Origin of the sequence: Amycolatopsis sp. NPDC051061, assembly GCF_040682935.1 — a bacterium.
Lineage (GTDB): Bacteria > Actinomycetota > Actinomycetes > Mycobacteriales > Pseudonocardiaceae > Amycolatopsis.
The window spans coordinates 1-55,789 of sequence record NZ_JBFBBZ010000017.1; the positions used below are offsets into that span (position 1 = coordinate 1).

At 71.8% G+C, this 55,789-nt stretch carries 56 protein-coding genes and 1 pseudogene (1 of these 57 cut by a window edge); 26 read left to right on the forward strand and 31 right to left on the reverse strand.

All coding sequences use genetic code 11. From position 1 onward, the window contains the following. Positions 1-67: 67 nt before the first annotated feature. The 3 genes from AB0N03_RS23350 to AB0N03_RS23360 are packed head-to-tail and all read right to left on the reverse strand — an operon-like array spanning position 68 to position 4,682. Positions 68-1,153 (reverse strand): glycosyltransferase family 1 protein, encoded by a 1,086-nt coding sequence (locus AB0N03_RS23350; protein WP_364375360.1) that lies wholly within the window; start codon positions 1,151-1,153, stop codon positions 68-70. Beyond that, positions 1,146-3,716 carry a glycosyltransferase gene (locus AB0N03_RS23355; RefSeq protein ID WP_364375363.1) on the reverse strand — a complete coding sequence of 857 codons (2,571 nt, stop codon included), beginning with the start codon at positions 3,714-3,716 and terminating at the stop codon, positions 1,146-1,148. Before AB0N03_RS23355 ends, AB0N03_RS23350 begins: the two co-directional genes overlap by 8 nt. A gap of 30 nt (positions 3,717-3,746) precedes the next feature. After that, entirely contained in the window at positions 3,747-4,682 is a 936-nt protein-coding gene (locus AB0N03_RS23360; RefSeq protein WP_364375366.1) for a glycosyltransferase family 2 protein, read from the reverse strand. Positions 4,683-4,691: 9 nt separating this feature from the next. On the opposite strand from AB0N03_RS23360, the gene AB0N03_RS23365 reads away from it, so the two are divergent. The 3 genes from AB0N03_RS23365 (at position 4,692) to AB0N03_RS23375 (ending at position 8,027) form a co-directional block, all read left to right on the forward strand. Then, positions 4,692-5,768, forward strand: coding sequence for a glycosyltransferase family 1 protein (locus tag AB0N03_RS23365; protein ID WP_364375369.1), 1,077 nt, complete (start codon positions 4,692-4,694; stop codon positions 5,766-5,768). 53 nt (positions 5,769-5,821) lie between these two features. Beyond that, positions 5,822-6,970, forward strand: coding sequence for a glycosyltransferase family 1 protein (locus AB0N03_RS23370; RefSeq protein ID WP_364375372.1), 1,149 nt, complete (start codon positions 5,822-5,824; stop codon positions 6,968-6,970). A 196-nt stretch (positions 6,971-7,166) separates the two neighbouring features. Beyond that, entirely contained in the window at positions 7,167-8,027 is an 861-nt protein-coding gene (locus AB0N03_RS23375; protein WP_364375375.1) for a glycosyltransferase family 2 protein, read from the forward strand. Here the strand turns inward: AB0N03_RS23375 and AB0N03_RS23380 are convergent. After that, positions 8,024-8,509 carry a hypothetical protein gene (locus AB0N03_RS23380; RefSeq protein WP_364375378.1) on the reverse strand — a complete coding sequence of 162 codons (486 nt, stop codon included), beginning with the start codon at positions 8,507-8,509 and terminating at the stop codon, positions 8,024-8,026. The genes AB0N03_RS23375 and AB0N03_RS23380 overlap by 4 nt on opposite strands. Positions 8,510-8,650: 141 nt before the next feature. Between AB0N03_RS23380 and AB0N03_RS23385 the strand changes: the two genes are divergently transcribed. Next, positions 8,651-9,730: an NDP-sugar synthase gene (locus AB0N03_RS23385; RefSeq protein WP_364375381.1), complete on the forward strand. Its 1,080-nt coding sequence runs from the start codon at positions 8,651-8,653 to the stop codon at positions 9,728-9,730. Positions 9,731-9,732: 2 nt separating this feature from the next. Further along, a complete protein-coding gene (locus AB0N03_RS23390) occupies positions 9,733-10,629 on the forward strand; it encodes a DNA-3-methyladenine glycosylase 2 family protein (protein ID WP_364375383.1) in 897 nt (298 codons plus the stop codon). A 70-nt stretch (positions 10,630-10,699) separates the two neighbouring features. On the opposite strand, the gene AB0N03_RS23395 is transcribed toward AB0N03_RS23390, so the two are convergent. Genes AB0N03_RS23395 through AB0N03_RS23425 form a run of 7 tightly spaced genes read right to left on the reverse strand, consistent with a single transcriptional unit; the run spans position 10,700 to position 15,431 of the window. Then, entirely contained in the window at positions 10,700-10,993 is a 294-nt protein-coding gene (locus AB0N03_RS23395) for a hypothetical protein (protein ID WP_364375386.1), read from the reverse strand. Between the two features lie 7 nt (positions 10,994-11,000). Continuing rightward, positions 11,001-11,366 (reverse strand): GntR family transcriptional regulator, encoded by a 366-nt coding sequence (locus AB0N03_RS23400; protein ID WP_364375389.1) that lies wholly within the window; start codon positions 11,364-11,366, stop codon positions 11,001-11,003. After that, entirely contained in the window at positions 11,363-11,785 is a 423-nt protein-coding gene (locus AB0N03_RS23405; RefSeq protein ID WP_364375391.1) for a hypothetical protein, read from the reverse strand. Before AB0N03_RS23405 ends, AB0N03_RS23400 begins: the two co-directional genes overlap by 4 nt. Positions 11,786-11,811: 26 nt before the next feature. Continuing rightward, positions 11,812-12,357 carry an NUDIX domain-containing protein gene (locus AB0N03_RS23410; protein ID WP_364375394.1) on the reverse strand — a complete coding sequence of 182 codons (546 nt, stop codon included), beginning with the start codon at positions 12,355-12,357 and terminating at the stop codon, positions 11,812-11,814. Beyond that, positions 12,354-13,757 (reverse strand): coenzyme F420-0:L-glutamate ligase, encoded by a 1,404-nt coding sequence (locus tag AB0N03_RS23415; RefSeq protein ID WP_364375397.1) that lies wholly within the window; start codon positions 13,755-13,757, stop codon positions 12,354-12,356. The genes AB0N03_RS23410 and AB0N03_RS23415 overlap by 4 nt, the downstream gene beginning before the upstream one ends. Further along, positions 13,693-14,682, reverse strand: a complete 990-nt coding sequence (cofD, locus tag AB0N03_RS23420) for a 2-phospho-L-lactate transferase (RefSeq protein ID WP_364375400.1) — start codon at positions 14,680-14,682, stop codon at positions 13,693-13,695. Before cofD ends, AB0N03_RS23415 begins: the two co-directional genes overlap by 65 nt. Next, positions 14,679-15,431 (reverse strand): GNAT family N-acetyltransferase, encoded by a 753-nt coding sequence (locus tag AB0N03_RS23425; protein ID WP_364375403.1) that lies wholly within the window; start codon positions 15,429-15,431, stop codon positions 14,679-14,681. Before AB0N03_RS23425 ends, cofD begins: the two co-directional genes overlap by 4 nt. Before the next feature lie 57 nt (positions 15,432-15,488). Here AB0N03_RS23425 and AB0N03_RS23430 point away from each other — a divergent pair, with 57 nt between their 5' ends. From AB0N03_RS23430 to dapC, 3 genes are all read left to right on the forward strand, one after another. Next, positions 15,489-15,671, forward strand: coding sequence for a hypothetical protein (locus AB0N03_RS23430; RefSeq protein WP_364375816.1), 183 nt, complete (start codon positions 15,489-15,491; stop codon positions 15,669-15,671). Between the two features lie 113 nt (positions 15,672-15,784). Beyond that, the gene (gene fdxA / locus AB0N03_RS23435) at positions 15,785-16,105 is read left to right on the forward strand and encodes a ferredoxin (RefSeq protein ID WP_364375406.1); all 321 of its coding nucleotides are present in this window, start codon (positions 15,785-15,787) and stop codon (positions 16,103-16,105) included. After that, positions 16,102-17,193 carry a succinyldiaminopimelate transaminase gene (dapC, locus tag AB0N03_RS23440; protein WP_364375409.1) on the forward strand — a complete coding sequence of 364 codons (1,092 nt, stop codon included), beginning with the start codon at positions 16,102-16,104 and terminating at the stop codon, positions 17,191-17,193. The genes fdxA and dapC overlap by 4 nt, the downstream gene beginning before the upstream one ends. 4 nt (positions 17,194-17,197) lie before the next feature. Here the strand turns inward: dapC and AB0N03_RS23445 are convergent, their stop codons facing one another. Both AB0N03_RS23445 and AB0N03_RS23450 read right to left on the reverse strand, forming a co-directional pair. Next, positions 17,198-18,364: an LLM class flavin-dependent oxidoreductase gene (locus AB0N03_RS23445; protein WP_364375412.1), complete on the reverse strand. Its 1,167-nt coding sequence runs from the start codon at positions 18,362-18,364 to the stop codon at positions 17,198-17,200. Positions 18,365-18,456: 92 nt separating this feature from the next. Further along, positions 18,457-19,068: a TetR/AcrR family transcriptional regulator gene (locus AB0N03_RS23450; RefSeq protein ID WP_364375415.1), complete on the reverse strand. Its 612-nt coding sequence runs from the start codon at positions 19,066-19,068 to the stop codon at positions 18,457-18,459. 81 nt (positions 19,069-19,149) lie between these two features. Between AB0N03_RS23450 and AB0N03_RS23455 the strand changes: the two genes are divergently transcribed. Then, a complete protein-coding gene (locus AB0N03_RS23455) occupies positions 19,150-20,556 on the forward strand; it encodes an FAD-dependent monooxygenase (protein ID WP_364375418.1) in 1,407 nt (468 codons plus the stop codon). Between the two features lie 226 nt (positions 20,557-20,782). On the opposite strand, the gene AB0N03_RS23460 is transcribed toward AB0N03_RS23455, so the two are convergent. The 4 genes from AB0N03_RS23460 to AB0N03_RS23475 all read right to left on the reverse strand — a co-directional run bounded on the left by AB0N03_RS23460 (position 20,783) and on the right by AB0N03_RS23475 (position 24,717). Next, positions 20,783-22,141: an IS1380 family transposase gene (locus AB0N03_RS23460; RefSeq protein WP_364375421.1), complete on the reverse strand. Its 1,359-nt coding sequence runs from the start codon at positions 22,139-22,141 to the stop codon at positions 20,783-20,785. A 189-nt stretch (positions 22,142-22,330) separates the two neighbouring features. Beyond that, positions 22,331-23,260, reverse strand: coding sequence for a CHAD domain-containing protein (locus AB0N03_RS23465; RefSeq protein ID WP_364375423.1), 930 nt, complete (start codon positions 23,258-23,260; stop codon positions 22,331-22,333). Between the two features lie 28 nt (positions 23,261-23,288). Continuing rightward, positions 23,289-24,281, reverse strand: coding sequence for a 2,3,4,5-tetrahydropyridine-2,6-dicarboxylate N-succinyltransferase (dapD, locus tag AB0N03_RS23470; protein ID WP_364375426.1), 993 nt, complete (start codon positions 24,279-24,281; stop codon positions 23,289-23,291). A gap of 28 nt (positions 24,282-24,309) precedes the next feature. Further along, on the reverse strand, positions 24,310-24,717 hold the full coding sequence (locus AB0N03_RS23475; protein ID WP_364375819.1) for a hypothetical protein: 408 nt from the start codon (positions 24,715-24,717) through the stop codon (positions 24,310-24,312). 44 nt (positions 24,718-24,761) lie between these two features. Here AB0N03_RS23475 and dapE point away from each other — a divergent pair, with 44 nt between their 5' ends. After that, complete coding sequence (gene dapE / locus AB0N03_RS23480) at positions 24,762-25,832, forward strand: succinyl-diaminopimelate desuccinylase (protein ID WP_364375429.1); 1,071 nt, start codon at positions 24,762-24,764, stop codon at positions 25,830-25,832. A 227-nt stretch (positions 25,833-26,059) separates the two neighbouring features. Next, positions 26,060-26,860, forward strand: coding sequence for a DUF3152 domain-containing protein (locus AB0N03_RS23485; protein WP_364375432.1), 801 nt, complete (start codon positions 26,060-26,062; stop codon positions 26,858-26,860). Here AB0N03_RS23485 and AB0N03_RS23490 read toward each other — a convergent pair. The 6 genes from AB0N03_RS23490 to AB0N03_RS23515 all read right to left on the reverse strand — a co-directional run bounded on the left by AB0N03_RS23490 (position 26,857) and on the right by AB0N03_RS23515 (position 37,284). Beyond that, a complete protein-coding gene (locus AB0N03_RS23490) occupies positions 26,857-27,909 on the reverse strand; it encodes a chitinase (RefSeq protein WP_364375435.1) in 1,053 nt (350 codons plus the stop codon). The genes AB0N03_RS23485 and AB0N03_RS23490 overlap by 4 nt on opposite strands. Before the next feature lie 173 nt (positions 27,910-28,082). Continuing rightward, a complete protein-coding gene (locus tag AB0N03_RS23495) occupies positions 28,083-29,687 on the reverse strand; it encodes a M28 family peptidase (protein ID WP_364375438.1) in 1,605 nt (534 codons plus the stop codon). Positions 29,688-29,790: 103 nt separating this feature from the next. Further along, positions 29,791-32,055, reverse strand: a complete 2,265-nt coding sequence (locus AB0N03_RS23500; protein ID WP_364375440.1) for a M4 family metallopeptidase — start codon at positions 32,053-32,055, stop codon at positions 29,791-29,793. Between the two features lie 313 nt (positions 32,056-32,368). After that, positions 32,369-33,634, reverse strand: a complete 1,266-nt coding sequence (locus AB0N03_RS23505) for a helix-turn-helix transcriptional regulator (protein WP_364375443.1) — start codon at positions 33,632-33,634, stop codon at positions 32,369-32,371. Between the two features lie 76 nt (positions 33,635-33,710). Further along, positions 33,711-35,732, reverse strand: coding sequence for a M4 family metallopeptidase (locus tag AB0N03_RS23510; RefSeq protein WP_364375446.1), 2,022 nt, complete (start codon positions 35,730-35,732; stop codon positions 33,711-33,713). A gap of 277 nt (positions 35,733-36,009) precedes the next feature. Further along, the gene (locus AB0N03_RS23515; protein WP_364375448.1) at positions 36,010-37,284 is read right to left on the reverse strand and encodes a tetratricopeptide repeat protein; all 1,275 of its coding nucleotides are present in this window, start codon (positions 37,282-37,284) and stop codon (positions 36,010-36,012) included. A 120-nt stretch (positions 37,285-37,404) separates the two neighbouring features. Between AB0N03_RS23515 and AB0N03_RS23520 the strand changes: the two genes are divergently transcribed. From AB0N03_RS23520 to AB0N03_RS23540, 5 genes and pseudogenes are all read left to right on the forward strand, one after another. Beyond that, entirely contained in the window at positions 37,405-37,842 is a 438-nt protein-coding gene (locus AB0N03_RS23520) for a cellulase N-terminal Ig-like domain-containing protein (protein WP_364375451.1), read from the forward strand. After that, positions 37,731-37,964 (forward strand): annotated as a pseudogene (locus tag AB0N03_RS23525) (glycoside hydrolase family 9 protein); the annotation flags it as partial. The gene AB0N03_RS23520 and the pseudogene AB0N03_RS23525, both read left to right, overlap by 112 nt. A 208-nt stretch (positions 37,965-38,172) precedes the next feature. Beyond that, the gene (locus AB0N03_RS23530) at positions 38,173-38,643 is read left to right on the forward strand and encodes a glycoside hydrolase family 9 protein (protein ID WP_364375453.1); all 471 of its coding nucleotides are present in this window, start codon (positions 38,173-38,175) and stop codon (positions 38,641-38,643) included. An 88-nt stretch (positions 38,644-38,731) separates the two neighbouring features. Further along, on the forward strand, positions 38,732-39,517 hold the full coding sequence (locus tag AB0N03_RS23535) for a TIGR00730 family Rossman fold protein (protein WP_364375456.1): 786 nt from the start codon (positions 38,732-38,734) through the stop codon (positions 39,515-39,517). Continuing rightward, positions 39,517-40,101: a TIGR00730 family Rossman fold protein gene (locus AB0N03_RS23540; protein WP_364375822.1), complete on the forward strand. Its 585-nt coding sequence runs from the start codon at positions 39,517-39,519 to the stop codon at positions 40,099-40,101. Before AB0N03_RS23535 ends, AB0N03_RS23540 begins: the two co-directional genes overlap by 1 nt. 72 nt (positions 40,102-40,173) lie before the next feature. Here AB0N03_RS23540 and AB0N03_RS23545 read toward each other — a convergent pair whose 3' ends face one another. Beyond that, positions 40,174-40,848, reverse strand: coding sequence for a lysophospholipid acyltransferase family protein (locus AB0N03_RS23545; protein WP_364375459.1), 675 nt, complete (start codon positions 40,846-40,848; stop codon positions 40,174-40,176). Between the two features lie 51 nt (positions 40,849-40,899). Between AB0N03_RS23545 and AB0N03_RS23550 the strand changes: the two genes are divergently transcribed. Further along, on the forward strand, positions 40,900-41,802 hold the full coding sequence (locus AB0N03_RS23550) for a glucosyl-3-phosphoglycerate synthase (protein WP_364375462.1): 903 nt from the start codon (positions 40,900-40,902) through the stop codon (positions 41,800-41,802). Here AB0N03_RS23550 and cydC read toward each other — a convergent pair. Genes cydC through AB0N03_RS23570 form a run of 4 tightly spaced genes read right to left on the reverse strand, consistent with a single transcriptional unit; the run spans position 41,738 to position 47,036 of the window. Continuing rightward, positions 41,738-43,330 (reverse strand): thiol reductant ABC exporter subunit CydC, encoded by a 1,593-nt coding sequence (gene cydC / locus AB0N03_RS23555; protein ID WP_364375465.1) that lies wholly within the window; start codon positions 43,328-43,330, stop codon positions 41,738-41,740. The two genes, AB0N03_RS23550 and cydC, sit on opposite strands and share 65 nt — an antisense overlap. Next, complete coding sequence (cydD, locus tag AB0N03_RS23560; protein ID WP_364375468.1) at positions 43,327-44,886, reverse strand: thiol reductant ABC exporter subunit CydD; 1,560 nt, start codon at positions 44,884-44,886, stop codon at positions 43,327-43,329. Before cydD ends, cydC begins: the two co-directional genes overlap by 4 nt. An 8-nt stretch (positions 44,887-44,894) precedes the next feature. Then, positions 44,895-45,863: a cytochrome d ubiquinol oxidase subunit II gene (locus AB0N03_RS23565; RefSeq protein ID WP_364375471.1), complete on the reverse strand. Its 969-nt coding sequence runs from the start codon at positions 45,861-45,863 to the stop codon at positions 44,895-44,897. A gap of 3 nt (positions 45,864-45,866) precedes the next feature. Continuing rightward, positions 45,867-47,036 (reverse strand): cytochrome ubiquinol oxidase subunit I, encoded by a 1,170-nt coding sequence (locus AB0N03_RS23570; protein ID WP_364375474.1) that lies wholly within the window; start codon positions 47,034-47,036, stop codon positions 45,867-45,869. 60 nt (positions 47,037-47,096) lie between these two features. Here AB0N03_RS23570 and AB0N03_RS23575 point away from each other — a divergent pair, with 60 nt between their 5' ends. Genes AB0N03_RS23575 through AB0N03_RS23595 form a run of 5 tightly spaced genes read left to right on the forward strand, consistent with a single transcriptional unit; the run spans position 47,097 to position 49,410 of the window. Then, the gene (locus AB0N03_RS23575; protein WP_285988430.1) at positions 47,097-47,414 is read left to right on the forward strand and encodes a helix-turn-helix transcriptional regulator; all 318 of its coding nucleotides are present in this window, start codon (positions 47,097-47,099) and stop codon (positions 47,412-47,414) included. Next, positions 47,411-48,079 (forward strand): permease prefix domain 1-containing protein, encoded by a 669-nt coding sequence (locus tag AB0N03_RS23580; RefSeq protein ID WP_364375477.1) that lies wholly within the window; start codon positions 47,411-47,413, stop codon positions 48,077-48,079. The genes AB0N03_RS23575 and AB0N03_RS23580 overlap by 4 nt, the downstream gene beginning before the upstream one ends. Further along, positions 48,076-48,399 carry a DivIVA domain-containing protein gene (locus AB0N03_RS23585; protein WP_364375480.1) on the forward strand — a complete coding sequence of 108 codons (324 nt, stop codon included), beginning with the start codon at positions 48,076-48,078 and terminating at the stop codon, positions 48,397-48,399. Before AB0N03_RS23580 ends, AB0N03_RS23585 begins: the two co-directional genes overlap by 4 nt. After that, positions 48,396-48,854, forward strand: a complete 459-nt coding sequence (locus tag AB0N03_RS23590; RefSeq protein ID WP_364375483.1) for an SRPBCC family protein — start codon at positions 48,396-48,398, stop codon at positions 48,852-48,854. The genes AB0N03_RS23585 and AB0N03_RS23590 overlap by 4 nt, the downstream gene beginning before the upstream one ends. After that, positions 48,847-49,410 (forward strand): DNA-3-methyladenine glycosylase I, encoded by a 564-nt coding sequence (locus tag AB0N03_RS23595; protein ID WP_364375486.1) that lies wholly within the window; start codon positions 48,847-48,849, stop codon positions 49,408-49,410. Before AB0N03_RS23590 ends, AB0N03_RS23595 begins: the two co-directional genes overlap by 8 nt. Positions 49,411-49,429: 19 nt before the next feature. On the opposite strand, the gene AB0N03_RS23600 is transcribed toward AB0N03_RS23595, so the two are convergent. After that, positions 49,430-50,224, reverse strand: a complete 795-nt coding sequence (locus AB0N03_RS23600) for an enoyl-CoA hydratase-related protein (RefSeq protein WP_364375489.1) — start codon at positions 50,222-50,224, stop codon at positions 49,430-49,432. 198 nt (positions 50,225-50,422) lie between these two features. On the opposite strand from AB0N03_RS23600, the gene AB0N03_RS23605 reads away from it, so the two are divergent. Both AB0N03_RS23605 and AB0N03_RS23610 read left to right on the forward strand, forming a co-directional pair. Then, positions 50,423-50,590, forward strand: a complete 168-nt coding sequence (locus tag AB0N03_RS23605; RefSeq protein ID WP_013222969.1) for a DUF3117 domain-containing protein — start codon at positions 50,423-50,425, stop codon at positions 50,588-50,590. Between the two features lie 89 nt (positions 50,591-50,679). Further along, positions 50,680-52,203, forward strand: coding sequence for a peptidase M17 (locus AB0N03_RS23610; protein WP_364375491.1), 1,524 nt, complete (start codon positions 50,680-50,682; stop codon positions 52,201-52,203). A 3-nt stretch (positions 52,204-52,206) separates the two neighbouring features. On the opposite strand, the gene AB0N03_RS23615 is transcribed toward AB0N03_RS23610, so the two are convergent. Next, the gene (locus tag AB0N03_RS23615; RefSeq protein WP_364375494.1) at positions 52,207-53,109 is read right to left on the reverse strand and encodes a LysR family transcriptional regulator; all 903 of its coding nucleotides are present in this window, start codon (positions 53,107-53,109) and stop codon (positions 52,207-52,209) included. A 62-nt stretch (positions 53,110-53,171) separates the two neighbouring features. On the opposite strand from AB0N03_RS23615, the gene AB0N03_RS23620 reads away from it, so the two are divergent. Further along, on the forward strand, positions 53,172-54,428 hold the full coding sequence (locus AB0N03_RS23620) for an MFS transporter (protein ID WP_364375497.1): 1,257 nt from the start codon (positions 53,172-53,174) through the stop codon (positions 54,426-54,428). Here AB0N03_RS23620 and AB0N03_RS23625 read toward each other — a convergent pair whose 3' ends face one another. Further along, positions 54,429-55,073, reverse strand: a complete 645-nt coding sequence (locus AB0N03_RS23625) for an O-methyltransferase (protein WP_364375502.1) — start codon at positions 55,071-55,073, stop codon at positions 54,429-54,431. 212 nt (positions 55,074-55,285) lie between these two features. Here AB0N03_RS23625 and sigE point away from each other — a divergent pair, with 212 nt between their 5' ends. Beyond that, positions 55,286-55,789 carry the 5' portion of an RNA polymerase sigma factor SigE gene (gene sigE / locus AB0N03_RS23630; RefSeq protein WP_364375825.1) on the forward strand. It continues 96 nt past the right edge of the window, so the window shows 504 of its 600 coding nt (coding positions 1-504); it begins with the start codon at positions 55,286-55,288; its stop codon lies off the right edge, out of view.

Sequence of the window (55,789 nt, forward strand, 5' to 3'; positions counted from 1 at the left end):
CGTTCAACGCACCGAAGGGCCCCTTGGGTGCGTTGAACGCAACCAAGGCCACATTGGGGCGCTCTGGTCAGTGCCGGCCTGAAGCCAGCCGGTACGCGCCGACCGTCAGCTCGGCGCACGTCCGCCACGTGAAGTTCGCCGCGTGCGCTCGCCGGGACGCCGACGTTGCCACCGCGTGCGGGTCCGTCACCGCAATCCGCAACGCCTCCGCCAGACCGTCCACGTCGCCGTACGGGACCAGGCTCGCGCAGTCTCCCGCCACCTCGCGCAGCGCCGGGATGTCCGTGCACACCACCGGGACGTCCGAGGCCATCGCCTCCAGCACCGGCAGGCCGAACCCCTCGTCCCGCGACGGCAGCACCAACGCCGACGCGCCCGCCACCACCGTGCGCAGGTCCACATCGGACAGATAGCCTGTCTGCGAGGTCCGGGGCCCGCGGGGGAACGGGCCCGGGCCGGCGAACACCAGGTCCGGCAGATCCGGTGCCGCGTCGTGGGTCCGGGTCAGCCAATCCAGGCCCTTGCGCGGGCCCGCCGCCCCGGCGAACAGCAGGTACCGGGCGGGCAGGCCGAGACGCGCGCGCCGCTCGTCGTCGGGCGGCCGCGCGGTGAACCACGCCGGGTTGACGCCCAGCGGCGTCACCACGATCTTGTCGCGGGAGACGTCCAGGCGCTCCGCCACCGCGTCGGCCACCGCCGAGGTCGGCGTGCAGATCACGTTCGCCCGCCGCGCGCCGCGGCGGACCAGCTCCGGCAGGCCGCGATCGCTCGGGGCCAGCTCCGCCGGGTTGTCGAAGAAGGCCAGGTCGTGGATCGTCACCACGCCCGCCGCGCGGAACCGGCCCGGCAGCACGAAGTTCGTGCCGTGCACGACGTCCGTCGGCCCGGCGAACAGCTCCACCGGCGGGAAGTCCGACCGCGTCCACGCCGCTCGCAGCAGCCGCGCCGCCACCGGTATCCCGCGGGCCCGCGCGCCGTACGGGAGCACGTGCCGCAGCCGCCGCCAGCCGCGCAGCGTGAACGCCACCGCGCGCGTGTCCACCTCGGGGATCGACACCAGCTCTTCGATCAGCGCGGACGTGTACCGGCCGATCCCGGTGCGCGCGCCGAGCAGCGGGGTGCCGTCGAGGAGGACGCTGAGGGACCTAGCCACGCGGTGACCTCCGGGACCGAGCCCCGGACCCCAGCCGGGGGACAAGCCCTCCTGGACCCCCCGACAAGCGCTGGCGCGCGACCTTCACCACGCGGCCGCCGACGCGCCGCGCCAGCTCGCCGGCTCCACCGGCAGCGAGGTACTCCCGGACCAGGTCGACGTCGCGGCGCACCAGCGCGCGGCCGCGCACCGCCGGCGTCGTCACCAGGTCCGCCGACCCGGGCAGCCGGTCGGCCGCCGGGCGCGGGTCGCGGCAGAACTCCACCAGCGGCTTCAGCGCCTCCGGCCAGGTGTAGCGCTGCGCGACGACGGCGATCCGCTCGACGCAGCCCGCGGCGAACTCCTCGTCGTACAAGCACTTTTCGAGCGCCGCGGCCAGCGCGTCGGCGTCCTCGGCCGGGACGACGACGCCCAGCCGTTCCGCCCGCACCAGGTCGGCGAACGAGTCGCCGTCGGTGGTGACGATCGGCAGGCCGGCCCACAGGTAGTCGAGCACCCGGGTGCGGAACGCGAACGTCGTCTCGACGTGCTCGTAGTGCGTCGTGACGCCGCAGTTCGCGTCGAGCAGCCAGTTCTGGCGCTCGTGGTAGGGCACCCACTGCTCGTTGAAGTGGACGTGCTTGCCCGTCAGCCCCAGCGAGTCCGCCAGCCGGATCGTCCGCGTGCCGATGTCCATCTCGGCGACCTCGGGGTTCGGGTGCTTCATGCCGAGGAACACCAGCCGGACGTCGCCGCGGCGACGCCGGAGCGTGTCGATCGCGCGGACCAGCGTCAGCGGGTCGAACCAGCTGTAGACCCCGCCCGCCCAGAGCACGACGTGGTCGGTGCCGCCGAGGCCGAGCGTCGAGCGCAGCCCCGGCCCGGTGCGGACCGGCGCCTGCGGCGACAGTCCGAAGGGGACGACCGCGAGCAGCGACTGCGTCGTCGGGTCGGCGTCGTAGAGCCGGGGGGAGAGCCGGCCGAGCGCGGCCAGGTGGCCGAGCCAGAGGTGCCGCTGCCGCTCGGACGCGCAGAGGAAGAAGTCGCCACGCTCGATCTGGGCGTCCAGGACCCGCGTGACGCCGGCGAGGTCGGCCGCGCGCTTGTCGTCGGCGACGCCCTTGCCCTGCTCCAGCAGCTCCAGGTGCATCGGGTCGTAGAGGTCGGCGACGACGATCTTGCCGCTGTGCTCCTTCTTCAGCGACGGCGCGAGTTCGAGCACGTGCCCCTGCAGGATGACGACGTCGGCCCAGGCGATCGGCGCTTCGAGCTCGCGGTGCTTGCCGGCGCTGACGCGGAACGGCGCGGCCGGCGGTGTCGCGAGGGGGTTGGTGGTGATCAGGTGGACGTCGTGCTCGGCCGCCAGGGCCAGCGCGATGTTCCACGCGCGGATCGCCGGGCCCGCCATCCGCTCGGTGAGGGCGTCGCCGGTGAGCACCAGGATCTTGCGACGCTGCCCGAAAGCCTTTTCGATGCCGAAGGCCTCGACGAGGATGTCGTGCGCGGCGAGGTAGCGCGGCAGCGGGTAGGCGGGCTCCAAAGCCTTGCGCAGCAAGGGAAGCAGGTCGGCGTCGGTGCGGACGCGGGCGGCCTGCTCGACCGCGCGCGACTCGGCCAGCGACGGCAGCTGCTCGACGAACTGGTCGATCGCCAGGATCCCGGCGAGCGTGGTGCGGGGGATCGCGACGTCGCCGGACTCGATCGGGCCGACGCCCTGCTCCAGGTCGAGCTGCGTGGCGTCCAGCTCGCCGCGGGCGGTGGCGCGGCGCACGGCGAGCGCCAGTGCCGCCGGCAGCGCCCGGACCAGGGTCTCGTCGGAGAGGTTCTTGTAGAGCGCGGCGAGGGCGTTGCGCTCCAGGAGGAAGGTCTCGCGGCCGGTCTCCGGCGCGTCGACCGAAGCCATCGTGCCGTGGTGGCGGTGGAACGTCAGCGATTCGGGCACGTACCGGACGCGCCAGCCGCGCAGGTTGAGGCGCCAGCCGAGGTCGACGTCTTCGTAGAACATGAAGAACCGCTCGTCGAAGCCGCCGAGCTCGGCGAACACGGCCGTGCGGACGAACATCGCGGAGCCGGTGCCGAACAGGACGTCCTTCGCGACCTCGTGCTCGGCGGCCGGGACGTCTTTCAGGGGCGAGCCCGCGTGGCGCTTGTAGCCCATGCCGAACCAGGTCAGGCCGCCGTCGACGAAGTCGGTGCCGGTGCCGTCCCAGTCGAGGACCTTGCTGGCGACGGCGGCGACGCGGGGTTGCGCGCGCAGCTCGGCGACGGCGGCGGAGACCCAGCCGGGCGCCGGACGGGCGTCGTTGTTGAGGAAGCCGAGGACAGTGCCCTTCGCGTGCTTCGCGCCGAGGTTGCAGCCGCCGGCGAACCCGGTGTTGCGGCCGGCCTCGACGACGCGGGCCTGGGGGACGGCTTCGCGGATGCGCGCGGCCTCGTCCCGGGAGACGGAGTTGTCGACGCAGATCAGCTCGAGCTCGGGGTAGTCGTGCTCGGCGAGCGCGCGCAGGCAGGTGATCGTGTCGTCGGCGCCGTGGTAGTTGACCACGATCACCGAGACGAGCGGTTGCGGTTCCCCCTGCGCCAAAGCCAGCTCCTTCGTCGGGATGGGGGCAGCTTAAAGGCCAGCCCAAGCTTCCCAGACCGCGCCTCGGCCGAGCGCCGCGCGACGGCCGATCCCGCGGCGGGCCGCGAGCGTCGCGGGCAGCCGCGCGGCCACCTCGGCGAGGACGCGGCAGCGCAGCCCGAACCGGAAGTTCGGCGCGGCCGGACGGCCCGGCCGCAGCGGCAGCACCGCTGTCAACACGGCGAACCTGGCCAGCTGGTTCACCGCGACCCCACGGGGCGCGCAGCGCAGCAGCATGAGCAGCCGGTTGCGCTCGTTCCAGCGGTGGAACAGGGCCGAACCCAGCTCGGTGCTGACGCCGTGGGCGTGCCGGACGCGGGCGTCCGGCGCCGCGACGACGTCCCAGCCGGCCAGCCGCAGCCGCCACGCCGTGTCGGTGTCTTCGTAGTAGCAGAAGAACCCGGCCGGGACGCCGTGCACGCTGTTCAGCGCTTCGGTGCGCAGCAGCGCGGCGCCGCCGCAGAAGGCGAACACCTCGCCCGCGGGCTCGGCGAGGTCGGCGCCGTGGCCGTCGGCGGTCAGCCGGACACCGGCGGACTGCGTGGTGCCGTCGGGCCGCACGAGCCGCGACGTCGCCGCGCCCGCCAGCGGCGCCTTTTCGAGGGTGTCCTCCAGCGTCGCGAGCCAGTCCGGCTCGGGTTCGGCGTCGTCGTTCAGCCACGCCATCAACGGCGTCTCGACGCGCTTCGCCGCGACGGCGAGCGCGCCCGCGTAGCCCGCGTTGCGGGGCAGGCGAATTACTTGCGGATGCGAAGGATGGGCCGCGAGCAGGGCGGCGGTGCCGTCGTCGGAGGCGTTGTCCACCACGAGCGTCCGACGTGGACGCGTCTGCGCGGCGAGCGCGTCGAGGCACGCGGTCACGTGCCCGGCACCCCGCCAGGTCACGACGACCACCGTGGTGGCGGGATTCGCGGTCACGTCCCGCACAATAGCCGCGTGCCCGAACTGGTCGTGCTCGCCGAGCAGCTCCTCGCGCCCGTGCCCGGTGGCACCGGGCGCTACACGGCCGAGCTGCTGCCCGCGCTCGCGAAGACCGCGCCGCCGGGGTGGACGGTGTCCAGCGTGGTCGCGCGGCACGCCGACGTGGGCGCGGCCCGGCTCGAGGGGGTCGAGGGCCCGCGGGTGCTGCGGATCCCGCCGCGGGCGCTGGTCGGCGTCTGGCAGCTGGGGATCCCCTGGTGGCCGGGCGGGGACGCGGTGCACGCGCCGACACCGTTCGCGCCGCCGCGGGCGCCGGCCGGGAAGACGCTGAGCGTCACCGTGCACGACACCGTGCCCTGGACCCACCCCGAGACGCTCACCGCGCGCGGGGTCAGCTGGCACCGGTCGATGATCGCGCGGGCGGCGAGGCGCGCGTCCGGGCTGGTCGTGCCGACGCGGGCGGTCGCCGACGAGCTGGCGGTGCTGATCGACGTCGACGTCCCGGTGCGCGTGATCCCGCACGGCGTGCGGGTGCCTTCGGGTTCGGCGGAGCTGGACCTGCCGCCGGAGTACGTGCTGGCCGTCGGGACGATCGAGCCGCGCAAGGGCATCGACGTGCTGATCGACGCGGTCGCGGCCCTGGACGGCACGGTGCTGGTGCTCGCCGGGCAGACGGGCTGGGGCGGCATCGACCCGGTCGCGCTGGCCCGGGACCGGGGCCTTCCCGCGGACCGGTTGCGGGTGCTGGGGAAGGTGTCGGACGCCGAGCTGGCGACCGCGTTGCGGCGGGCGAGCGTGCTGGCCGTGCCGAGCCTCGCCGAGGGGTTCGGGCTGGGCCTGCTCGAGGCGATGGCGGCGGGGATCCCGGTGGTCCACACCGACGCTCCGGCCCTGGCCGAGGTGGCGGCCGGCGCCGGGATCACGGTGCCGCGCGGCGACTCGGCGGCGTTGGCTTCGGCGTTGCGAGAGGTGCTGAGTTCACCCTCCGTGGCGGCCGAGCTCACCCGTTCGGGGAGAGAGCGGGCACGCACGTTCACCTGGCGCCGGGCCGCGGAAGCCGTCTGGGCCATCCATGTCCGGGCGCGGGCCTGACCGGTTTGCCAGTTCCCCACCATGACGCAGGGTTGCCGCCGTACCCTGCAGGGGTGAGCGATGATCCCCGGGTCCTGATCGACGCGACCGCGGTTCCCGCGGACCGCGGTGGGGTCGGCCGGTACGTGGACTCGCTCGTCGCCGCCCTCGACGCGGACGGGGCACGCATCACCGTCGTGTGCCAGCCCCGGGACCTGCAGCTTTACGATCGGCTGGCGCCGCGCTCGCGCGTCGTGCCCGCTTCGCCGTCGACGACCACCCGCACCGCGCGGCTGACCTGGGAACAAGCGACCTTGCCGCGGCTGGTCCGCCGCCTCGGCGCGGACGTCGTCCACTCGCCGCACTACACGATGCCGCTGGCCACGTCGGCGGCATCGGTCGTCACGCTGCACGACGCGACGTTCTTCACCGACGCCGTGCTGCATTCGTCGGTGAAGGCCCGGTTCTTCCGCGCGTGGACGGCGACGGCGCTGCGGCGCGCGACGCTGTGCGTGGTGCCCTCGGCGGCGACGGCCGCGGAGCTGGCCCGCGTCGGCCCCGTGCGGCACGCTTCGTTGGAAGTCATTCACCACGGCGTCGACACCGAGCGCTTTCACCCACCGTCACCGTCGGAGGTGGCGGCCGCCCGTTCGGCGGTCGGGCTCGGGCGGACGCCGTACGTGGCGTTCCTCGGGGCTCTGGAGCCGCGCAAGAACGTGCCGGCGCTGATCCGCGGGTTCGCCCGGGCGGTGGCCGGGCAGCGCGACGCGCCGGCGTTGGTGCTGGCCGGGCAGCCGGGGTGGGACACGCAGGTCGAGCGGGCCCTGGACGCGGTCCCCCATCGGCTCCGGGTGATCCGGGCCGGATATCTGCCCTTCGGGACACTGGCCGGGTTCCTCGGTGGGGCTTCGCTGGTGGCTTACCCGTCGCTGGGTGAGGGGTTCGGGCTGCCGGTGCTGGAGGCGATGGCGTGCGGCGCCTGCGTGCTGACCACGCGACGGCTGTCGCTGCCGGAGGTCGGCGGCGACGCGGTGGCGTACTGCGGCGTCGGCGCGGGAGACGTGGCCGCGGGTCTGGCGGAGCTGCTGGCCGACCCGGGCCGCCGGTCCGAGCTGGCGACGGCGGCCCAGCAGCGCGCAAAGGAATTTTCCTGGGCGACGACCGCGGAGCGGCATCGAGAGGCGTACGCGAAGGCTTGGTCCCGCCACCTCCGCACCCGCTGACGTGATCGAAGGGTCGACTCGCGTGATTGAAGGGTCGACTCGCGTGATTGAAGGGTCGACACGGCGGGACCCGGCCTCGCGAGGTGTGTCGACTCCCCACTCACGCGTGTCGGCTTCCTGATCACGCGTGTCGGCGTTTCCGTCACCGGTCTCGGGGCGGCGGGGTCGCGTTGGGTGACCGGTGGACAATGGCCGGGTGACTGAGCACTCCCGCTATGGCGACGAAGTCGGCGTCGTTACCGTGACCTACTTCTCCGAGGACACCATCGAGCGTTTCCTCGACACCCTCGAGAAGGCCACCGAGCGCGAGGTCAAGGTGGTCGTCGCGGACAACGCGTCCGTCGATGGTGCCCTCGAGGCGGTCGCGCGGCGGCGGAAGAACGTGCAGCTGCTCAGCATCGGGGAGAACGTCGGCTACGGGACCGCCGCCAACCGCGGTGTCGCCGAGCTGGACGACCGGTACGGCTGGGTCGTCGTCGTCAACCCGGACCTCGAATGGGAGCCGGGGTCGCTCGACGCCCTCCTCGACGCCGCGAGCCGGTGGCCGCGCGGGGGCGCCTTCGGGCCGCTGATCAAGGACCTCGACGGCACCGTCTACCCCTCGGCGCGGCTGCTGCCGTCGTTCGGGCGCGGCATCGGGCACGCCGCCTTCGCGAAGGTCTGGCCGGGCAACCCCTGGACGAAGCAGTACCGCCAGGAGAGCGGCACGCCGGTCGAACGCGCGTCGGGCTGGTTGTCCGGCTCGTGCCAGCTGATCCGGCGGGAGGCGTTCGACTCCGTCGGCGGCTTCGACACGCGCTACTTCATGTACTTCGAGGACGTCGACCTCGGCGACCGGCTGGCGAAGGCCGGCTGGCTGAACGTCTACGCGCCGTCCGCGAGCGTCACCCACGAAGGCGGGCACTCGACGTCACAGGCGTCGAAGAAAATGCTGAAGGCCCACCACGACAGCGCCTACCGGTACCTCGCCGACCGCCACCCGGGGCTGCTCTGGAAGCCCGTGCTGGCCGCGACCAAGCTCGGCCTCGCCGTGCGGCTGAAGCTCGAGACCCGCTAGATCCCGTCGAGCCGGCGCGAAAGGTCGGACCTGCCGTTGTTCTGCGTCACCGTCGGCACCAGGCCGGTGTCCTCCGGGTCGGGCTCCTTCAGCGGGCTCGTGATCGGCTCGGCCTGGGGCCGGCGGGCCAGCGGCGTCGTGACCGGCGTCGTCAACGGGGTCTTCATCGGTGTCGTCGGCGTCGGCGTGCTCAGCGGGGTGGTCGCCTGCGGACGACGTACCCCCGAACCACCGGAAGCCTCCAGGCGCCGGGTCGGCGACGCACCCGCGAGCGGGTGGTCGTTCTCCTCGATCAGCGACGCCGGCAGCTGCGTGGTCGTGTCGGGGTCCTGGCTTCTGTCGAGGCCGTCGATGGCGGCACGCGGTATCTGTTGCGTGTTCGAGGCGTCCATCGGCGAAATGGCACTGTCCGGCGTCACCACGAACACACCGCGCGCCTGGGCTCGTGCGAGCAGGGCGTCCGCCCGATCGCGGGGGTCCATCCCCTCGGCCTCCCGACTGACCCGGGGCCCTCTGGGGAAAGGCCCGCCTGTTTCCTGTCTAGGGTAGGCCCTCCGGGCGACCTCCGTCAGGGTTTCCCGCGGCTTGTCGCTCAGCGGTGCGTGATACAAGAGGAGATTTCCGTGACGTCCGAGGTCGAGATCGACGCCGTCGTGCTGGTCGGGGGCAAGGGCACGCGCCTGCGCCCACTGACCCTTTCGGCGCCGAAGCCGATGCTCCCGACAGCCGGGACGCCCTACCTGAGCCACCTGTTCTCCCGCATCCGCGAGGCCGGGATCCGGCACGTCGTGCTGGGCACGAGCTACCGGGCGGAGGTGTTCGAGGAGTACTTCGGCGACGGCAAGTCGATCGGTCTGGACCTCGAGTACGTCGTCGAGAAGGAGCCGCTCGACACGGCGGGCGCCATCCGCAACGTCTACGACAAGCTGCGCGCCGACCACGTGATCGTCTTCAACGGCGACATCATCTCCGGCTCGGACCTCGGTGAGCTGCTGCGCGTGCACCGCGAGTCCGAGGCCGACGTCACGCTGCACCTGCAGCGCGTGCCCGACCCGAGCCGGTTCGGCTCGGTGCCGACCGACGAGACCGGCCGCGTCCTGGCGTTCCTCGAGAAGACGCCGAACCCGCCGACCGACCAGATCAACGCCGGCTGCTACGTCTTCCGCCGCCCGGTGATCGAGGCCATCCCGACCGGGCGCCGGGTGTCGGTCGAGCGCGAGACGTTCCCGCAGCTGCTGGAGCAGGGCGCGCACATCCAGGGCTTCGTCGACGCGTCGTACTGGCTGGACGTCGGCACGCCGGAGGCGTTCGTCCGCGGGTCGGCCGATCTGGTGCGGGGCGTGGCGCCGACGTCGGCGCTGCCCGGCCGGCCCGGCGACTTCCTGGTGCTCGACGGCGCTTCCGTGGCCGAGGACGCCCAGCTGTCCGGTGGTTCGACCATCGGCGTCGCCGCCGTGGTCGGCTCGGGCGCGAAGATCGACGGCTCGGTGCTCTTCGACGGCGCCGCGGTGTCGGAGGGCGCGATCGTGGAGCGTTCGGTGCTCGGGCACGGCGCGCGCGTCGGCGCCGGCGCGGTGCTGCGCGGGGTCGTGCTGGGCGACGGCGTGTCCGTCGGTGCCGGCTGCGAGCTGCTCGACGGCGCCCGGATCTGGCCCGACGTCGTGCTGCCCGACGGTTCCGTCCGCTTCTCGAGCGACGCGTAGCGATGTTCTGGCGTCCCGCGTTCGAGGTCGACCTGGGCGGTGTCCTGGGTCCGCTCAAGCGCGGGCGCGGGTCGCTCAACATCCTCACCGACGAGCGCGGGATCACGTGGCTCGCGTCGAACACGCCGGACGGCCCGGGCACCCTCGCGCTGCGCAAGCTGACCGACGGCCGCATCGAGGCGGCGGCCTGGGGTGACGGCGCGGACCGGCTGCTCACCGGCGTCCCCGCACTGCTGGGTGCGAACGACGACGACTCCGAGTTCGTCGCGCACCACGACGTCGTCGCGCGCGCCCGGCGGGAGAACCCGGGGCTGCGGCTGGGCGCGACCGGGGTGGTGTGGGACTGGCTGGTGCTCGCGGTGCTGGAGCAGAAGGTGACCGGCAAGGAGGCGATCCGGTCGTGGGCCGAGCTGTGCCGCCGGTTCGGCACGCCGGCGCCCGGGCCGGGGCCGGAGCGGCTGCGCGTGCCGCCGACGCCGGTGGCGCTGCGGTCGCTGCCGGACTGGCACTGGCACCGCGCGGGCGTCGACATCAAGCGCCGCACGGCGTTGCTCAACGCGGCGCGCGTCGCCGGTCACCTGGAGCGGGCGGTGGAGCTGCGGGGCATCGAGGGCCGGCACCTGCTGCGGCACGTGCCGGGCATCGGGGTGTGGACGGCGGCGGAGATCGCGCAGCGCGCGTGGGGCGACCCGGACGCGGTCAGCTTCGGTGACTACAACATCCCGTCGATGGTCGGGAACGCCGTGCTGGGCCTGAAACTCGACGACGCGGGGATGGCGGAGGTCCTGGCGCCGTACGCCCCGCAGCGGCAGCGGGCGGTGCGGTACCTGGAGGCCGCGGGGCACCGGCGGCCGCGCTTCGGCCCGCGCATCGAGCTGCGCGACTACCGCGCGATGTGAGGACTCCCAAGTTCGTGAAGGCCACCTTGAGGAACTTAAAGTTCGTGAAGGTGGCCTTCACGGCATTCGGCTACTGCTGGGGCGGGTAGGGCGGCTGCTGGCCCGGGTAGCCCTGCTGGGGCGGGTAGCCGGGTTGCGCCGGCGGGTAGCCCTGCTGGGGCGGGTAACCGGGTTGCGCCGGCGGATAACCCTGCTGGAGCGGGTAGCCCGGCTGCTGCGGGGGATAGCCCGGCTGCGGGTAGCCGGGGTACTGCTGCGGCGGGTAGGGCGGCGGCTTCGGCTTGTTCACGTTGACCAGGACGACCACCACCGTCACGACCAGCGCGACCGGCACCAGGATGATCAGGAGCATCAGCACGCTCATTCGGCGATCAGCCTTTCCCTTCATCGAGCGCGGCACGGACGATCGCCAGCGCTTCGGCGTCGTCCAGGCCGAGCTTACGGGTGAGGGCCGCGTAACCGGCCGCGGCCTGCTGGGCCCGGCGACGGCTCTGGTCGCCCGAAGCCGCGACGAAGCTGCCCGCCCGGCCGCGCGTCTCGATCAGCCCGGCTTCCTCCAGCTCGCGGTACGCGCGGGCCACCGTGTTCGGGGCGATCCCCAGGTCGGCGGCGAACTGGCGGACCGTGGGCAGCTTCGTGCCGACCGGCAGGCTCCGGTCGTTGATCCGCGTCGCGAGCCCGGACCGGACCTGCTCGAACGGCGGGACCGGCGAACTGCTGTCGAAGGGGATGATCACCAGCTCCGCGGACCCGCTCCCGGGCCCGGCGGCTGCTGTCCGTACGGCCCCTGCGGCGCGTATTGCTGCGGCGGCATCGGTTGCGACGGCGGATACCCCGGCTGCTGCGGCATCGGCTGCGGCGGCGGGAACCCCTGCTGCTGCGGCGCGTAACCCTGCTGTGGCGGATACGGCTGCTGCGGGAACCCCGGCTGCGGCGGCGAGAACCCTTGCTGTGGCGGGAAGTTCGGAGCGGGCGGGAACTGCCCGCTGTTCTTCATCGCCTCTTCGCGGCGCATCTTCGACACCCGCACCGCCACCACGATCACGAACACGATGATCGCCAGGATCAGCAGGCCGACGACGATGTAGCCGAACACACCGTCGCCGCCGCCACCGCCGGAGTGGTAGTGCACCCGCTCGGGGAACTGCGTAGCCATGTGGTCCTCCCTCTCCGCGCCCCAGGCTAGTGCCCGGCACCGACAGGAACGGCCGCTTTCACCAGATCGGCGAGATCTTCCGACCCCACCGGGAGGCCGTCCACGGGCCACCACCGCAGGTCGTCGGACTCGTCGCTGCGCACCGGCTCCGCGCCCGGCGGGGCGTGCACCGCGTACCGGACGTCGAAGTGCCGCGTCGGCACGCCGAGGGAGCACGTGATCGGATGGACCTCCAGGTGCACCGGCTCGGCGGAGATCCGCAGCCCGGACATCCCGGACTCCTCGGTGGCTTCCCGCAGCGCCGCCCCGGCCAGCGAGACGTCGGAAGGTTCGCAGTGCCCGCCCAGCTGCAGCCAGCGGCCGACGCGCGGGTGCAGCGTGAGCAGCACCCGGGTGCCGGTGTGGTCCAGCAGCACCCCGGATGCCGTGAGGTGCCCGGCCGCGCACTCGCGGCGGCAGGCGTCGTCGCGGGCGGCGAGGTACCCGAGGAACGCCTGGCGCAGGGCTTCCTGGCCCCGGTCGGGCGCGGTCCAGGAAGTCAGTGTCGCGACGGCGTCTTCGTGCAGGCTCACAGTTCCAGCAACCCTTCACCCGGCGCGGCCGAGAGGCGCGGCTCCGGCTCGGTGAGCGGGATGCCGATCGCGACCGAGCCCAGCGGCTGCCAGCGTTCATCCAGGCCGAGGACGTCGCGGACGATGCCGGCGGCGAAGATCGTCGAGCCGATCCAGCACGAACCGAGGCCTTCGGCCGCCAGCGCGACCAGCAGGCCCTGCACCGCGGCCCCACCGGCGACGGTGAACATCGTCTTCTCGCAGTCGTTGCGGCGGGCGTCGGGGTAGGTGTGCGCGCCGTCCGGCACCAGGAACGGGATGACGATTTCCGGGGCCCGGTAAAGGATGTCGCCGCGGCTGAGCCGCTTCGCGACCTGCTCCGGGGTGAATTCGTCGCCGGTGAGGTCGGCCTGCCACGATTCGCGCATCGCGTCGAGCAGTTCCTTGCGCTTCGCGCCGTCGCGCAGCCAGACGAACCGCACCGGGTGCGTGTGGTGTGGCGCGGGCGCGGTGAGCGCCGAGCCGACGGCCCGCCGCATCGAGATGGGCGAGACCGGAGCGTCGCTGAACTGCCGCACCGACCGCCGCACCGGCACGGCTTCCCGGCGGCCCTGCGCGATCGCTTCGTTGGTCCCGAGCCGGAAGAGATCCTCTTCGAGGGGCCGGATGAGCGTCCGGGCGTTCGAGCCGTCGTCGAAGATGTCGAGGCCGCGGACGACGGCGGCCGGCGTCCCGCCCAGCTTGCCCTTGACCAGGTCGGCGGCCGAGGCCAGCTCGTCGGCGATCGCGACCTCGGTGACGGCCAGTTCGTTGCCCTGGCCGTCGATCGTCCCCCGGTAGGCGTGCAGGACGCGCAGCCCCGACGCGCCGATCGCGTTGTCGGTCTGCCCGACCCGCCAGGCGCGGCCCATGGTGTCCGTGACGACGACCGCGACCTCGACGCCGAGCCGTTCCCGCAGGCCGTTGCGCAGGGCCAGCGCCGACGCGTCGGGGTCGGCGGGCAGCAGCGCGACCTCGTCACCGGCCACATTGGACGCGTCGATGCCCGACGCCGCCTGCACGATGCCCAGCGGGTTCTGGGTGATCACCGTGCGCGCGATCCGCGCGACGATCCGCACGGCTTCCTGCTTGACGAGTTCGCGGCGCGCGGCGTCCCGGGCCTCGGGGTCGGTCGGCACGCGGACGAGCCTGCCCTCGGCCTTCGAGACGATCTTGCTGGTCACGACCAGGACGTCACCCGAGCGCAGCCAGGGCGCGGCTTGGACGATCGCGCCGGTCAGGTCGTCGCCGGGGCGGAACTCCGGCAGCCCGGTGACGGGCAGGATCTCCAGCTTGGGGGCGGCATGATCATTGGTGCTAGTCAACGGGGGCTCCAGCCAGTTCCAGGGCGGCGCGGGCCATCGCCGCGGTCGCGTCCACATCGGACATCAGCAGCGGGACGTCGCGCACGGTCACGTCCGGCACGTCGGCCGTCTCGCCCTCGGCGATCAGCCAGCCGTCGAGGACGCCGTCAGCCTTGCGTGAGCCGTAGTGCCGGCCCACCGCCTCCGCCGACGTCTCGACGCCGATCGCGGTCAGGCACGCGTCGGCCATGCCGCGCAGCGCCTTGCCGCCGATGATCGGCGACACCCCGACGACGCCCGCGGACGTCTTGCGCAGCGCGTCCCGGACCCCCGGCACGCCCAGCACGGTGCCCACCGAGACCACCGGGTTCGACGGCGCGAACAGCACCGCGTCGGCGCCGGCGATCGCGTCGAGCACACCCGGCGCGGGCTTGGCCTCGTCGGCGCCGACGGCGACGATCGAGTGCGCCTTCGGCTCGGCTCGGTAGCGCACCCACCACTCCTGGAAGTGGACGGCCTTCTGCTGGCCGTCCTGCTCCGGGTCGTCGATGACGACGTGCGTCTCGACGCGGTCGTCCGACATCGGCAGCAGCCGGACGCCGGGCTGCCAGCGGTCGCAGAGGGCTTCGGTCACCGCCGACAGCGGATAGCCCGCGCGCAGCATCCGCGACCGGATCAGGTGGGTGGCGATGTCCTTGTCGCCGAGGCCGAACCAGCTCGGCTCGGCGCCGTAGGCGGCCAGCTCCTCCTTGACGACCCAGGTCTCGCCCGAGTGCCCCCAGCCGCGCTCGGAATCGATCCCGCCGCCCAGCGTGTACATGCAGGTGTCCAGGTCCGGGCAGATCCGCAGGCCGTGCATCCAGACGTCGTCGCCGGTGTTGACCAGCGCCGTCACCTCGTGCGCGGACTCGGAGGCACCTTCCGGTGCCATGCCCAGAGCCGCCTTGACACCCAGCAGGAAGCGGGCCCCGCCCACTCCGCCGACCATTACCACGATCTTCACGACGTCGAATCCTCGCACGAGCCGGGTGCGGGCACCCAGTACCGGTATCTGTGGTGCGGGGCGTAGCCGAGCCCCGCGTAGAGCGCGAGCGCGCCCGAGTTCCCCTCCGCCACCTGCAACACCGCCTGGTCCGCTCCGTGTTCCGCACCCCACGTGTGCAGGGCGCCCATCAGCGCGGACGCGAGCCCGCGGCGGCGGAAGGCCGGGCCGACTTCCAGGCGTCCGACGTGCAGCCAGCCGTCGACCAGGGCCCCGCGGACGACGCCGGCGGTGACGCCGTCGAGCGTCGCGACGCCGTAACCGACCTTCCCACCGGTCAGGACGCTCCGCGCGGCCGGGATGTCCTCGCCGGGCCCGAGCGTGAGCTCCCACCACCCCGGCGTCGGCTCGTCGTGCACCACGACGCCGTCCGCGGCGGATGCACCGGTGAGCGGGGCGGTGAGCACGACGACCTCGTGGCCGCGGTGGTGCCGCGTCGCCTGGAACCAGCCCTCGGCGACGATCGCGCGCTCGTTCGGGCTGTCGCGGATCACCTGCACCATCGGCTGGATCCCCCGATCGTGGGCGAAGTCACACACCGCGCGCAGGGCGTCCGGGACCGGCCGGCCGGCGTCGCCGACGGCGAGTGCGCTGTTCGCGCGGCCGGTGAAGCCGCCCGCCCAGCGCAGCCGCCAATCCTTCAGGGGTTCCTCGACCAGCGGCGGCCATGCTTTGCTGCAGACGATTTCCAGCGCCTCGGGTGCGTTCACGACTAGATTGTGACCGAGGCCGGGAACGGCGCGGAGCGGATTTCCGAGGAGGTGGCCGTGGGCATCCAGCGCAAGGACGAGCGGCACAACGAGAAGCTCGTCGACGAGATCTCCGAGGGGTTCAACCGCGCCGTGGGGGAGAAGAAGCCCGAAAATGAGACAGACGAGGCGCCCAAGCCGCGCTTCGTCATCACCGGCGACGCCCGGGCCACCCCGCCCTCGCGCCGCCGGGAGAGGTGACTATCCGCCATACCCGGAGTATGGCTAAGGCTTGCCTCACCAACCGAACGGGTGGCCGAACCGCGTAGTGTCGGCCACGACTGGCTGTTTGCAGAGAAAAGCAGGAGTGCACAGTGACCTACGTGATCGCCGAGCCCTGCGTCGACTTGCTCGACAAGGCGTGTATCGACGAGTGCCCCGTGGACTGCATCTACGAGGGCGAGCGGATGCTGTACATCCACCCGGACGAGTGCGTCGACTGCGGCGCCTGCGAGCCGGTCTGCCCGGTCGAGGCGATCTACTACGAGGACGACGTCCCGGACAACTGGTCGGACTACACCAAGGCCAACGTCGACTTCTTCGACGAGCTGGGCTCGCCCGGCGGCGCTTCCAAGGTGGGCAAGACCGCGCACGACCCGGCGTTCGTCAAGGCGCTGCCCCCGCAGGGCGAATGAGCCGGGTCGCGCTGCCCGACTTCCCCTGGGATTCGCTCGCCGAGGTCAAGGCCACGGCGAGCGCGCACCCCGGCGGGGTGGTCGACCTCTCCATCGGCACGCCGGTCGACCCGGTCCCGGCCGGCATCCGCGACGCGCTCGCGTCGGTGTCGGAGATCCCCGGCTACCCGACCACGCACGGCATCCCGGCCCTGCGGGCGGCGGCCATCGCCGCCCTCGGCCGCCGGCACGGCGTCACCGGCATCGAGCCGGCCGCGGTGCTCCCGACGATCGGGTCGAAGGAGGCCGTGGCCTGGCTGCCGCGGCTGCTCGGCTTCGGTCCCGGCGACCTCGTGGTCATCCCGGAGCTGGCCTACCCGACCTACGAGGTCGGGGCGCTGCTCGCGGGCGCGTCGATCCTGCGTGCCGACAGCACGGTCGCGCTCGGCCCGCAGAAGCCGGCGATGATCTGGATCAACTCGCCGTCCAACCCGACCGGCAAGGTGCTGCCCGTGGAGCACCTGCGCAAGGTCGTCGAGTGGGCCCGCGAGCGTGACGTCGTGGTGGTCTCCGACGAGTGCTACCTGGCGCTCGGCTGGGAGACGGACCCGCTGTCGGTGCTGCACCCGGACGTCTGCGACGGCCGGATGGACGGCTTGATCGCGGTGCACTCGCTGTCCAAGTCGGCGAACCTGGCCAGCTACCGGGCCGGCTTCCTGACCGGTGACCCGGTTTTGATCGCGCAGCTGCTGGAGATCCGCAAGCACGCGGGCATGATCGTGCCGCGCCCGGTCCAGGAGGCGATGGTCGCCGCCCTGACCGACGACGAGGCCCTCACCGCCCAGCGCGAGCGTTATGCCCGGCGCCGGCTGGCGTTGCGGAAGGCGTTCCAGGACAACGGTTTCCGGATCGACCACTCCGAGGCCGGCCTGTACCTGTGGGCGACCCGGGACGAGCCCGCGGCCGCGACGGTCGAGTGGCTGGCCGACCGCGGGATCCTGGTGGCGCCGGGAACGTTCTACGGCCCCCAGGGCGGTCGGCACGTCCGCGTCGCCTTGACCGCGACGGACGAGCGCGTCGACGCCGCCGTGGAGCGCCTGTCCGCCTGAGCGATCAGCCGGCGAGCCGGATCGGCTTCTTCGTCGCCGCGAAGAGGCCGGGCGCGACGTCCTCGGCCATCGCGGTCGCGGACTCCCAGGCCAGCTCGTGCGGCGTGCCGACGCCGCCGCAGAAGAGCATGAACCGCGAAAGCCCGGCCGCGCGCAGGGCGGTCAGCTTGTCCCGGACCGTCTCGACCGACCCCACCAGGGCGAACGGGTTCTCGAGGTAGGCCTCGGCCGGGGCTTCGAGGACCGCGCGCAGCCCCGTTTCCTCCCGATCGGCCAACGCTTCCAGCGAGCTTTCCCCAGGCGCGGCGCCGGCCAGGCGGGAAAGGTGGCCCGCCGACGTTTCGATGTGCCGGACAAAGCCGTCGCGGACGATTCCCACCGCTTTCCGGTCGGTTTCGGCGATCACCGTGAAGCAGCTCGCCGCGATGTTCGCCATCGTCAGGTCGTGGCCGTTTTCCCGGCCGATTTCCAGGTAGCGGTGCAACCGCGGCAGCATTTTCCCGATGCTCGTGGGCGCCATGCCGCCGGCCGCGGGCGTGATGTTCAGGCCGGTGAACACGCCCCAGCCGCGCCGGGCCGCGGCGGCCAGGGAGCCGTCGCTGGTCGCCGCCACCCACAGCGGCACGCGGGGCTGCGCCGGCCGCGGCCACGCGGTGACCTTCGCGGTCTCGACGCCGGGGACGAACGCGGCGGTGGCCGGGGTGAGGTCGGCCCGGGCGACGGGGTGGTCGTAGCCGTTGAGCACGCCGTCGATGAGGTCGATCGCGTGCTCGTGGGCGGCGCGGTCGCCGTGCCGGCCGAGGCCCACCTCGAGCCGTCCGCCGGAGAGCACGTCGATCATGGCGAACTGCTCGGCGAGCTGGACCGGGTGGTGCAGCAGCGGCAGGTTGACGCCGGAAAGGATCCGCGCGCGGCTGGTCCGGGCGGCGATCGCGGCCATCAGGATGTTCGGGTGCGGGCACGGCGAAGACGGCCCGAAGTGCTCCGGCAGGCTGACGGCGGCGTAGCCCAGCCGTTCCGCTTCTTCGCAGTGCGAGAGGTAGCTTTCGTAGAGCCGGACGCCGAGCGCGGGGTCCCATTCTTCGGGCGCGCGCGATCCCGGCGGGCTGTAGGTCAGGTTGTCCCAGTAGACGAACTTGACGATTTCCGGGTTTTCGCCGAGAGCGTTCATGCCGCGGATTCCCCTCGATTCACGGAAGCGGATTTCCTCCCATTGTCCGGACCGCGCCGGATCGGTCATCCTCCGTCGTGCCCCGAACGCGGTCAGTAGTCCCGGCCCGTGAAGCCCCGGTAGACGAACCGGGTGAGCGCCTCGATCGCCTCTTCGTCGGTCGGCGGCGTCCACCCGGCGGGGGCCGGGTCGAGCAGCCACATCTGGGCGAAGCTGTCCACCAGCTGGTACATCATCGCGATCGACAGCTCCGTGCTCGCCGGCAGCCGCATGCCGGCCGCCGTCACGTGCGCCAGGTGGCCGTACAGGTCCGCCGACTGGGTCGCGCCGAAGCTCGCCAGCGTCCGGCCGAACGCGTCGTTGACCATCGCCGCCTGGCGCAGCGCCTGCATCGTCGACGCGTGTTCCTGGTAGAAGTCCCAGTACTGGGCCACGTGCCAGCGCACCGCCGCCGGGTCGCTGAAGTCCGACAGGTGCCCCTCGGTCAGCGCGCTCTCGTCGCCGGACGCCGCGATGTCGGCCAGGAGCGCTTCGAGCAGCTCCTCCTTGCCCGCGAAGTGGTTGTAGAACGACCCCGCGGCCCGGCCCGCCTCGGCGGTGATGTCGGTGATCTTCGTGTTCAGGTAGCCCTTGCGCGCGAACACGCGCCGGGCCGCCGCCTTCAGCGCTGTCTCGGTCTCGGCGGCCTTCTCCTTGCGGTTCACCGGCACCTCCCTTGACGCAGGACGCTAGCAGTGTCATTCTGAATCCAGATTCACTGAATTTCAATTCACTGGGAGGACGAGATGGACACACGGGTGCTGATCGCGGGGGCGGGGCCGACCGGGCTGACGCTGGCCATCGAGCTGGCGCGGCGCGATGTCGCCGTGCGGATCATCGACCAGGCGGAGACGCACTTCCTCGGCTCGCGCGGCGACGGGCTCCAGCCGCGGACGCTGGAGGTCTTCGAGGACCTCGGCGTGCTCGACGCGGTGCTCGCCGCCGGGGCCGCGCCGGTGCCGATGAAGATCCACGTCGGCGGCGAGGTGGTCGGCGAGCGGATGATGTTCGACCCGGTCGAGCCGACGCCGGACAAGCCGTACCCGACCGGCTGCTTCCTCGGCCAGTCGCAGACCGAGGGCATCCTGCGCGACCGGCTGGCGGAGTTCGGCGTCCACGTCGAGCTGGCGACCGCCTTGACCGGCTTCGAGCAGGACGCCGACGGCGTCACGGCCACGCTGAGCACGGGCGAGACGGTCCGCGCCGAGTACCTGGTCGGCGCCGACGGCGGCAAGAGCGTCGTCCGCAAGACGCTGGGGATCGCGTTCGAGGGCACCACCGACGAGTCGATCCGGATGCTGCTCGGTGACGTCCACGCCGAGGGCCTCGACCGCGGCTTCGGGCACTGGTTCGGCGCGCCGGACGACCCGATGCGCGGCATGATGTTCAGCCCGCTGCCGGGCACGCCGTGGTTCCAGTTCGGCTCGCCGCTCGGCGACGGCGACCTGGAGGCCGAGACGGCGCTGCCCGCCGTCCAGGCCCGGCTCGACGCGCTCACCGGCGGCCGGATCACGCTGTCCGACCTGGCCTGGTCGACGGTGTGGCGGCCGAACGTCCGGCTGGCGGCCCGGTTCCGCGACGGCAGGGTCTTCCTGGCCGGCGACGCCGCGCACGTCCACCCGCCGACCGGCGGCCAGGGCCTGAACACCGGCGTCCAGGACGGCTACAACCTGGGCTGGAAGCTCGCGGACGGCTCACCCGAGCTGCTCGACAGCTACGAGCCCGAGCGGCGGACGAACGCGGCGCGCGTGCTCGGGATCTCGACGGAGCTGATGCAGAAGTACGTCGACGGCGACGAGGACGCGCACAAGCGCGGCGAGGACTTCCACCAGCTGGACATCAGCTACCGCGGCGGCCCGCTGTCCCCGGCCGGCACGGGCGCGCTGCAGCCGGGCGACCGTGCCCCGGACGCGCCCCTGGCCGACGCGAACGGCAAGCGCGTGCGGCTGTTCGAGCTGTTCGCCGGCCCGCACGCGACTTCGCTGACTTTCGGCGACGGGCCTTCGGAGGGGTACCGGATCCTGCCTGCGGGCAGCGTCGCGACGGGCACGGACCTGGTCGACGAGGGAGGCCACGCGTACGCGGCGTACGACGTGAAGCCGGGGGCGCGGGTGCTGGTCCGGCCGGACGGTTACGTCTGGTCGATGAGCTGACCGCGTGCCCGCCCACGCCGCACCCGGCGGCCGGCCAGGACGCCGATCGGGGCTCGGGACGGCCGAAATGCCATGAACGACCCTTTCATGGCTTCTGACCTGGATCCACCGATGTGAATTCGGGTGATCTTGCCCAGGGCTTGTTGATCTTGTTGGTGGTTGCGGGCGTGCTGGACCGTGCTGGCCGCTCCAGCGTGTCCACGTGTTCTCCGGTCGTTGGGGCAGGTCAGAAGGTTGGCGGTGGTCCTGCGGTGGTGGTGAACAGGCCGTGCCAGCTATCGCGTTGCGGCCAGTTCTGCGGGAGCCGCAGGGTGAGGGTGCGGGCGGTGCGGGTGACCCGCGCCGGGACGGCGATCAGCTGGCGGCGGAGGGTGCCGGTGCGGGCCCGGGCATGGAACCGGCTGGTCAGGACACCGAGGGCGCGCAGCAGGTTGTGGGTCAGGGCGGCCAGGGTGAGCCAGGCGGCGTTGGCGTGAAACTGCCCGGACGGGAAATGCGCCAGGGCGGAGTTGTTGAGGTCGGCGAAGACCGCCTCGATGGTCCCGGCCCGGCCGCGGTGCTGCTGTTCGGCGGCGACGGTGTCCAGGCCGGTGTCGGTGAAGACGGCCTGATAACGCCAGACGGGAAACAGTTCACCCTGTTCGGTGCGGGTGTCGATGCGGTAGCGGCGCACGATCAGCCGGGCGGTGATGGGTCCTTCGGGGTGTTCGGTGGGGTTGGTGAAGGCGGTGTAGCTGGTCTCGGCGACCTGCGCGGTGTGGATCCAGGTCTGGGTGTCTTCGTCGAAGACGGGGGTGGCGTAGGTGATCGGGGTCCAGTCGTGCTCGTCGATGCCGGCGATCACGGCGTGCAGGCCGGGGTGCTGGCGCAGGGTGATCGAGAATCGGGCTCCGGCGTCGGTGATGGCGTGGATCAGGGAGCAGACGTAGTAGCCGGAGTCGCCGCGCACCAGCAGGTTCCCGGTGGCGCCGCAGCCCCGGGCGGTCCGCAGTGCCTGCCGGAGAAACGAGGTGGCGTTGCGGCGGGTGTCGGCTTGGCCGCCGCGTAGCCGGGTCGCGAGGATCACCGGGGCCGCGATCGGGGTGGCCAGGGTGGCGGCGAGGAAGTTGTAGCCCCGGACGTGGGTGTAGCCGTAGTTCGCGCCGACTTTCCGCCGTCCGTGGACACGGGTGATTTTGGAGTCCAGGTCCACGATCGCGTAGTCGCCGATGCCGGGCAGCAACCGATCCTCGCTGTGGTGGGCGAGGCGGGTCAGGACCTGCGCGGTGAGCGCTTCCAGTGCGCCGGCGTGGCCGATGTCGAATCCGCGCAGGAACGTCCCGAGTGTGGAGGGGGCCCGGATGCCGGTGAACACCCGGTCCATCGCGCCGGTCCGCAGCACATCCAGATCGTTGATGCTGTCCGCGCCGGTGGCCATCCCGGCTATCAGGGACAGCAGTTTGGCGTCCGGGTTGGCCCCGGCGGGGCCGGGGATCCGGATCCGTTCGGTGGCGAGGTCGGCGAAGCCGATGTTCTCGGTCAGCCGCAGCAGCGGCAGCAGCCCGGCGTGGGACACGACACTCTGATCGTCGAACCTGGCCCTCACCTTGGCTCGGGTATGGGATGCTCGCATCTAGTAGATGCCCTCTCACTCAGGTTGTTTGTTCCCTAGACAAGAACAATCATCCCAGGTCAGAGGGCATCTGCGTGTCTACGACATGCCACCGACCAGCACATTCACCGGTGGATCCAGGTCTGACGCGATGAACGACTCGTTCATGACGTCGGCCTTGGGTCAGGCGTGCAGGGCGCGGGCGGCGTCGTCGACCGCCGCCCAGTAGACGCGCCAGGTTGCGCGGGCCTCGGCGCGGCGGCCCAGCTCGCGCTCGGCGATCCGGCCGGCGACGAAGCCGACTTCGCCGTCCGCCGTCGCCAGCACCGTGCGCATCCGCTCGGCCGCGAGCACCGCGTCCTGGTGGTCGCCGAGCACGGTCTGGAAGTCCCGCGTCGCCTTGATCAGCTTCTTGATCCGCTTGGCCCGCTTCTTCTTCGCCGACGTCTGGGCCAGCTCGGCGGCGTACCGGAGCTTCTTGCCGTGGATGCGCAGGGCGTGCAGGTCGACGTCCGGCGGGTCGGCGGGCAGCGCGCGGACGGCCTTGGCGAGCTTGCGGTGCGGCTTCGCCAGCCCGGTCACCAAGTCGTGCGGCTCGTCGGGCACCGCGGCCGACGACCGGGTCAGCAAGCTGACCTCACGCAGCAGCGTCGAGTAGCGCGTACTGGACAGCGCCTTGGTCAACCGCCGCTTCGCCGCCGCGCGCTCGGTGACGAATCCGGAGACCAGCCGGCGCCCGGCGGGCTGGTCACGGACCTCGAAGTCGGCGATGACCTCGCGCAGGTGCCCGATGAGGACGTCGTAGTCCCGCACCTCGCCGAGCGACTGGCCGAGCCAGCCCAGCTCGGCACGCACCGGCTCGGCGCCGTCCCCGACCAGCGTGCCCGACAGCTTCAGCACGCTGCGCATGCGCCGCAGCGCGACGCGCATCTGGTGCAGGTCCTCGGGGTCGGCGCCGGAACGCGTGCCGGCTTCGTACGCGAGCAGGGCCCGGATCTCCCGGTCGAGCTTGGCGCGCACGTGGTGGACCGCCGGATCCGCCGGGCGCGCCTCGACCGGCAGCTCCGGCAAGCCCAGCTCGGCCGGGGTGCGAGGCAACGATTCGGTGGTCACCTCATGAATAATAAGTGAATTCCGGCGCTCAGTCGTTCGCGTGCAGGATCGAGTTCAGCTCGACGCCGGAGCCGGTCCGCGGCACGACCTCGACCGCGCCGCTGGCCGAGTTGCGGCGGAAGACCGCGCCCGAGACGCCGTTGAGCTCGCGGGCCTTGACGACCTTGCCGTCGACGACGACCTTCGTCCCCGCCGTGACGTACAGCCCGGCCTCGACGACCGTGTCGTCGCCCAGCGAGATCCCGACGCCGCCGTTCGCGCCGATCAGGCAGCGCTCGCCCAGCGAGATCGTCTCCTTGCCGCCGCCCGAGAGCGTGCCCATGATCGACGCGCCGCCGCCGACGTCCGAGCCGTCGCCGACGACGACGCCGGCCGAGATCCGGCCCTCGACCATCGACGCGCCGAGCGTGCCGGCGTTGAAGTTCACGAAGCCCTCGTGCATCACGGTCGTGCCGGCGGCCAGGTGCGCGCCGAGCCGGACGCGGTCCGCGTCGCCGATCCGGACGCCGGCCGGCAGGACGTAGTCGACCATCCGCGGGAACTTGTCGACGCTGTAGACGGTGACCGCGCCGCGCGAGCGCAGCCGCAGCCGCGTCGTCTCGAAGCCCTCGACCGGGCACGGGCCGTGGTTGGTCCACACGACGTTGGCCAGCAGACCGAAGATGCCGTCGATGTTCTGGCCGTGCGGGCGGACCAGCCGGTGCGAGAGCAGGTGCAGCCGCAGGTACATGTCGTGCGTGTCCGCCGGGGCGTCGGCGAGCTTGCCGATCGTGGTGCGGACGGCGACGACCTCGACCCCGCGGTCGGTGTCCGGGCCGAGCAGCGCCGCGGCGGCCTCACCGAGCAGCTCGGTGGCCTCTTCCGTGCTCAGGCGCTCGGTGCCTTCGGTGCCGGCAGTGTCGTTCTCGATCAGCTTCGGGTGCGGGTACCAGGTGTCGAGGACCGTCCCGTCGGTCGCGACGGTGGCCAGCCCGACGCCGCCGGCGCCGGTCGTTTCGGGGTTGGGGCTCTGCTCGCTCACGGCTCTCACCGTAGTCGAGTGACGCCGGTCAACCCGTCGTGGGCCGGGCGTCGACCTGCTTCTTCAGGCCGGAAAGAGCGGCGGCGACGTCGACCAGCGCCTGCGTGCAGGGGCCGCCCGCGTCGGGCACGGTCGTGCACCCCGCGCCGCGGAACGCCTTGACCGCCGTGTCCAGCTTGTCGGCTTCGGCGACCAGCTGCGGGTCGCGGTCGTCCGCGCGCTTGCGGGCCGTGCCCGGGACGTTGGCGACCTCCGTGACGTACTTCTCGCAGCCCTTCGGCAGCTGGGTGCGCGGGCTCGCGTAGCACAGGTCGGCGGTCAGCGCGTCCAGCTTCGTCGGGAGCGCGTCCGGCCCGGGTTCGCCGCCCTGCTTGGGGGTCGGGCCGGCTTCGTTTCCGCAGCCGGACAGGACCAGGACCAGCAACGTGCCGCCCACGGCGACCGGGAACCTACGCACACCCCCACGGTAGCGTGCCGGGCATGAGCCTCGACCTGCACGCCGACCCCGTCGACCTGACCGCCGCGCTCGTGGACGTCTTCAGCGTCTCGGGCAGCGAGGCCGAGCTGGCGACGCTCGTGCAGGAAGCGCTCGAGAAGCAGGCGCCGCACCTCGAGGTGATCCGCAACGGCGACGCCGTCCTCGCGCGCACGAACCTCGGCCGCGCGTCGCGGGTCGTGCTCGCCGGGCACCTGGACACCGTGCCGGAAAACGGCAACCTGCCTTCGCGGCGCGAGGGATCCGGCGCCGACGAGATCCTGCACGGTCTCGGCACGGTCGACATGAAGAGCGGCGACGCGGTGTTCCTGCACCTCGCCGCGACGCTGCCGGAGCCGAAGCACGACATCACCTTCGTCTTCTACGACAACGAAGAGGTCGAAGCGGTCAAGAACGGCCTCGGCCGGATCGAGCGCGAGCTGCCGGAGTGGCTGGCCGGCGACCTGGCGATCGTCGGCGAGCCGTCGAACGGGGTGATCGAGGCGGGCTGCCAGGGCACGATGCGCGTCGAGCTGCGCCTGTCCGGGAAGCGCGCGCACACCGCGCGGGCGTGGATGGGGGAGAACGCGATCCACGCGCTGGCCGAGCCCCTGCGGCGGCTGGCGGAGTACGCGCCTCGGGTCGTGGACATCGACGGGCTCACCTACCGCGAAGGACTGCAGGCGACGTCGATCAGCGGTGGCGTGGCGGGCAACGTGGTCCCGGACGCGGCGGTGCTGACGGTGAACCACCGCTTCGCCCCGGACCGCGACCCGGCGGCCGCCGAGCGTCACCTGCGCGAGGTGTTCGACGGCCACGAACTGTCCGTTGTGGACCTTTCGCCGGGAGCCCTCCCGGGCCTGTCCGCCCCGGCGGCGGCGGAGCTGGTGGCGGCGGCCGGCGGGCGGGCGGCGGCGAAACTGGGATGGACGGACGTCGCGCGCTTCGCGGCGCTGGGGATGCCGGCGGTGAACTTCGGCCCGGGCAACCCGACGCTGGCGCACACGAAGCAGGAGAACGTCCACACGGCGGAGATCCGCCAGGTGACCGAGGTGCTGCGCAAGTTCCTCAGCTGAGCGGGCCCCCAGCGCCCCAATGTGGCCTTCGGTGCGTTGAACGCACCGAAGGCCGCCTTGGGTGCGTTCAACGCAACCAAGGCCACATTGGGGCGCAGTGGCGACCGTCACACTCGCGTGTGCTGAGCTGCGGTGACACCCTGGTGCGCGAACCGCCGGCCGGACGGTGCAACTTTTCCCCGGCGGGAGCCGTATCCCCCGGTGAAGCCGCATGTTCGGGAGGACCCATGCCGAAAACCGCGAGACGGGCCGCGGCCGTCGCCGCGTTCGCCGTGGTGGTGGCGGGCGTCCTGACCGCCTGTGAGCAGCAGCCTGTCGCCGCGCCGGCGGCCGGGCCGATCGTCACCGCCATCGGCGACGCCACCGCGCTCCCGCCGCCGCCCGCCGAGCAGCGGCCCGTCACGCAGACCACGCCGGTCGAGGTCGCCATCACCTTCCCGCGCACCGGCTCCGGCCAGTGGATGTTCACCCCGGGCAGCGACGAGGTCGCGGGCACGAGCGGCAAGCTCATGCGCTACCGGATCGCACTCGAGACCGACATCGACGGCGTCGGGCCGGCCGCGTTCGCCAAGAGCATCCGCGGCATCCTCGGCGACCCGCGCGGCTGGACCGGCGGCGGCGAATGGCGGCTGCAGGAGGTCGGGCCCGATTACCCCGCCGACTTCACGATCTACCTCGCGACGCCCGCCAGCCGCGACAAGCTGTGCGGCGGCACCGCGGACGGCTACACGTCCTGCCGCAACGGCAGCAACGTCGTCCTCAACGTCGCCCGCTGGGCCAACGCCGTCCCGAACTACGGCGCTTCGCTCGACGTCTACCGCCAGTACATGGTCACCCACGAAACCGGGCACCGGCTCGGCCACGGCCACGAGCTGTGCCCGGGCGCGGGCCGGCCGGCGCCGGTGATGGAGCAGCAGACGCTCGGGCTGCACGGCTGCGTCCCGAACCCCTGGCCCTTCCCGAACGGCCGCGAGTACGCCGGCCCGTCCGGCGAGTACAACGACCCGATCCCGGCCGGCGACTCCTAACGTCCCTGCAGGGACTTGACGTTGTTGCCGAACGTCCAGCCCTTCGAGCCGTCCCAGTTGATCGACCAGTCCATCAGGCCCTTCAGGCCCGGAACCGACCGCCACGCCTGCGAAACCAGGCTCGGCGACAGGTACCCGCCGCCCGCGCCGGGCTGCGCCGGCAACCCCGGGACCTGCTTGTCGTAGGGCACCTTGATCGTCGTGCCCTGCACGACCAGGCCGTTGTTCAGGCACTGCGTCTGCACGGTGAAGCCCTGCACGGTCCCGGCCTGGTACGAATCACCCGAGCAGCCGTACATCGAGCCGTTGTAGTACTGCATGTTCAGCCACCACAGCCGGCCGTTGTCCGCGTACTTCTTGATGATCGGCAGGTACGCGCCCCAGATCGAGCCGTAGGTGATGCTGCCGCCGGTCACGTACGCGGTCTCCGGTGCCATCGTCAGCCCGAAGTTCGACGGCATCTTCGCGAGCACGCCGTCGATGATCCGGATCAGGTTCGACTGCGACGCCGAGAGCGTCTTGATGTTCCCGCTGCCGGTCAGCCCGGTCTCGATGTCGATGTCGATCCCGTCGAAGTTGTACGCCTTCAGGATCGGCACGACCGTGGCGACGAACCGGTCGGCGACCGTGGACGACGACAGGTCTATACCAGCGGCCGCGCCGCCGATCGACATCAGGAGCGTCGCCCCCGCGGCCTTCGCCGCGCACATCTCGGTGGGCGCCGAAACCTGGACGCCGGCGTCCATCCCGTTCTCCCACAACACGGTCCCGTCGGACCGGATCACCGGGAAGGCGGCGTTGATGACGTTGTAGCCGTGCTGCGCCATGCGGGCGTCGGTGATCGGCACCCAGCCCATCCCGGGGTGGACGCCGTTCGCGGCGCCGTCCCAGTTCTCCCAGTACCCCTGGAGGACCTTGCCCGCGGGCCGCGATTTCACCGCGCACGTGTCGGCCGACACCGCCCCCTGCGCGGGGGCCGACACGAGCAGCGGGACGGCCAAAACCGCTGCCAGAAGGGTTCCGAACAAGCGGGTTCTACGACCGGACATACCGGCTCCCATCGTCGTTGAGGGGCGTACGCGGCGTGTCCGCCCAACATAAGCGCCGCGGGGAACCCCTGACTACCGACGATCGGGTGGTCTAGACAACCTACTTGAGGGTGGATGCCATGAGGGGCACCTTCATGGCTTCAAAGCCATGAAGGTGCCCCTCATGAACCGGGTCAGACGGTCAGCGTCCAAGAGGACAGGTAACCGGTGTCGGCCGGGCCGACGTCCCGCAGCCGCAGCTGCCAGGCACCGTTCGCGGCCTCCGAGGAAGCGTTGACGGTGTAGGTGGTGTCGAGGTTCGGCGTCGAGTCGCTGCTGGAGTTCTTCAGCCGGTACGCCGTGCCGTCCGGGGCGACGAGGTCGAGGACCAGGTCACCGCGGTAGGTGTGGGTGATGTGCACCTCGACCTTGGTGGCGTTGGACGCGTTGCGCGCGCAGCCGCCGACGGTCGCCGTGCTGTTCACCGCCGCACCCGGGTAGTCCGGGATGTTCAGCCGCGTCCCGTTGGTCACCGGCGCGCACGAGGACGTCCCGATGCCGAGCGAGAACGACGCCGTGTGGTCGACGCTCGCGCCGTCGGCCGTCACGGTGACCGGGAACGTACCGGTCGGCGTGCTCGACGACGTCGTGATGGTCAGCGTCGAGGAACCGCCCGACTGGACGGTCGCCGGGCTGAACGACGCCGTCGCGCCCGCGGGCAGACCGGACGCCGACAGCGAGATGGACTGCGCGCTGCCGGACGTCGTCGCGGTGCTCACCGCGACCTGGAGCGACTGTCCGGGTTGGACGGTCCCGGCGGTCGGGTTCAGGTTCACCGAGAAGTCGTTGCCTTGCGTCGTCGCGACGGCCAGCTTCCACAGCGCGTACCCGATCGCGTCGGAGTTCTTCTCCAGCGGGGTGTCCGGGATGTTCGACATCGTGTCGCAGGCGCGGTGGTAGCAGTTGTCGAAGGCCGCACCCGCGGTGCCGCCCCACTTCTGCGCCTGCGCGGAGCTCTTGATGTCGCCGGCGCCGGTGGCCAGGCCGCCGACCGGGATGCCCGCGCTCTTGAACGACGCGTGGTCGGAGCGGCCGTCGCCTTCGCTGTCACCCTCGGTCTGGATGCCGATGGACGAGAAGTACTCGTCGAAGATCGCCTTGACCGAAGCGACGTCGTCGTAGACGAAGTAGCCCCAGTTCTTCGAGCCGATCATGTCGAAGTTGAGGTAGGTCTTGATCTTCGTGCGCTCGCTGCTCGGCAGGTTGTTGACGTAGTACTTCGAGCCGACCAGGCCGGACTCTTCGTCGGCCCACCAGCCGAAGCGGACGCGCTTGGCCATCGCCGGGTTGGTGCGGGCCAGCGTCAGCGCGGTTTCGAGGATCGACGCGCTGCCGGAGCCGTTGTCGTTGATGCCGGGGCCGGCGCTCACGCTGTCGAGGTGCGCGCCGAGCATGATGACCTGGCTCGCGTCACCCTGCGGCCACTCGGCGATCAGGTTCTGCGACTGGCCGATGCAGCTGGTGCACGTCTGGCGCGTCGTGGTGTACCCGGCGTTCTTGAGGAGGTTTTCCACATAGGACACCGACGCCGCGTAACCGGCACCACGCGGCGAGCGCGTGCCGCCGTTGTTGTCGGCGATGGTCTGCAGCTGGTTGAGGTGGGTCTTGATGTTGGCCAGCGAGATGTCCGGCGCGGCGAGCGCCGTGGCGGGCGCGGCGGTGGCCGCTGGTGCCGTGACGACACCCAGCACGGCGGCCAGGGTGGTGACCCCGGCGCCGAGACGCGTTTTCCACTTCATGGCGGTGAGTTCCTTCGGTGGGGGTGGGGGGGTGATGCTCGTGAAGGCCACCTTCAGGAACTACAAGTTCCTCAAGGTGGCCTTCACGAACTTGGGGTGGGGACTACACGGTCAACGTCCAGGTGGACAGGTAACCGGTGTCGGCGGGGCCGACGTCTCGGATGCGGAGCTGCCACGCGCCGTTCGCGGCTTCCGAAGAAGCGTTCACGGTGTAGGTGGTGTCGATGTTCGGCGTCGAGCTGCTGCTGGAGTTCTTCAGCCGGTAGGCGGTGCCGTCCGGCGCGACCAGGTCGAGGACCAGGTCACCGCTGTAGGTGTGGGTGATGTGCACCTCGACCTTGGTGGCGTTCGACGCGTTGCGCGCGCAGCCCGCCACGGTGCTGGTGCTGCTGACCGCGGCACCCGGGTAGTCCGGGATGTTCAGTCGCGTGCCGTTGGTGACCGCGGCGCAGGAGCCCGTGGTCCCGACGGACAGCGCGTACTGCGCCGTGTGATCGGTGCTGGCGCCGTCCGCGGTGATGGTGATCGGGAAGCTGCCGGTCGGGGTCGACGAAGTCGTCGCGATCGTCAGCGTCGAGGTGCCGCCGGACTGGATCGTCGCCGGGCTGAACGTCGCGGTCGCGCCGGTCGGCAGGCCCGAAGCGGACAGCGTGATCGACTGCGCCGCGCCGGAGGTGATCGCGGTGCTGATCGTGGTGGTCGCCGAGGCGCCCGGCTGCACCGAACCCGAAGCCGGGTTCAGCGCGACGGAGAAGTCCGGCCCGCCGCCGCTGCACGAGGTGGGCTCACCGGTCGCGGTGGTGACGGAGACGGCGTCCCACGCGGCCTTGGTGGCGTTGTACTCGGTGCAGCTGCCCGGGTAGAGCGCGATCGCGGCTTCGAGGGTCGCCTTGCGGGCGGCCTTGTGGTTCCACGACGAGGTCTTCTTCAGCAGGCCGTTGTAGAAGATCTTGCCGGCCTTCTGGATGCCGAGACCGGTCACCGAGGAGCTGTTGCAAGTCGGGCTGGCCGGCTTGCCGCCACCCGGGTTCGAGCCCTCGGCGAGCAGGTAGAACCAGTGGTTCTGCGGGCCGGCCGCGGCGTGCACCTCGGTGCTCGGGATCGACGACGAGTAGCAGTTCGGGTCGCCGACCTTCGACGGCTGGTACATGTAGCGGATCGGGCCCTGGCCGACCAGGTTGACGCCCTCGCCGACCTCGTAGTCCGGCGTGTCCTCGGCGTTGTTCGCGTACGCCTCGGTCAGCGCGCCGAAGATGTCGCCGGTCGACTCGTTCATGCCGCCGTTCTCGTTGCCGGAACCGGCACCGCCCGGGGTGAACTGGAAGACGCCGTGCCCGAACTCGTGCCCGACGACGTCCATCGACGTGGCCTGGCGCTGGTTGTCCTGCGAGTGCCCGAAGTGGGTCGACGACCCGTTCCAGTAGGCGTTGACGTCGGCGAGCCCGACCGAAGCCGGGTAGCCGGTGCCGCTGCCGTTGATGCCGTTGCGGCCCAGCCACTCCGAGAGCATCTTCCACTCGGTCTGGACGCTGTAGAGCACGTCGACGCAGCCGGTCTCGAGGTCCGTGCCGGTGCCGTTGCCCCAGGCGTTGTCCGGTCCACTGTAGACGGATCCGCCTTCGCGGCCGCAGCTGATGCCGGTGCGGCCCGGGTCGCGCATCGTGTAGGTGGTGCCGGACTGCGTCGTGTCGATGGAGACGTTGCCGACGTAGTAGCTGTTGCCGGTGCCCGCGATGTTCACGGTGCCCGGCTGGGATTCTGTCGCTGCCTTGGTGGAGAACGTCTTGACGTCGTCCCGCTGGTCGAGCACCGCGCCGGTGGCGGCGTCGACGAAGACGTGCAGGTTGCTCGGCGCGGTCGCGGTGCGCCCGGCGACGACGACCTCGTAGGCGAGCTTCGGGCTCGCCCCGGCCAGCACGACCTTCTCCGGTGTGCTCACACTGTCCACAGTGGGCAGTTGAGCGCGCGCGGTGGCCGCGGCCTTCGCGGCGTCGAGCGCGGCCTGCGTCCCGACGGTGATGGCCGCCGTCTCGGCGGCGCTGGTGCCGCGGACGCGCCCGGCCCCGTCGGCGACGACGACCGCGTCCCCGCCCACGACCCGCAGACCCTGGTAGGTCCGCTGGTAAGCGCCGTAGAACAGGCCACCGCCACCGGCGGTGAGCCCGACGCGCTGGAACGATTCGGCCGGTCCGCGCTTGAGCGCGTCCAGCCCCGAAGCGGCGGCCTGGTCGGCGGCGCGCGCGGCGGCGACATCCGGGGCGGCGGGCTGGGCCGCCGGGGTCGCGCTGGCCGGGGTCGCCGGCAGCGCGAGTGTCATGGCGAGCCCGGCGGCGGCCGCCAAGCCCGTTCTGAACCCACGATGGGTCATCGAGGTCTTCCTTCCACGAAGGCAGGACGATGAGGTGCGGTGCGGGGAAAGGGGGACGTGTCCGGCGTGCTAACAGCAGGTATGCGTCCGGACGCATCCGAGTAAAGGATCAGCGGATCGGGGCGTCAATGCGCCGAACGGACCAACGCCGCGTTCAGGATTCGGCGGGCAATTCGTACAAACCCCGCCGGTGCTGGGGATTCTCCGCGCGATCCGCACCGGAACGACTTTCGTAGGGACTGTCCCGGACACCATCCGAACGCCGGACGCTCTCGATCACCGGGAATCGTCAGTACTGCTCAGGAAAACGATGTCAGTCGGCTTCGGCGCCCAACGCGATCAGCCCGTTCCGCAGGACGTTCGCGGCTTCTTCCTGCCGCCCGGTCTCACCCAGGAGTTCGCTCAGCGGCCGCAGCGCGCGCACCAGCACGCCCCGCGCCCCGAGCCCGGTGGCGAGTTCGACCGCCGCCCGCAGGTACTCCGCCGCTCCCCGGGCGTCCCCGCGGGCGCGAGCCAGCGACCCCAGCTGCAGCCGGAGTTCCGCGGCCAGGGCCGTGCCCGCCACCACCGACGGCCGAACCTGGTCGAGCAGCGCGCCCGCCGTCTCCAGCCGGCCTGCCGCCAGGTATTCCGACGCCAGCTCGACCGTGATCGCCGGGACGTCGTCCGGCCACGCCGTCTCCCGCGCGGCACCGAGGTCGGCCAGCGCGCCCTCGACGTCGCCCGCGCGGCCGCGGACCCGGGCCCTGGCCAGCAGGCAGTGCGCCATCGCGGGGTGCAGGGCGCGTTCCTGCATCAGGTCGTAGGCCGCGGCGACGGACGCGGCCGCGTCGGCGAACCGGTCGGCCGCCAGGTGGCTGCGGCACACCTCGACGTGGCTGCGGGTCAGCTCGGCCAGCACCGCCGGGCCGCCCCGGGTGAGCCGCAACGCCGACTCGGCGTACTCGGCGGCCCGCTCCAGATCGCCTTGACGCAGGTGCCGCTCAGCGAGACACGCCCGCAGCGTCAGCAGCATCGACGGCTGCGGGTACCCGTCGCGCAGCAGCTCCGCGTGGCAGGTTTCCAGCAGGTGCAGGCAATACTGCGCCTCGCCCCAGTCGCTCAGCACCGCCGCGCGCAACGGGACGACCATCGCCCGCACCGGCGGCGGCTCGCCCGACAACGTCGTCTCGGCCTCCGCGACGTACTTCGTGCGGGCGTCGCCGGTGGAGTACCCGGCCAGCCACAGCAGCGCGATGCCCGCCTGCCGCGGCCGGTCGAGACGTTCGGCCTGGCGCCGGATCCGCTGCATCCGCGGCGTCGCGCGGCGGGCGTCGCCGGTCAGGAACCGGTCCGCCGTCTCGATCAGCTCGAGGTCGAGTTCCAGGAGCTCCCGGGGCGAGCTGCCGCCGAGCAGTTCGTCGGGGTCGATGCCGAGCTGCTGGGCGAAGAACCGCAGCGCGTCGCCCGACGGTGTCCGCGCGCCGGTCTCGACCGACGACACGTACGCCGCGGAATACTGCGGTCCGGCCAGTTCGCGCTGCGTGAGCCCGCGCTCGGTGCGCAGCTCACGCAGGCGTTCGCCGACGCTCTCGCTCACTCAGCCCGCCTTTCCGTCGTCGATGTCCAGGGTAGGCCGCGCGGCGGCGGGGGAGTCGCCCGCCGCCGCGCGGGGATCAGCAGGCGCCGCCGTCGCTCCACACGGCCCACGAGGTGGGCGCGCCGGGCTCGGCACCGGTCGAGTACCACAGGGACGTCCACTTGTGACCGTTGTGACCCACGACGTCGTTGGGCACGTAGGCCTTCGCCGTGTCCCACTCGGCGACACCGTCACAGCCGGTCGGCGGGGTGCCGGTGCCGACGGTGAGCGAGAACTGCGCGGTGTGGTCGGCGTCGGTGCCGTCGCCGGTGACCGTCACCTGGCTGGTGCCCTCCGGGGTGGTCGCCGAGGTGGTGATGGTCAGCGTCGCCGTGCCGCCGGACTGGACGCTCGCCGGGCTGAAGGTCGCCTTCGCGCCTTCGGGCAGGCCTGTCGCCTGCAGTGCCACGGTCTGGGCGTTGCCCGAGGTGACCCGGGTGGTCACCGTGGTGGTCGCGGTCTGTCCCGGTTGGACGGACGCCGACGTCGGCGACAGCGTCAGCGAGTAGTCGTTGCCGGCCGGCGGCTGGCCGCTGCAGGTCGGCTCACCGCTGACGGCCGGGACGCTCACCGCGTCCCAGGCGGCCTTGGTGGCGGCGAACTCGGTGCAGCTGCCCGGGAAGAGCGTGACCGCGGCTTCGAGCGTGGCCTTGCGGGCCGCGCGGTGGTTCCACGACGACGTCTTCTTCAGCAGGCCGTTGTAGAAGATCTTGCCGGCCTTCTGGATGCCGAGGCCGGTGACGGTGGAGCCGTTGCACGTCGGGCTGGCCGGGGAAGCGTTGCTGCCCTGGGAAAGCAGGTAGAACCAGTGGTTCTGCGGGCCCGCGGCGGCGTGCACCTCGGTGCTCGGGATCGACGCGGAGTAGCAGTTCGGGTCGCCGACCTGCGACGGGTTGTACATGTAGCGGATCGGGCCCTGGCCGACGAGGTCGACGCCTTCGCCGACGGTGAAGTCCGGGCGGTCGACGGGATTGTTGGCGTAGGCCTCGGTGAGCGCGCCGAAGATGTCGCCGGTGGACTCGTTGAGGCCGCCGTTCTCGTTGCCGGAGCCGGCGCCGCCCGGGGTCGTCTGGAAGACGGCGTGCCCGAACTCGTGCCCGACGACGTCCATCGGCGTCGCCTGGCGGCGGTTGTCCTGCGAGTGCCCGAAGTGGGTCGAGGAGCCGTCCCAGTAGGCGTTGACGTCGTTGAGGCCGACGCTCGCGCGGAAGCCGCCGCCGGCGCCGTCGATGCCGTTTCGGCCCAGCCACTCGCCGAGCATCTTCCACTCGGTCTGGACGCTGTAAAGCGTGTCGACGCAGCCGGTTTCGAGGTCGGTGCCCGAGCCGTTGCCCCAGGTGTTGGTGCTCTTCGTGAAGATCGAGCCGCCCTCGCGGCCGCAGGCGATGCCGCGGCGGGCCGGGTCGGTCATCGAGTACGAGCTGCCGGAGCCGGACGTGTCGATCGAGACGGTGCCGGCGTAGTAGGAGTTGCCCGTGCCTGCTTCGCGGACGTCGTCGCGGGTGTCGAGGACCTTGCCGGTGGCGCTGTCGACGAAGACGTGCAGCTTGGTCGGGTGCGCGCCGTCGTGGCCGGAGACGACGACCTCGTAGGCGAGCTTCGGGGCGTCCCCGGCGAGGACGACGAGCTTCGGCGTGGTGGTCGTGTCTACTGTGGACACCTTGGCCGTGGCGATCTTGGTCGCCTGCTCGGCGTGGAGCGTCGCTTGGGTTTTCACGGTGATCGGGGCGGTGCGCGCTGCTTCGGTGCCGTGGACGCGCCCGGTACCGTCGGCGACGACGACCGCGTCCCCGCCGACGACCGGCAAGCCGTGGTAAGTGCGCTGGTAGGAGGCGTAGAAGAGCCCGCCGCCACCGGGGGTGACGCCGGTGCGGACGAAGGCTTCCGCCGCGCCCTTGGCGAGCCGGTCGGCGCCGCTGAGGGCGGCCTGGTCGGCGGCGCGGGCGGCGAGCGCCTCGGGCGGGACGGCGGGTGCCGGGGAGGCGGCGGCCGGGATCGCCGGCACCGCGAAGGTCAGGGCCAGGCCGGCGATCGCCGCCAGCCCTCGTGGGGATCTCATGGGGAACCTTTCCGGGGACGCGAGGAGTGTGTCCGACGGAATAACTGGGGTTAATGCGCCGGACGCGTCCGAGTAAAGGTTCCGCTCGCCGGGCGGTCAATGGGCCGAACGGCCTAGCGAGCACCCGTCAAGATCACTCGCGTTCCCGGCAAACCGCAGGAAAACCAGGGCGTGCGAGTTGGTCTGAACCAATTCACCAGACTTTGGTAGGAAACTTCCCCCAACCGGACCACAGAGCTCGCAGGTCCGCCGTACGCCCAGGTACGCGCGTCGTCCGTTACGTGTCGGTGTCCGCGGCGGAGTCCAGGCCGCGTTGGTAGGCCTGGATGGCCTCGTCGAGATGACCACGTTGTCGGAGCACGTCGCCGAGGCGCAGGGACGTCGAAACCGCCGCGCCGTGCAGGGACGCCCGGGTCTGGATCTCGGCCGCCTCGCGGAGGAGCCGGGTCGCGGCGGGAAGGTCGCCGCGGGACTGCGCGATCTGACCCAGCAGGCCCGTCGCCTCGCCGAGGGACTCGACGTCGCGGGCCAGCAGCGGCCAGACTTCCGAAACCAGCGACGCCGCGTCGGCGGGCGCGCCTTGGCGCAGCCGGACCTCGGCCAGTTCCAGGGTCGCCCCGGCGACGCCTTCTTCCGCGCCGATCGCCGCCAGCTCGTCGCGGGCCGACGTCAGCTCCGCGCGGGCCTCGTCCAGGCGGCCCAGCCGGCGCAGCAGGTACCCGCGGGCCCAGCGACAGCGGGCCGCGTCGCGGTCGAACCCCACCGACGCGAACAGGCGGCACGCCTCGATCAGGTCCTGCTCCGCCCGGTCGGACTGCCCGGTCGCCTGCCACACCTGCGACGCCTGCCGGTGGAACCGCGCGACGAAGTCCGGCCGCGTGGCCGTCCTGATCAAGCGAAGTCCGGAAAGCGCCGCACGCTCGGCCCGGTGCAGCCCGCCCATCTCCATCAGCGGGTGGATCAACGCGCTGAGCAGGCACAACTCGGCATCCGGGTCGAGTTCCGGAGGGGCCAGTGCCTCTTCGACCCGCGCGATCGCGGCGCCTGCGTCGCCGCTCAGGTACCGGCACCCCGACCAGCGGTGCACGATCATCGCCCGCAGCCACGGCGGCGCCGCTTCGGCCAGCTCCGACGCGTGCTCCAGCTCCTTCTGCGCGCCTTCGACGTCGAACAGCTGCCACTTCACCTCGGCGAGGCAGAACCGCGCGTAACACTCGACGTCGTCGAGGTGGTAGCCCGCCGCTTGCTTCCCGGCCAGAGCGAACCGCTCCTCCGCGACCGTGACCCGGCCCTGTTCGAGGTCGCGGTAGCCCTCGTCGAGGGACGCGCGCAGCTCGTCGGCGACGCCCGGCGGCCGGCCGAACCGCAGGTCGTCGGCGGTCAGGCCGAGCCGCCCGGCCAGGTAAGCCAGCATTTCCTCCGACGGCGGCCGGCTGCCGGTCTCGACCTTCGCCAGGAACCCGCGGTCGTACCCCGGCTCGGCCAGCTCGCGCTGGGTCCAGCCCCGGCCGGTGCGCAGCCGCCGGATCCGCGCGCCGAGCGGTTCGGTCATCTCCCCACGGTAGGTCATCGCCGCCGTCGTCGCGGAAACGGACATATCGACGCCCTGCCCGCGCCGGGGTAGCGTTCTCGCGCTAAATAGGAAACTTTCCTAACAAAGTGGAGGCCGACCATGCGCCTGCTTCCCCTCGCGACGGCGATCGCACTCGCCGCGCCCCTCGCCGCCACCCCGGCCGAAGCGGCCACTCCGGCCGAGGTGCGCGTCGACCAAGTCGGCTACGCGCTGGGCGAGGCGAAGCACGCGTACCTGCTCGGTGGCGCCCAAGGGAAGTTCACGGTCGTCGACGAGCGCGGCCGCACGGTCCGGGAAGGCCGCACCGGCGCGAGCCTCGGCACCTGGAACGCGAACTACCCCAGGGTGTTCGATCTGGACTTGTCCACTGTAGACCGGTCGGGCACCTACCGCGTCAAGGCCGCCGGCGCGACGGCCACGACGTCATTCCGGGACGCCTCGACCGCAAGCCCTCGCACCTCGCGGACCGGAAGGCCACCGTCTACGCCGAGCCGAAGTTCGCCGGCGAGGGCGGCGACGAAATCTTCGAACCGCTGAAGCCGCAGGGCGGCCCGGTCGACGTCGAGGGCGGCTGGGTCGACGCCGGCGACTTCGTCAAGTTCACCTCCAACACCGCGTATTCGCTGACCGAGCTGGGATTCGTGCTGCGCGAGGACCCCGATCCGGTGCTGGCGAAGGAGGTCCGCTTCGGCCTCGGCTGGCTCGAAGGCGTACATCGGCAGCGACGACACGAGCACGCTGAACCTCTACGACACCAGCGCGCTCGCCCACGCCGACCTCGCCGGCCTGCTGCGCACCGGGGTCCCGGGCGCCGCGCTCGGCGTTCGCGAGCTGGCCGCCGACCTGCGTCGTCAGCTCGATTCCGGAGTGGCGGCGGCGAAGAAGAGTCCATTCCGGACCGCGGTCGACGTCACCGACTTCGACGCCGCCAGCAAGAGCTTCGGCTTCGCGGCCACCGCGCGGCTCTACCAGCGCGTCACCGGCGACAGCTGTTACGCGGCCTTCGGCGCGCAACAGCGTGACTTCACGCTCGGCGTGAACGCCTGGGGCGTGTCGCTCGTGGTCGGCGTCGGCACGACGTTCCCGCAGTGCCCGCACCACCAGGCCGCGAACCTCGCCGGACCTTCGAAAGTGCTGTACGGCGCGGTCGTCAACGGACCGAACGGAGCGGACAACTTCGCCGATCTGCCGTTCCCGGCGGGCGCGAAGGAATGCACCCGACCGTATGAATCCTTCGACGGCCAGGGAAGTCGCTACGCGGACGACTTGAGTTCATGGCCCAGCAACAAGCCGGCCATCGACTTCACCTCCACGGCGCTGCTCGCATTCTCGCTGTGACTTGTGGGGCCGAGCCCCACACCCCACGCCGGCGGGCTCCGCCCCCGGACCCCCGAAAGAAGTGGGGGGCAGGTCGTAGCATGGCCGGGTGAGTGAACAGTCTGAATTCCCCGACGGCCAGTACCCCGAGCGTCCGGTCGAGCGCCAGAAGGGCCCGGTCGTGCTGCGCGGCGACCGCCGTGACCAGGGCAGCACGACCGACCAGCGGCTGCTCGACTCGCGGGGGCCCACCGACTGGGTGCACACCGACCCGTGGCGCGTCCTGCGGATCCAGGCCGAGTTCGTCGAGGGCTTCGGCGCGCTCGCCGAGGTCCCGCGCGCGGTCACGGTGTTCGGCTCGGCGCGCACCAAGCGCGACCACCCGGAGTACGAGCTCGGCCGCAAGATCGGCGAGGCGCTGGCCAAGGCCGGGTTCGCCGTGATGACCGGTGGCGGCCCGGGCGCGATGGAGGCCGTCAACCGCGGCGCGGCCGAGGCCGGTGGCTTCTCCGTCGGGCTGGGCATCGAGCTGCCGTTCGAGCAGGGCCTGAACCCGTGGGTCGACCTGGGCGTCAACTTCCGGTACTTCTTCGCCCGGAAGACGATGTTCATCAAGTATTCGCAGGCCTTCATCTGCCTGCCCGGCGGTTTCGGGACGCTCGACGAGCTGTTCGAGGCGCTGACGCTGGTGCAGACCAAGAAGGTCACGAAGTTCCCGGTGGTGCTGTTCGGCAGCGACTACTGGGGCGGGCTCTACGACTGGATCGCCAAGACCGTGCAGGCCGAGGGCAAGGTGAGCCCGCACGACCTGGACCTGCTGCACGTCACCGACGACATCGACGACGCCGTCCGCGTGGTGCAGGAGTCCTACCAGGCATGGGAGGACACGCACTGATGAGCCGGATCTGCGTTTTCTGCGGCTCGTCGATGGGGTTCTCGCCGCGCTACGCCGAGCAGGCGGCGGCGCTCGGCAAGCTGCTGGCCCAGCGCGGCATCGGGCTGGTCTACGGCGGCGCGAGCGTCGGCACGATGGGCGTGGTCGCCGACGCCGCCCTGGCGGCGGGCGGCGAGGTGATCGGCGTGATCCCGGAGGCGCTGTCGTCGGTCGAGATCTCCCACGCGGGGCTGTCGGAGCTGCACGTCGTGGCCGACATGCACGAGCGCAAGGCCAAGATGGCGGCCCTGTCCGACGGCTTCCTGGCCCTCCCGGGCGGCGCGGGCACGCTGGAGGAGCTGTTCGAGGTCTGGACGTGGGCCCAGCTGGGGCTGCACGGCAAGCCGATCGGCCTGGTCGACGTGGACGGGTACTACGGGCCGTTGATGGCCTTCGCCGACCACATGGTGACCGAGGGGTTCGTCAAGGCGGACTACCGCGAGCTGCTGATGGTGGACGCGGACCCGGCGGCGTTGCTGGACCGGTTCGCGACGTACGAACCGCCGGCCCCGCCGAAGTGGGCGAAGGAGCCGCCGGGGATTTAGCCTCGTTCGAGGCTCGTTGACGGCCCGGCGGCGAGTGCGACCTTTGGTCCGGGCTCGGCGAGCCCGGACGGCTCAGGCGACGCCCTCGCTGGGCCGTTTGTGGTAGGTGTCCACGTACTCCTGGCCGGAGATCTCCAGGATCTGGTACATCACCTCGTCGGTGACCGACCGGCGGATCGCCGGCGAGTAGTCCTGGCCTTCGTACCGCGAGAAGTCCAGTGGCTTGCCGAACGTGATCGCGATCTTCGCCGGACGTGGGACGCGCTGCCCCGCGGCCTGGAGCTGCTCGGTGCCGGTCAGCGCGACCGGCACCACCTTCGCCCCCGTCGCCAGGGCCAGCGCCGCGACGCCGGTGTGGCCGCGGTGCAGCCGGCCGTCGAGGGAGCGCGTGCCTTCGGGGTAGATCGCGAAGACGCCGCCCGCGTCGAGCACCTTGCGCGCCGCTTCGAGGGCGGCCAGCCCGGCCTGGGCGTTGCCGCGCTCGACCGGGATGTAGCCGAGCCCGCCGACGAACCCGGCCATCAGCTTGCCCTTGACGCCCTTGCCGGTGAAGTACTCCGCCTTGCCGAGGAACTTGACCTGCCGCGGCGTCGCGAACGTGATCACGCCGGTGTCGAGCGCGGCGCGGTGGTTGGCGGCGAGGATCACCGCGCCCGTCGTGGGCACGTTCTCGACGCCGATCACCTCCGGCCGGTACACCGCCCTGGCCAGCGGCCCCAGCACGAACCGGACAAGCAGCGCGATCAAGTGGTCCTCCTCTTCGGTGCGGTGGCTCCCAGCATGGCACGATCGTTACTCGTGAGTTGGTTCGAGCGGCGTACGTGGCAGGAGCCCGGGTGGACGCCCGAGGACATCGTGACCGCGAAGGGTGACCGCACGGTTTCGGTGGTGCTACCGGCACTGGACGAAGAGCGGACCGTGGGTGACGTCGTCGCGTCGGTGCGACCGCTCGTCGGCAGCGTCGTCGACGAGCTCGTGGTCGTGGACTCGGGTTCCACGGACGCGACGGTGGAAACCGCCGAGGCCGCGGGCGCGCGGGTGGTCCGCCGCGAGGACGTGCTGCCGGACCTGCCGCCGGTGCCCGGCAAGGGCGAGGTGCTGTGGCGCTCGCTGGCCGCGACCAGCGGCGACATCGTCGTGTTCCTCGACTCCGACCTCGTCGACCCGGACCCCGCGTTCGTGACTTCGCTGCTCGGGCCGCTGGTGTCCGAAAGCGGCGTCCACCTGGTCAAGGGCTTCTACCGCCGTCCGCTGCGGCTGGAGAGCACGGGGGGCGGCCGCGTCACCGAGCTGCTGGCGCGGCCGGTGCTTTCGGCGCTGCGCCCCTCGCTCGGCGGGCTGGTCCAGCCGCTCGGCGGCGAGTACGCGGGCACGCGCGAGTTCCTGGAATCGGTGCCGTTCGCCGCCGGGTACGGCGTCGAAATCGGCCTGCTGCTCGACGCCGAGGCGCGCTACGGCCTCGACGGGCTCGCGCAGGTCAACCTCGGCGTCCGCAAGCACCGGAACCGGTCGTTGCTGCAGCTGGGCGCGATGTCCCGGCAGATCCTGGGCACGGCGCTTTCGCGCTGCGGGGTCCCGGCCGCGGACGCTCCGTTCACGCAGTTCGTGCAGGTCGACGAGGAGTGGCTGCCGGACGTCACCGAGGTCCGGGTCGCGGACCGGCCGCCGATGCGGGAAGTGCTCGCCCGTCCTCGAGGGTGAGGATCTCGTCGAAGCTCTCGAGCTGCTCGGGGCGGTGGGTGACGAGGACGACGGTGCCTCTCGCTTTCGCGAGCACCCTCGCCAGGACGGCGTCGCCGTGGGCGGGGTCGAGGCCTTCGACCGGTTCGTCGAGCACCAGGACCTTCGGCGCGGCCAGGACCGCGCGGGCGAGGATCAGCCGCTGGCGTTGACCGCCGGAGAGCGCGTCGCCGTCCGGACCGGTGTCGCGGTCCAGGTCGAGGTCGAAGTCGGCGGTCGCGCAAGCTTCTTTCAGCTCTTCGTCGGTTGCCAGCGGTTTTGCGAGCAGGAGGTTTTCGCGGACGGTCGTGTGGAAGACGTGGGCGTCGGCCAGGGCTCCTGAGACGAGTTCCGGCAGGCCGGCGTACTCGGCGAGCGGGTGGCCGTCGAGGAGGACCTGGCCGTCGGTGGGGGTTTCGAGGCCGAGGAGGAGCCGGAGCAGGGTCGTCTTGCCGGCACCGCTGGGGCCGAGGATCCCGACGCGCTTGCCGGGCGGGAGGTCGAGGTCGATGTCCTTCACTGCGGGCGCCCGGCCGGGATACCTCACTCCGGCCTTCCGCAGCGTGAGGTGTCCTTTGTGTACGGACCGGGTGCCCTGAGGCCTGGCGGGCTCGGTGAGCACGGCTTTCACGCGGGCGGCCGACGCGCGGATCTCGGGGACGCGCCGGGCGGCGCCGACGAGCGGGAGGACGACTTCGAAGGTGGTCATGGCGGCCAGGGTGAGCGCGGCGGTCCAGGGCACGGAGGCGTGGCAGAGCAGCGCGACGGCGACGGTGGTGGTGAGCTGGACGAGCGTTCCGGCGGCGGTGAGCAGGGCGGTCTTGCCCGAGGTGGTGCGTTCGCGGCCCGCGAGCTGATCGACGACGCCGGTGGCTCGCGCGCGGGTCTGTTCCAGGGCGCCGGCGGCGACGAGTTCGCGGTGCCCGGTGACGAGTTCGACGGCTCGTTCGGCGAGTTCGGCTCGCTTCGGAGCGTCTTCCTGGGCAGCCTTGCCGGTCAGCCGAATGACCAGCCAGGGCAGAAGAACCCCGGCGACGAGCAGTCCACCGCCGAGCGCGACGGCGGCCGGTCCCGATGCGGTGGCGGTGACGACCACGGCGGCGCCCCCGACGAGCCCGGCGACGCCGGCGGGCAGCAGCCACCGCAGGACGGCGTCCTGCAGAGCGTCCACATCGGACACGAGCCGGGTGACGAGGTCCCCGCCGGAGTAGCGCGAGCCGGGGAGGAGGGCCTGGTAGACGCGGGTGCGAAGGGCACCGAGCCACCGCAGGACGACCTCGTGCCCGGCGAGCCGTTCGGCGTACCGGAGGCCACCGCGCAGGAGGGCGAAGGCCCGGACGCCGACGATGGCGACGGTGAGGGCGCCGAGCGGAGGTTGTTCGGCGGCGCGAAGCAGCAGCCAGGCGGCGGTGGCCATGAGAGCAAGGGCGGCGAGTTCGGCTCCGGCGCCGAGAAGAGCGGCGCGGAGAAGGCGAAGGACGTCCTTGGGAGACAGGGCCCAGATGGTCATGCCGCCACCTCCGCGCACACTCGGCCATCCCGCAGCTCGATCACCCGGTCCGCCAACCCGGCCATCCCCGGCCGGTGGGCGACCAGCACCGCCGTCCGGCCTTGCAGCAGCCGCCGCGTCGCCGACAGCACCGTCGCTTCCGTGCGGGAGTCCAGCCGGGCCGTCGGTTCGTCCAGCAGCACCAACCCCGCCGACGTCCGCGCCAACGCCCGCGCCAGCCCCACCCGCTGACGCTGACCCGCCGACAGGACCTCACCCAGCTCGCCCACCGGGGTGTCGAACCCGGCGGGCAACCCCGCCGCCACCGCGTCCAGCGCCGCCGCTCGGGCCGCCGAAGGAACGTCCGCCGATGACCCCAACGCGATGTTCGACGCCAGCGACCCCCGGAACAGCGTCGGCCGCTGCGGGACCCACGCCACGTCGGCCAGCCAGTCCGAGGAAGACAACGAACGCAAGTCCGCGCCATCGACCAGGATCCGCCCCGAAGAAGGAGAAACGAACCCCAGCAGCACCGCCAGCAAAGTGCTCTTCCCCGACCCGCTGGGCCCGACCAGAGCCACCCGCGAACCAGCCGACACCGTCAAGTCCACATCGGACAGAGCCACAACCCCGGAGTAGCTGACCGAAACCCGCTCGAAGACGACGGAAGGCGCACCTCGCCGTCGAGTGAAAGCAGCCGACCGGGAAACCACCACCGGCACCGCCAAAGCCTCGCGCAACGCCGTCAACCCCTCCGCCGCAGCGTGGAACTTCGCCCCGGCAGCCCGCAGAGGCAAGTACGCCTCCGGCGCCAGAACCAGAATCAGCAACGCCGTCCGAGCGTCAAGACCACCGGCGAGAAGCCGGAACCCGACCGGCACCGCGACCAGCGCCACCGACATGGTCGCGACCAGTTCCAACACGAGAGATGACAAGAAAGCGACCCGCAGCGTCTTCAGAGTCGCGTCGGCGTGCGCGGAAGCCATCGACCGGACCGTCGAAGCCTGCGCGGACGCCCGCCCGAACACCTTCAGCGTCTCGAGCCCGCGGACGACGTCGAGGAAGTGGCCGCCCAGCTTCAAGAGCAACGACCACTGCCGCGAAGTCCGCGCCGCCGTGTGTTTCCCGACCAGGATCGCGAACACCGGGATCAGCGGCAGTGTCGCCGTCACCACCAGCGCCGACACGACGTCCGTCGTGAACAGCCGCACGACCACCGCGATCGGCACCACCACCGACACCACCAGCGACGGCAGGTAGCCGCTCAGGTAGCTGTCCGTCGCGTCGACACCGCGCGTGACCTGCGTGGCGACCACCCCGGCGCGATCGGAAGACGAGCCGAGCAGCCGCCGTCGCAGGCCGCCGCGGACCGACGCCACGAACCGTCCACAGAGGACGCCGTGACGCCAGGTGAGCGCGACGCGGCCGAGGACCGCCGCGACCAGCAGAAGCGAAACCCCGCCGCCGGTGAGCAGCGTGGCCAGACCTTCGGCCTGGACCAGCACCAAAACGGCGGAGAGCACTCCGAGCAGGCCCAAAAGAACGAGGTATCGCCGGAGTCCGGGCAGAGCAGGCACGACGACTCCTAGAAGTGCAGCAGCGAGCGCTGGTCGAGCGGATGCCGGTGCGCGCGCCACGTCAGCCACTGCACCACCAGGAGCACCAGCACCGCCGGCACAGCGAACCAAGCCAGCACCGCGAAGGTCCCGGACGCCGTCGCCGCCTCCTCGACCCTCAGCGTGTACGCCGAGGACACGAGCACCGTCGGGAACCGCAGCGTGCCGGTGAGCAGCGCCGGACACGCCGAAAGCACCATCGACCCGACGAGCGCCACCCGGAACCGCCGCGCCGCCAACGCCAGCCGGAAGACGGCGAAGGCGACGAACGTCAGCACGGCCACACCGACGCCGAGCGCTGTGACGCCGGAAAGCGCGAAGAAGCCCCACACCGTGGCTATCACGAGGAAAGCCACCACGGGTGCCGAGAAAGCGCGGGCCAGCCGCACCGCGCGGCCGGTCAGCTCCGCCGGCGCCCGCACGGCGAGGAACGCCGAGCCCTGCAGGCAGAACAGCGCGACGAACCCGAGCCCCCACAACACCGCGTAGGGGTTGAAGAACGCGAGGACGTCACCGGTCGGCGGCAGGCCCAGCACCAGGTTGCCGAGGAACAGGCCCCACGACAGCGCCGTCACCAGCGCGCCGCCGACGATGCCCGCCGTCCACGCGCCGCGTCGTGCGTCCGGGCGGCGGCTGCGCAGCTGCATCGACGCCGTGAACGTGACCAGGCCGAGCAGCAGCGTCACGACCAGGACGTACGCCCCGGCGAACACCTTGCCCTCCAGGTGCGGGAACGCGCCGAACAAAACGCCGACCGCGGCCACCAGCCACACCTCGTTGGCCAGGAAGAACGGCCCGAGCGCGCCGAGCGTCTGCCGTCGCCGCCGCTCGTCGGCCTCGAACGCGGGCAGCAGCATGCCGACGCCGTAGTCGTAACCCGCCAGCGCGAAGTACCCGCAGGTCAACAGGCCCAGCAGGCACCAGAAGAAGGTCACCATCGGTCAGACTCCGCTCAGGACGGGCAGCTCGGCGGGCACACCAGGGTCACCGACCGGCTCCGGGCCGCGCTTGGCGACGCGCGCCATGAGCACCCAGTCGGCGACCGCGAGCGCGGCGAACAGCAGTGAGAAAGCGATGAAGGAGAACAGGATCTGGCCGGCGGGGACGTCCGCGATCGCGTCCGCGGTGCGCAGCTTCCCCCACACCAGCCACGGCTGGCGGCCGAGTTCGCGCACCAGCCAGCCGGCGATCGCCGCGAGGAACGGCAACGGGATCGCCGCGACCATCAGGTAGTGCAGGAACCGCGCCTTGGTGAGCCAGTTCCGGACCAGCAGCAGCGTGCCGAGGATCGCGCAGAGGAACATGGCGAACCCGAGCGCGATCATCGCCCCGAGCGGCGCGCCCACCGCGGCCCCGCCCAGCTTGTCCGGTTGGTACATCTTGAGCTCGCCGAACTGCGCGAAGCCCTGGTTGACCACGAAGATCGAGCCGACCAGGGCCGCGACCACGCCGATCCGCATCGACCGGCGGAAGAACTCGACCTCGGTCGTGCGCTTCAGGAAGTGGTACGCGCTGACGCCGACCACGAAGAACCCGCCGGTCACCAGCGCGGCGCTGAGCACGTGCGGCAGCGACGCGACCAGCGCCGGGTTCGAGAACAGCGCGCCGAAGTCGTCGAGGTGCAGCGTGCCGCCCTCGAGCCGGCTGCCGACCGGGTTCTGGAGGAACGAGTTGGCCAGCATGATGAACAGCGCCGACGCGTACGCGGTCAGCGTGACCAGCCAGATCAGCGTCAGGTGCAGCCATTCGGGCAGGCGCCCGAAACCGAAGATCCACAGGCCGAGGAAGGTCGACTCGAGGAAGAACGCCACCAGCGTCTCGATGGCCAGCGGCGCGCCGAAGACGTCACCGGCGAAGGCGGAAAGACCGGTCCAGGTCAGCCCGAACTGGAACTCCATCACGATGCCGGTGACGATCCCCAGCGCGTAGTTGATGACGTACAGGCGGCCCCAGAAGCGCGTCATCCGCAGCAGTTCGGGCTTTCCGCCGAGCGTCCAGCGCGTCTGCATCACGGCCACCAGCGTGACCAACCCCAGGGTGAGCAGCACGAACAGGAAGTGGAACGAGGTCGTCGTCGCGAACTGGAGTCTCGCGACCGGGAGTGCGTTCATGTAGACAGGCTACACGTAGGCTGCCTACATGTAGTCAGTCGACGTGTAGACTGCGTACCTATGAAGGCGGACACCTTGCGCGGGCACCTCGACGCGTTGCTGCTGGCGGTGCTCGACGGCCGCAAGCTGCACGGCTACGCGATCATCGAGGCGCTCCAGCTGCGCAGCGACGGCGCGCTCGACCTGCCGACCGGCACCGTCTACCCGGCGCTGCGCCGGCTCGAGCGCGCCGGCTGGCTCGCCAGCGAATGGGACGTCGTGTCCGGCCGCAAGCGCCGCACCTACCGCCTCACCCGCTCCGGCGAGCAAGCCCTGGCCGCCGAACGCACCGAATGGCGGGAGTTCACCGCGGTCATCGGGGGAGTGCTGGGCGCATGATCGACGAGTACCTGGGGGACCTGGACCGCAGGCTGCGCGGCTGCGGCCGGTTCAAGGCCGACCTGCTGGGGGAGGCCCGCGACGGCCTGCGCGACGCCGCCGACGCCTACCGCGCGGGCGGCTGGACCGACGAGGACGCCGAGCGCCGCGCGGTCGCCGACTTCGGACCGGCGGCCGTCGTCGCCCGCGACTACCAGGCCGAACTCGGCATGCTCAGCGGCGTCCGGACGCTGTGGAAGCTCGTCCTCGGCGTCCCGGCGATGCAGATCGCGTGGGACTACGCCCGGATCCTCACCTTCGGCGAGTGGACGAAGATCTCGACGCCGACGCCGGAGTGGTACAAGGTCGTCACGCACGTCACCCACGGCGCGGTGTTCGTCGTGCCGGTGATCGGCGTGCTCGCGCTGCTCGGCATCCGCTGGCTGAGCCGTCGCCTGGACGGCGCCGGGCTCGCCCGGTTCTGCGGCGTGCTCATCGCGGCGGCCGTCGGCGTCAACCTCGCTTCGGTCGGGCTGTTGATCTGCACGACCGGGTTCGTCGACGTCTCGCGGCTGTTCCTGAGCGTCCCGTGCGCCTTGCTGATGGTCGCGTGGGTGCTGCTTTCGCTGCGGCTCGTCGTGCTCGCGAGACGATCGTGGGGCGGGTATGCCACGATCGTCGCGTGACGACCGCGCTGATCTACCTCGTAGTCATGCTGCTGGTGGCCGCCGTGGTGTTCCTGCTCGCCGCCGTGGTCTTCGGCCGGGGTGAGGAGCTCGCCCCGCTGCCGCCGGGCAGTTCGCCGACGCGGCTGCCCGCCGAGGACATCACCGGCGAGGACCTGACCGACGTCCGCTTCCAGCTGGTCCTGCGCGGCTACAAGATGTCCGAAGTGGACTGGGTGATGCGGCGCCTCGGCGTCGAGCTCGACGAGCTGCGCACCCGGGTCGCCGAGTTGGAGCAGCGTGAACGCGAGCGGGAGAGCTCGCCCGAAGGCGCCCAGTGACGGATCTGATCCTGTCGGTCGACGTCCGCGCGCCGGCCGGGACGACCTGGCTCGCGCTGACGGACTGGACGCGCCAGGGCGAGTGGATGCTCGGCACCGAGGTCGAGGTCGTCGAGGGCAACGGCCGCAGCGTCGGGTCGCGGCTGGCGGCGTTCACCGGGGTGGCCGGCATCGGCTTCACCGACACGATGGAGATCACCAGCTGGGAGCCGCCGGTGCGGTGCGGGGTCCGCCACCTCGGCAGCTTCGTGCAGGGCACGGGCGTGTTCCAGGTGGTGCCCAAGGGCGCGACGCGTTCGACGTTCGTCTGGGCCGAGCACCTGCGGCTGCCGTTCGGGCCGCTGGGGAAGCTCGGCTGGCCGGTGGTGCGGCCGGCGTTCGCGCTGGGGGTGCGCCAGTCGCTGCGGCGGTTCGCGCGGTTCGCGGAGGACTATTCGGTGGGTGGGGATGAGTGAGCTTCTCGGCGCCGACGGCGTCGCGCGGTGCAGCTGGGGCAATTCGACCCCGGACTACGCGTCGTACCACGACGAAGAGTGGGGCGTGCCGCTCCACGGCCAGGACGAGCTGTACGAGCGGCTGTGCCTCGAGTCGTTCCAGTCCGGGCTTTCGTGGATCACGATCCTGCGCAAGCGGGAGGGCTTCCGGACGGCGTTCAAGCAGTTCAAGCCGGTGAAGGTGGCGAAGTTCGGCGACGCCGACGTCGAGCGGCTGATGCAGGACCCGTCGATCGTGCGGAACCGGGCGAAGATCCTGGCGGCGATCAACAACGCGAAGGCGATCGCTTCCCTGGACACGCCCTTGGACGACCTTTTGTGGTCGTTCGCGCCTTCTGCTCAGGTCCGTCCGAAGACGATGGCGGACGTCCCGGCGATCACGGACGAGTCCAAAGCGATGGCGAAGGAACTGAAGAAGCGCGGCTTCGTCTTTCTCGGCCCGACCACGTGCTACGCGCTGATGCAGGCCACCGGCATGGTCGACGACCACGTCGAAGGCTGCTTCCGGGCCGGCTGAACCCGGAAGCAGCCGTCGGTCACTTGCCCTGGAAGTTGGGCTTGCGCTTGCCGACGAAGGCCTCGACGGCCTCGCTGTGGTCGGCGGTCGCGCCGAGCGCGGTCTGGGCGGCGTCCTCGGCTTCCAGCGCTTCCTCGAACGTCGACTGCGCCGCCAGGTTGAGCACGCCCTTGATCTTCGCGTAGGCCACGGTCGGCCCGTTCGCCAGCTTCGCCGCGATCTTCTGGGCGCGCGCCGGCAGCTCTTCGTCCGCTACGACTTCGCCGACCAGGCCGAGCCGCAGCGCCTCCGCGGCGTCGACGGTCCGGGCCAGCAGCATCAGCTCGGCCGCACGGCCGTAGCCGACCAGCCGCTGCAGCGTCCAGGACGCGCCCGAGTCCGGGCCGAGCCCGACGTTGGCGAACGCCATCAGGAACGACGACGACTCGGCGGCGATCCGCAGGTCACTGGCGTAGGCGAAGGCGGCCCCGGCGCCGGCGGCGGTGCCGTTGATCGCCGCTATCACCGGCTTCTCCATCGACACGATCGCCTTGACGATCGGGTTGTAGTGCTCCTTCACCGTGTGTAGCGGGGCGGGGTCACCCGCCTGGAGCAGCCCCACGTGCTCCTTCAAATCCTGGCCGGCGCAGAAAGCCTTGCCGGAACCGGTCAGCACGACCGCGCGGACGGCTTCGTCGTCCGCCGCCTCGCGCAGCGCCGCGAGCAGTGCTTCCTTCAGCTCGACGGTCAGCGAGTTGTACGCCTGCGGCCGGTTGAGCGTGAGGGTGCGCACCCCGTCGGCGTCGGCGGACAGCAGGACGTCGGATGTGGTCACGTCTTCTCCTTGCGCGGAAACCTCGGTCGTCCGACAGTCTTCCACCCCGCGCGAGCCGCATACCAGCACCGATACGGCGGCAAAAGATCGGTCCGCTGATGCGCCCGGCCGCTGATGAGGGACAATGGACACCAAGACCCGGCTGGCTTTCACGCGAGCGCGACCCGGGCGCGCCGGTTGAGACGGAGGGAGCACGCTATGGCGGCCATGAAGCCCCGGACCGGAGATGGTCCCCTCGAAGTGACTAAGGAGGGGCGGGGCCTCGTGATGCGCGTACCGCTCGAGGGTGGTGGGCGACTCGTCGTCGAACTTTCCGCGGAAGAAGCGAAGGACCTCGGCGCCGCTTTGGCGGAGGTCACCGGCTAGCCGATCCCCTCGAACCGTCCTTCCGTCGCACCCCGGTCTCCCTTCGGAGGCCGGGGTCGCGGTTCCTCTGCGCCCGAAGGTTGCTCACTGTGCGTAATCCGCTACCCCCCGTTCCGACCAGTCTGCTCGACATCGAGGTGGCGGGCGACCTCCGCCGCGGCGCCCCGACGGCCCGGCTGGTAACCGCACCCGCCGACGACGTCGAGTCCGAGCCGCTGGAGATCGGCGGTGTCCGGATCACCGGCAAGGCGGGCGACGTGCAGACGGTCCCCGCCGGCGAAGCCCGCTGGGTCGCGGGCCTGGGCGACGGCGAGCCGAAGCAGTACCGGAAGGCGGGTGCGGCGCTGGTCCGCGCGGTGAACGCGGCGCTGGCCGACGACATCGAGGCTTTCGGGGGCTCCGGGTGGCGGAGCCCCCGGCCCGGGGCGGAGCCCCGGATGTCACGCCACGGCGGCAAGGCGTTCCGCGCGGTGCAGCTGGTGCTGCCGGAGGAGGCTTCCGGCGACCACGTGACGGAGCTGGCGCTGGGGCTGCTGCTCGGGGGCTACAAGTTCAAGGTGACCGGTGACGACCCCAAGCCGGTCGTGCGGACGGTGCGGCTGGTCGCGCACGACCGGGCGGTCGAGTCGTTCATTTCGCTGGTCGACCGGGCTTCGGTGCTGGCGGCGTCGACGGCGCTGACGCGCGACCTCGCGAACACACCGTCCAATGTGAAGACCCCGGCGTGGCTGGCGGAGACGGCGGCCCGGGTGGCCGGCCCGCGCGTCGAGGTGGCGATCCGGGACGAGAAGTGGCTGGCGACGCAGGGTTTCGGCGGCGTCCTGGCGGTCGGCGGCGGTTCGGCGCGGCCGCCGCGGCTGATCGAGATGACGTACAAGCCGTCGGGGGCGGCGAAGCACCTGCTGCTGGTGGGCAAGGGCATCACGTTCGACACGGGCGGCCTGTCGATCAAGCCGGCCGACGGCATGCACCTGATGCGCACGGACATGGCGGGCGGCGCGGCGGTGATCGCGGCGATCCGCGGCATCGCGGCGCTGGGCTTGCCGGTGCGCGTGACGGCCCTGGTGCCCGCGGCGGAGAACCACGTGTCGGGGTCGGCGTACCGGCCGGGCGACATCGTCCGGCACTACGGCGGCAAGACGACCGAGGTCGGCAACACGGACGCGGAGGGCCGCATGGTCCTGGCCGACGCGCTGGCGTACGGAATCCGCCGCTACACCCCGGACTTGGTGGTGGACGCGGCGACGTTGACCGGCGCGATGAAGGTGTCGCTGGGTCTGCGCACGGGCGGGCTGTTCGCTTCGGCGGACTCGCTGGCTTCGCTGGTTCGTTCGGCGGGGGAGCGCGTGGGCGAGGCGTGGTGGCGGATGCCGCTGGTGGAGGACTACGCGGAGAACGTCCGCGGCGAGTTCGGCGACGTCCGCCAGACCCCGGCGGGCCCGGGCGGCATCACGGCGGCGCTGTTCCTGCGCGAGTTCACGGCGGGGCTGCCGTGGGCGCACCTGGACATCGCGGGGCCGGCGCGATCGGAGAAGAACTACGACGAGGTGGTGCCGGGAGCGACGGGGTTCGCGGCCCGGACTTTGGTGGAGCTGGCGGCTTCGCTGGCCTGAGCCTCAGCGCTCGGCCGCCGTCGTCAGGACGTGGTCGCGGAAGCCGGTGACCGCGGGGGTCATCGGCTCGTCGGCCCGCCACACCAGCCCGATCGTCCGGTACGGCCGCGGCTCCAACGGCACCTCGGCCACCCCGGCCGGCGTCCCCGGCCCGAACCGCGGCAGCAGCGCCACCCCCAGCCCCGCCGCCACCAGGCCCCGGACCGTGTCCGATTCCTGGCCCTCGAACGCGATCCGCGGGGTGAAGCCCGCCGCCGCGCACAGCTCGTCCGTCAGCGTCCGGACCCCGTAACCCTGCTCCAGCAGCACGAACTCCTCGTCGGCCAGCTCCGCCACCCGCACCGACTCCCGGCCCGCCAGGGGGTGGCCCGCCGGGACCGACAGCAGGATCTCCTCGTCCACCAAACCCGCCGTGGCCAGCGAAGCCGCCGTGGGCAGTGGTGCCAGCAGCGCCAGGTCCAGTTCGCCGCCCGCCAGGCGGTCCAGCATCTCCTGCCGCGAACCCTGGACCAGCGTGAACCGCACCCCCGGGTACCGCGCCCGGTGCCCGCGCAGCAGCGAAGGCACCAGCGACCGCCCGAGCAGGTGCAGGAACCCCAGCACGACGTGCCCCGACTCCGGCGCCACCTCCTCGCGCGCCAGCCGGACGCCGGTGTCCACCGCCGCCAGGCCGCGCTCGGCCGCTTCGGCCAGCAGTTCGGCCGCGCGCGTGAGGCGGATGCCGCGGCCGTCCGGGACCGTCAGCGGCGCCCCCAGCGCGGCGGCCAGCGCCGCGAGGCGGCGGCTCACCGTCGGCTGCGGGACGCCCAGCAGCTCGGCCGCGCGTGTGACGTTCCTCGTTTCGCGCAGGGCGGCGAGCAGCGGCAGGTGCGGCGCCACCTGCGCCGACAGCGAGTCATACGTCATCGCATCAATCATGCCAGCTTGGTGCATTAGACGTATTGGTTAGCGCTGCTTACTTTCAGGTGGTGACCTCCACGCGCCGAGTCAAGACCGCCGTCGCCGCGGCCGGGATCTCCTCCTTCGCCCTGCTGTACGCGCCGCAACCGGTGCTGCCCCAACTCGCCGCGCAGTACCACCTCGACCCCGGCGGCGCGGCGCTCGCGGTCAGCGTCGCGACCGGCGCGCTCGCCATCGCCGTCCTCCCGATCGCCGCGTTGTCCGAGGTGATCGGCCGGCGCCCGGTGATCCTGACGTCGGTGATCGCGTCCGTCGTCTTCGGGCTGCTGCTGCCGTTGATGCCGACGTACCCGGCGCTGCTCGTCCTGCGCGCCCTCCAGGGCGTCGCCATCGCCGGCTTCCCCGGTGTCGCGGCCGCCTACCTGGCCGAACGCCTCGGCCGCGCGGGCGTCGCCGCCGCGGTCGGCGCGATGATCGCGGGCAATACGATCGGCGGCATGCTCGGCCGGCTGGCCAGCGGGTTCACCGCCGGGCCGCTCGGCTGGCGCGGCGCGCTGTTCGTGGTCGCGGGCGTGGGCGCGATCTGCTCGGCGATCACGGTCGTGACGCTGCCTCCTGGGACGCGTCCGCGCGGCGACGCCCAGCTCCGGACGGTCGCGAAAGAGCTGGTCACGGCGTTGAGCAAGCGGGTGCTGCTCGCCCAGTACGCCGTCGCGCTGCTCGCGATGGGCTCGTTCGTCGCGCTCTACAACGCGGCCGGGTTCCGGCTGACCGGTGCTCCGCTGGACCTGTCGCCGGCGATCGCGTCGCTGGTCTTCCTCGCCTACGCGACCGGCTCGGTGTCGTCCGCGGCGGCCGGCCGGCTGGTGGCGCGCGTGGGCAGGCGTCGTGCGCTGATCGGCGCGTTGCTGCTCACGGCCGTCGGCGCGGCGCTGACGCTGCCGGACGCACTGCCGCTGGTCATCGCGGGCTTCCTGGTGCTGACGTGCGCGTTCTTCGCGGCGCACGCGGTCGCGAACGGCTGGGCGGCGGCCGACGCCCCCGAGAACGCGCGCGGCCAGGTGGGCGGCATGTACACGGCGACGTACTACTTGGGCAGCAGCGTCGGCGGCGCGGCCGGGGCGTGGGTTTACGGGCACGCGGGATGGCCGTGGCTGATCGCGGTGGTGGCGGTGTGGCTGCTCCTGGCGGCGGCCGCGGTCGCAGCTGGGACAGCCCCCACCCGTCCCTGGGGGGCGTCCCCGTTCCAGTCTATCGGCGGCCACCGACACAACCCGCCGCGAGCGGCGAGTTGTCCACATCTGCCCGACCCTGTGGACAACTGATCAGATCGCCGCGGCCACCAGCAGCCCGCCACCCACCGGCAACAGGGCCGGGACCAGGCGTTCGTCCTCGCGGAACGCTCGCGCCACCTCGCGCAGCGCGAGGGTTTCCGGGTCGCGGTGGGACGGGTCGATCACGCGGCCGCCGGCCAGCACGTTGTGGAACGCGATGATCCCGCCGCGTCGCAGCAGCGACACGCCCAGCTCGTAGCAGCCGGGGTACTCGATGTGCGCGGAGTCGACGAACACCAGGTCGTAGCCGCCCGGCGTCAGCCGCTGGAGCACGTCCAGCGCGCGCCCGACGATCAGGCGCGTCCGGCCCGGCGCGTAGCCGGCCTCGCGGAACGTCGCGCGCGCCGCGCGCTGGTACTCCGGCTCGACGTCGATCGAAGTCAGGATGCCGTCGGGGGCCATGCCGCGCAGCAGGCTCAGCCCGCTCACCCCGGCGCCCGTGCCGACCTCGACGACCGCCTTCGCGCACAGCGTCGCGGCCAGGAAGCGCAGGGTCGCGCCCGCGCCCGCGCTCAGCGAGCTGCAGCCCAGGTCGTCGGCCCGTGCGCGCGCCGAAGCCAGCACCTCGTCGTCGGGCAGGTACCCGTCGACGAACCCGGAGTCGGCCGGTGCGGCCGCAGGGGTGGGCGTGTTCACGCACGGAGGTTAGCGTTGGTTGTCGATAAATCCGCGCAGGCTCCCTGGTAAGCACCCGGGAAGAAGTTCTCAGCCTGCTCTCAGTCCAGTCTCACTAGAACCATAAGGAGTCCGGACAGACTGAAATCCGAGCACACGGGGAACACCGTGGCCACAGCCCGCGTTGGGTGGAGCAGACAGGAGAAACGCAGATGGAGGTGCCTGCTCCCGCGATGCAGAACGCCGTTGCCGATAACGACGCCGACGCGGCTCAGCCCGTGTCCCTGGACGAGGCGGCCTGGACGCCGCCGTCCTGGGACGAGGTCGTCCGCGAGCACAGCGACCGGGTCTACCGGCTCGCCTACCGCCTGACCGGCAACACGCACGACGCCGAGGACCTCACCCAGGAGACCTTCATCCGGGTCTTCCGGTCGCTGGCGTCCTACAAGCCCGGCACGTTCGAGGGCTGGCTGCACCGGATCACCACCAACCTCTTCCTCGACATGGCCCGCCGCCGCTCGCGCGTGCGGATGGAAGGCCTGCCGGAGGACACCGACCGCATCGTGGGCGACGACCCGAGCCCCGAGCAGGTCTTCTCCGACACGCACCTGGACCCGGACCTGCAGGCCGCGCTCGACGAGCTGCCGCCGGAGTTCCGCGCCGCCGTGGTGCTGTGCGACGTCGAAGGGCTCTCGTACGAGGAGATCGGCGCGACCCTCGGTGTCAAGCTGGGCACC

Excerpts from the sequence above, each read along its gene's own strand:
- AB0N03_RS23380 (WP_364375378.1), bottom strand. The coding sequence starts at position 8,509 with ATGGACCCCCGCGATCGGGCGGACGCCCTGCTCGCACGAGCCCAGGCG.
- AB0N03_RS23390 (WP_364375383.1), top strand. The coding sequence starts at position 9,733 with ATGTTCTGGCGTCCCGCGTTCGAGGTCGACCTGGGCGGTGTCCTGGGT.
- AB0N03_RS23395 (WP_364375386.1), bottom strand. The coding sequence starts at position 10,993 with ATGAGCGTGCTGATGCTCCTGATCATCCTGGTGCCGGTCGCGCTGGTC.
- AB0N03_RS23405 (WP_364375391.1), bottom strand. The coding sequence starts at position 11,785 with ATGGCTACGCAGTTCCCCGAGCGGGTGCACTACCACTCCGGCGGTGGC.
- AB0N03_RS23415 (WP_364375397.1), bottom strand. The coding sequence starts at position 13,757 with ATGTGGACGCGACCGCGGCGATGGCCCGCGCCGCCCTGGAACTGGCTG.
- dapC (WP_364375409.1), top strand. The coding sequence starts at position 16,102 with ATGAGCCGGGTCGCGCTGCCCGACTTCCCCTGGGATTCGCTCGCCGAG.
- AB0N03_RS23445 (WP_364375412.1), bottom strand. The coding sequence starts at position 18,364 with ATGAACGCTCTCGGCGAAAACCCGGAAATCGTCAAGTTCGTCTACTGG.
- AB0N03_RS23455 (WP_364375418.1), top strand. The coding sequence starts at position 19,150 with ATGGACACACGGGTGCTGATCGCGGGGGCGGGGCCGACCGGGCTGACG.
- dapE (WP_364375429.1), top strand. The coding sequence starts at position 24,762 with ATGAGCCTCGACCTGCACGCCGACCCCGTCGACCTGACCGCCGCGCTC.
- AB0N03_RS23485 (WP_364375432.1), top strand. The coding sequence starts at position 26,060 with ATGCCGAAAACCGCGAGACGGGCCGCGGCCGTCGCCGCGTTCGCCGTG.
- AB0N03_RS23490 (WP_364375435.1), bottom strand. The coding sequence starts at position 27,909 with ATGTCCGGTCGTAGAACCCGCTTGTTCGGAACCCTTCTGGCAGCGGTT.
- AB0N03_RS23495 (WP_364375438.1), bottom strand. The coding sequence starts at position 29,687 with ATGAAGTGGAAAACGCGTCTCGGCGCCGGGGTCACCACCCTGGCCGCC.
- AB0N03_RS23500 (WP_364375440.1), bottom strand. The coding sequence starts at position 32,055 with ATGACCCATCGTGGGTTCAGAACGGGCTTGGCGGCCGCCGCCGGGCTC.
- AB0N03_RS23510 (WP_364375446.1), bottom strand. The coding sequence starts at position 35,732 with ATGAGATCCCCACGAGGGCTGGCGGCGATCGCCGGCCTGGCCCTGACC.
- AB0N03_RS23515 (WP_364375448.1), bottom strand. The coding sequence starts at position 37,284 with ATGACCGAACCGCTCGGCGCGCGGATCCGGCGGCTGCGCACCGGCCGG.
- AB0N03_RS23520 (WP_364375451.1), top strand. The coding sequence starts at position 37,405 with ATGCGCCTGCTTCCCCTCGCGACGGCGATCGCACTCGCCGCGCCCCTC.
- AB0N03_RS23540 (WP_364375822.1), top strand. The coding sequence starts at position 39,517 with ATGAGCCGGATCTGCGTTTTCTGCGGCTCGTCGATGGGGTTCTCGCCG.
- cydC (WP_364375465.1), bottom strand. The coding sequence starts at position 43,330 with ATGACCATCTGGGCCCTGTCTCCCAAGGACGTCCTTCGCCTTCTCCGC.
- AB0N03_RS23565 (WP_364375471.1), bottom strand. The coding sequence starts at position 45,863 with ATGGTGACCTTCTTCTGGTGCCTGCTGGGCCTGTTGACCTGCGGGTAC.
- AB0N03_RS23570 (WP_364375474.1), bottom strand. The coding sequence starts at position 47,036 with ATGAACGCACTCCCGGTCGCGAGACTCCAGTTCGCGACGACGACCTCG.
- AB0N03_RS23575 (WP_285988430.1), top strand. The coding sequence starts at position 47,097 with ATGAAGGCGGACACCTTGCGCGGGCACCTCGACGCGTTGCTGCTGGCG.
- AB0N03_RS23580 (WP_364375477.1), top strand. The coding sequence starts at position 47,411 with ATGATCGACGAGTACCTGGGGGACCTGGACCGCAGGCTGCGCGGCTGC.
- AB0N03_RS23595 (WP_364375486.1), top strand. The coding sequence starts at position 48,847 with ATGAGTGAGCTTCTCGGCGCCGACGGCGTCGCGCGGTGCAGCTGGGGC.
- AB0N03_RS23605 (WP_013222969.1), top strand. The coding sequence starts at position 50,423 with ATGGCGGCCATGAAGCCCCGGACCGGAGATGGTCCCCTCGAAGTGACT.
- AB0N03_RS23615 (WP_364375494.1), bottom strand. The coding sequence starts at position 53,109 with ATGACGTATGACTCGCTGTCGGCGCAGGTGGCGCCGCACCTGCCGCTG.